Consider the following 57,671-nt stretch of genomic DNA (forward strand, 5'->3'; position numbering starts at 1 on the left):
CATCCGCTGGTCGCTGGACGATCTGGATGAGGTCATCGATCAGTGGCTGGCGGCGTTTGTGGAGCAGGGCTTGTTGCGATTCGAGAACGGCGTCTACCTGCGCCCGGCGCCAAGCTCGCGGGCTTTTGTGCTGCTGACGGTGCTGTCGCGGGCGATTGCCCAGACCCTGCAGCGTTTCTACATGGCGATCTCGCTGCTGCTCAACAGCGGTCAGCACACGCTCACTGCCGAGGGGCTTGAGGAGTTATGCACGACGATGGCCCAGCGGTTGTCGATCCTGCACGGCCTGAACGCGCCGGAATTCTTCGACAAAAGTCTGTTCCGTCATTTCATCCAGACGCTGCTGGATCAGGGCGTCTTGCGCACCGACGCCGCCGACAAACTGAGCTATCACGATATGTTGGGGGATCTGGCGGAAGGCGCAGCCAAACGCGTACTGCCAGCGGAAATCAGGCTGTCGATCCGCCAGGTGGCGCTGCACCGCAGTGATGAAGTCGTCGGGGCCGCGCCGATCGCCTGAGCGACGACGCACGCCCTACCTAACGTTTCACATGACAAGGACATTCACATGAAACACATCCTGCTCACCCTCATGACCACCGTGCTCGCCGCGTGCGCCCATGGGCCGGACAACCTGCCGGGCTCGGTGGATGGCGAGGTGTTTTACCTGCAGCGCATGGCGCTTCCGCCTACCGCTTCGCTAAAGGTTACGCTGCAGGACGTGACGCTGGCCGACGCGCCCGCGCAGATCCTCGCCAGCCAGAACGGTCCGATCAAAGGCCAGGTGCCGCTGCCGTTTCACCTGACCTACGATCAGAAGCAGGTCCAGGCGGGACACACCTACTCGGTCAGCGCGCGCATCGAGGTGGACGGCAAGCTGCTGATGATCAGCACCGAGCGCTACACGGTAGACCTGACGCTGGACGAAAAACCGCCCGTCAAAATTCGTTTGAGCCCGGCCCGTTGATCGGGCATGGATCACAGACCGCTGAAAAGGACATTACCCATGTTGCGTCGCTCTCTTTCGTTCACTGGCGTGTGCGCCGGCCTGCTGTTGTCGGCCAGTGCCTTCGCGCTGTCGCTCAATGATCTGTCGCAATCGGACGCCACCGGCGGGCTTAAGGATGCCCTGACCCAAAGCGCGCAGGTCGCCGTCAAGCAACTGGGCGTGCCGGGCGGGTTCAGCAACAACAAGGACGTGCGCATCGAGCTGCCCGGCAACCTGGGCAAGGTCGCCAAGAAGATGAAGCAGTTCGGTATGGGCGCGCAGGTCGATCAGCTGGAAAACAGCATGAATCAGGCGGCAGAAGCAGCGATGCCCCAGGCGCAGACGTTGCTGGTCGACGCCGTGAAAAAGATGAGCGTCTCAGATGCCAAGGCCATCCTCGGCGGCGGCAAGGACTCGGCCACCCAGTACCTGAGCACCTCCAGCCGCGAACAGATCCGCGCCAAATTCCTGCCCATCATCAAACAGGCCACTGACAAAGTCGGCCTGGCGCAGAAATACAACGCCTTCGCCGGACAGGCCGCGACCCTGGGCGTGCTGGACGCGAAGAGCTCGAACATCGAAGGCTACGTCACCGAGAAGGCGTTGAACGGCCTGTTCGAAATGATCGCCAAACAGGAAGAAACCATCCGCGCCAACCCGGCAGCGGCGGCGACCGGCCTGGCGAAGAAGGTGTTCGGCGCGTTGTGAGACGCGCCGTGGCGGGTTAAGCGATCAAACCTCGACCCGCTCATCCTTTTTCACCCTGAACCACGCCGCATACAGTGCGGGCAGAAACAGCAGGGTGAGTGCGGTGGCGACGATCAGGCCACCCATGATGGCGACGGCCATGGGCCCGAAAAACACGCTGCGTGACAGCGGAATCATCGCCAGCACTGCCGCCAGCGCGGTGAGCACGATGGGCCGGAAGCGCCGCACCGTCGCTTCGATGATCGCCTGCCAGCGGTCCAGACCCGCCGCGATGTCCTGCTCGATCTGGTCGACCAGAATCACCGAGTTACGCATGATCATCCCCGACAGCGCGATGGTGCCCAGCATCGCCACAAAGCCGAACGGCTGGTTGAACAGCAGCAGAAACAGCGTTACCCCAATCAGCCCCAGGGGCGCGGTCAGAAACACCATGAACGTGCGGGAGAAACTGCGCAGCTGAATCATCAGCAAGGTCAGTACCACCACGATGAACAGCGGCACACCGGCGTTCACCGAGTTCTGCCCGCGGGCCGAATCTTCCACCGTGCCGCCCACCTCCAGCAGGTAACCGTCGGGCAACTCGGCGCGCACGTCTTCCAGCGTCGGCAGAATCTGTTTGACCAGCGTTGCCGGTTGCTCCTTGCCGTAGATGTCAGCGCGCACCGTCACGTTCGGCAACCGGTTGCGGTGCCAGATGATGCCCTCCTCAAAACCGTACTCCAGCGTCGCCACTTGGGAAAGCGCGACACTGCTGCCGTTGCTGGTCGGCACCGACAGGCTGGCGAGGCTGCCCAGTTCATGGCGCTCCTGCTCCGTGCCGCGCAGCAGGATTTCGATCAGCTCGTCGTCCTCGCGGTACTGGCTCACGCTCGACCCGGTCAACTGGCTTTGCAGGAAACGCGACAGGTCGGCAGTGGTTACGCCCAGCGCCCTGGCCCGATCCTGATCGACATTCAGGTAGACGACCTTGCTCGGCTCCTCCCAGTCCAAATGCACATTGACCACATGGGGGTTTTCCCGGACCTTCGCCGCCACCTTGCGGGCCAGCGCGCGCACCTCGTCGATGTGCTCGCCCGTGACGCGAAACTGCACCGGATAGCCCACGGGCGGGCCGTTTTCGAGGCGGGTGACGCGGGGCCGCAGCATCGGGAATTGCTCATCCAGCGTCTGGATCAACCAGGTGCGCAGCGCCTCGCGGTCTTCGATGGTTTTCGCCAGCACGACGAACTGGGCAAAACTGGCCGCGGGCAATTGCTGATCCAGAGGCAGGTAAAACCGCGGAGAACCGGTGCCGACATAGGCCACGTAATTGTCGACGCCGGCGTGGTCCTTGATCATCGCTTCCAGCCGCTTGACCTGCTCGGCGGTGCTGGTCAGCGAGGCGCCTTCAGCAAGCTTCAAGTCGACCATCAACTCCAGCCGGCCCGACGCCGGGAAAAATTGCTGGGGCACGAAGCGGAACATGAAAATCGACAGGGCAAACAGCGCAATGGTCAGCACGATGACCGTTTTGCGGCGGCGCACACACCAGCCCACCAGCCCGCGAACACGTCGATAAAAAGGCGTGCCGTAAGGATCCGGCGCGTGGGCACCGGCGCCATGTTTGGCTGCATGGATTTTCGCCAGGTCCGGCAACAGCCGCGCGCCCAGATACGGCACGAACACCACAGCAGCAATCCACGAGGCGATCAGCGCAATGGTCACCACCTGAAAGATCGAGCGAGTGTACTCGCCGGTGCTCGACTGCGCGGTGGCGATGGGCAGGAAACCTGCTGCGGTGATCAGCGTGCCGGTAAGCATCGGGAACGCGGTGCTGGTCCAGGCGAAGCTGGCGGCCTTCAGCCGGTCGTAACCCTGCTCCATTTTGATCGCCATCATTTCCACGGCGATGATTGCGTCGTCCACCAACAAGCCCAACGCCAGCACCAATGCGCCGAGGGATATCTTGTGCAAGCCGATGCCAAGGTAATACATGCAGGCGAATGTCATCGCCAGCACCAGCGGAATCGCCAGTGCTACCACCATCCCGGTGCGCACGCCGAGAGAGAAAAAGCTCACCAGCAGCACAATGCCCAAGGCCTCGGCGAGCACCTGAACGAACTCGCCAACGCTGGTCTTCACCGCCGCTGGCTGGTCCGAGACTTTGCGCAGCTGCATGCCGGCAGGAAGGTTGTTCTGTAAGCGCGCGAACTCCGTCTCCAGCGCACGGCCGAGCACCAGAATGTCGCCGCCGTCTTTCATGGCGACGGCGAGCCCGATGGCGTCCTGACCCATGAAACGCATTTGCGGCGCGGGCGGATCGTTGAAGCCACGGCGCACATCGGCCAGATCACTGATGCGGAACGTGCGATCACCCACGCGAATCGGGAAGCTGCGGATCTCGTCGACGGTTTGAAAACGCCCGGTCACGCGCAGCTGAACGCGCTCGCTGGGTGTCTCGAAAAAGCTCGCCGCCACCACCGCGTTCTGCGCTTCCAGCGCTTGCTGAACCGACTGCATTGGCAGGCCGAGGGTCGCGAGTTTGACGTTGGAGAGTTCGATCCAGATTTTTTCGTCCTGCAGACCGAGCAACTCGACCTTGCCGACGTCCTTGACCCGCTGCAGCTGGATCTGGATGCGGTCGGCGTAATCCTTGAGCACCGCGTAGTCGAACCCCTCCCCCGTCAGCGCATAGATATTGCCGAACGTGGTGCCGAATTCATCGTTGAAGAACGGGCCCTGCACGCCGGCCGGAAGGGTCTGACGGATGTCGCTGATCTTCTTGCGGATCTGATACCAGAGTTCCGGCAGCCGCGCGGAAACCAATGAGTCTCGGGCGACAAACGTGACCTGAGATTCACCGGGCCGCGAGAACGAGACAATGCGCTCATAGTCACCGGTTTCCATCAGCTTCTTCTCGATGCGGTCGGTGACTTGTCGCGCCACTTCTTCGGCACTCGCGCCCGGCCATAGCGTACGAATGACCATGGCTTTGAAGGTGAAGGGCGGGTCCTCACTCTGGCCCAGTTTGGTGTAGGACAGCGCACCGACTGCGGCCAGCAGGATCATGAGATACAGGATCATCTGCCGATTACGCAGGGCCCATTCGGAAAGATTGAAACGCATGCCGCTACTCCTTCGCCGCCAGCTTCACCGCTCGATTACTGCGGTCGACCGGGCGCACCTGCTCGCCCTCGTGGAGCACGTGCACACCCGCCGCGACGACCCAGTCGCTGGCCTGCAAGCCGCTGAGCACCGGCACGGTTTCCTGGCCGTAGGCGCCGACCTGCACCGGCGTGCGTTTCAGGGTGGCATCGCTTTGCAGACGCCAGACGTAGGTCACGCCGTTTTCGGCGGTCAGCGCGGAAAGCGGCACGGACAACGGAACAGCGTGTTCGGACTGAATGTAAACCCGAGCGCTCTGGCCCAGCTCGGCCGGGACCTTCCCGCTGGCGAAAGCGATGCGCGCGGCGAAGGTGCGCGAACGTGGATCGGCAGCGGGCGAGAGCTCACGGATACGGCCCGGAAAACGCTGCTCGCGCTGGGTCCAGAGTTCGACGGAAACCGGATCACCGATCTTGAAGCGGCCGTAATTCTGCTCCGGAAGGCTGATCGACACTTCGCGCTCGCCGTCAGCGGCCAGAGTAAAGACGGTCTGCCCGGCCGCCACCACCTGACCGACTTCCACCAATCGTCTGGCGATGACACCGTTTTGCGACGCACGAAGCACGGCGTAGCCGGTCTGATTGTCGGCAACGGTCAATTCAGCCTTGAGCTGTCTAAGACGGGCGTCTGCGGCGCGGTAGGTGTTTTCGGCATTGTCGTAAAGCGACTTGCTGACCATCTGCCGGTCCATCAGGGTTTTGTAGCGGTCGCGCTCGGAGCGGACTGTCTGCAGGTTGGCGTCGGCAGCGGCAACCTGAGCGCGGGTGGCGTCCTGCTGCAAGCGCACGTCCTGGGCATCGAGCTCGGCCAGCGGCTCATTGACGGTGACCCGCTCGCCTTCTTCGACCAGACGCTTGCTGACCTTGCCGGGAATGCGGAAAGCAAGTTCCGGCTCGAAGCGGGCGCGGACCTCTCCCGGATAGCTGTCCATGGACTGGGCCGACGGCAGCGGTTGCACCACCATGGCGGGCCGCACTGCGGCGGTCACCGGTGCCTCCTTGCCGCAACCGGAAAGTGCCACGATGAGACTGACCGGCAGGGCAAGAAGCAGGGCATCGCGGAGCATGATGAGGCACCTTGGCAAGAGAGCTTTGAATAATTGTACCGGCGAGTATATTTAAAATTACCGAACTGAACAGTCCACTAATCAAACGAAGACGCCTGACAACGCCATGACTGACTCGACCTCCTCCACCGGACCCGGCCGCCCCAAGGATCTGGCCAAGCGCCAGGCCATTCTCGAAGCCGCCAAAAACCTGTTCGTCCGCAATGGTTACGCCAACACCAGCATGGATGCCGTTGCGGCTGAAGGCGGGGTTTCCAAGCTCACGGTGTACAGCCACTTCACCGACAAGGAGACATTGTTTTCCTGCGCGGTGGTTGCGCGCTGTGAGGAGCAGGTGCCGGGGTTATTCGTGGATGTGCCGATGGGTGAGCCCGTCGAGAAAGTATTGCTGGGTATTGCCAGAGGATTCCAGACGCTGATCAACAGCCCTGAGTCCATCGATTTACATCGCCTGATGATCACCCTGGGAACCCAAGGGTCTTCATTGTCTCAAGTGTTTTTCGAAGCGGGACCGCAGCGCATCCTGCATGAGATGGAGCGGTTTCTGACCAGACTGAACGGCACGAACGGTCTGCGCTTCGAATCGCCTGCTGGCGCAGCGGGGCACTTTTTGTGTTTGATCAAAGGGGTGTGCAATTTCAGGCTACTGATCGGCACCGGCGAACGGCCGGATGAGCAGGCCGCCGAGCACCATGTGCGGGAAGTGGTGGCGTTGTTTCTGAAGGCGTATAGGGTTTAGGGGCATAACTACGATAGTGCGCACGCGGGCCTCTTCCCGGCTGAAGCCGGTCCCACTAATCGACCGCGTACTCAGAGTGGGACCGGCTTTAGCCGGGAATGCGAAGTGGAAGACACCACAGAATTTGACTACCAGCTTGTCAGCGAGGCTCGTGCATCGGGCAGCCGTTGTGGCTGGCGCGGAAGCCTGAAGACAGCTCATAGGACGGTTTGCGCACGCGCATGACGCCGCCGAGTGGTCGGTGTTCGACCACGCCATGCCAGGGGCTGAAGGCCATGCCGTCGTCGATTTCCTGCTGGCGTTCTTCCGACCAGCTGTCCTGGAGCGGCACTTCAATACGGGCAACGGTCACGAACGGGCTCAGTTCCTCAGACCATTCCACCGAAGCATCTTCAATCGGCATTTTTTCAAGGTCGGTCGCCAACTGGATGCGCACCTCCCACACCCCTCCCTTGCTCGCGAAGTGACTGCGTACCGCTTCCCGCAAACCGTCGGGATGATCATTCAGGTCCACTTTCTGGTCGGTCAACGCGGTGAGCTCGGGAGAAACAGGCACCACGCTCAGCTTGGCGTAATAGCGGCCGTAGAGAAGCGGCACCACAGTGTTGTAGGTTTCACCCAGCAAATGAGTCATCGGATGCCCGCCCAGTGATTTGAGCGTGCCACTCTCCCCGCCCATCGCTTCGACCGTCGACTCCAGGCCACGAAACAACGCCGACAGCGCTTTCTTCATGTTGGGCACTTTGTCGGTGGTCTTGGCGAGCAGCTTGAGAGTCTTGAGAAAATCCTTCGGAGTAGCAGCCGTGAACGCCCTGGCGTTCTGCATCACGAAATCCTGGGTGACCTGCCCTTCACTCCCCGGCAAACGTGCGCCCTGCACACCGACCAGCTTGATAGCCAGCCCACGAGGCGTCGACACCTTATCGTCGAGCAGGTCACCCGGATTGGTGGAAAAGCGCATCTTCAAATCCAGGGTGCCGGGATGCGCGAAAACACCCTGAGCCAACTCAGCGGGCAGGCCGTCCAGAATATGAATCTGCCCGTGCAGCAAGCCATGCGCCTTGGCATGCACGCTGCGTATAGCATGGCCGCCATCCTTGTAGGTGGTTTCCAGAATACTGTGCATCGCCTCGGCGAGTTCTTTGCTCGTCTGAGCCTCGTCATCGGGTATCTGCTCGAACTGCGGCTCGAACGCCAAAGGCGTTACGGACAAACGGGAAGTGCTCATCGGTGATCTCCGGCTACTGCTCTGGTCAGGGCGTATCGCCGATGTGCGCACACCTGAAACGGTGGCTTGTCAGGCATCGGCACAGCAGAGGACTGCGCCCGGGATTGCCGGGTTCAGCTTTACCGGACGAGTGTCACGGACCCGCGCTTTTCAACGCCTTTTTCGGGTAAATGTCATAGCGGCTGGATTTGCCGTCCAGCGCGTAGGAAGGCTTGGGCCCTTCGATGCTTGGCGCCTTGCGCGGGCGTTTGACCACGACGCGGTGGGTCGCCAGCGCCAGCGCGGCTTCCAGTAACGCCGGGGCGTCCATGTCGTCGCCGACCAGTGGCCGGAACAGGCGCATTTCCTTCTTCACCAACGCGGTTTTTTCCCGGTGGGGAAACATCGGATCGAGGTAGATAACCTGGGGCGGCTCGCCTTCCCACTGGCGAATGAGCTCAATGGAATTGCCGGTCAACAAGCGCATCTGCGCGATGATCCCGCCGACGTCCAGATCCCTCGCCCCGCGCGCGAGGCCGTCTTCAAGCAGCGCGGCGATGATCGGCTGCCGCTCGATCAGGCTCACTTCGCAACCCAGACTCGCCAGCACAAACGCATCCTTGCCCAGCCCCGCCGTGGCATCCAGCACCCGAGGCCGCACGCCCGGCTGAATGCCTACGGCCTTGGCGATCATCTGCCCGCTGCCGCCACCAAACAGACGCCGATGGGCCGCCTTGCCTTCGATGAAATCCACTCGGACCGGGCCCGGCGCGTCGTCACCCAGTTGCTGCAATTGCAGGCCGTCTTCGGCCACTTGCAGGGCGAAATCCGCGTCGGCGTCGGCCAGCGGCAAACCCAGTCGCTGCGCCCATTGCGCTGCGGTGTCCTGCCCGTCGGGGGTCAGGCTGTCGACCCGAATGCGGCTGCCCGCGTGCTGCTCAGTCATTGTCTCTACGCACTCAAATATTCTTAATGATTGGCAACGGCTGCCGATAACAAAAGTATCCGGCATTTTGCCAGACCCACGGGCTGTACTGAGCGCTTATGTCAGACATTCAGCAAACCTCCTCGATAGGCTATTTGACGTACGCAGGCGACTACAGCGTACGCAATACCCAAACCCTGAGCGGCGTCACGCAGCTCTGGCAGGACGCGTTTGCCCGTGCGATGGCTCAACAGGTCGATGACAACGCAGGCGAAACCCCGGAATGCAGCGCCGTTGCCGCGACGGACAACCAGACCGGCGAGCCGATTGCCGGTGCTACCGCGCTGGACAAGATCGTCGAGCAACGTGAATGCCCAGTTCAGGACAAGGAAATCGCGCCGCCGGAGCCGCTGTTCCTGCCGATCGCCGAGTTCGAATGGGACCTGGCCGACAAGCCCGCCAAGCCGTTCACCGCGTTGGAAATGATCGAGCAGCAGCGCAACCTCGAATTCGACGACAACTGGGTTCGCCCGACCGTGCTCAACCCGTACGATGACAGCGTTGAACCCGGCCCGGGCCCCCAGCCTCGCCCACTGTTCCTGCCGATTGCCGAGTTCGAATGGAACCTGGCCGACAAGCCTGCGACGCCTTTCAGCGCTGAAGAAATGACCGAGCAGCAGCGTCATCTGGCCTTCGATAACGGCTGGGCGCGGCCGATTGTGCTGCAGAACCTTCGTCTCGCGGCCTGACGCCAGGTTTAACCCAACCGAACCGCGCAACCTCGCTCGCTGCCTTTAGCGACACACCCGCCAGCGTCCCATGTCCAGATGAAAGTGGTTTCGGTGCGCGGCGTTGTAGTCCGGGCTTAGCACCGTATTGAAATGCTGGCAGGCGCCATCCCGCACCAACCGCAGAAAACGTCCGTCGTCGCCGTCGTCTTTCCAGTCCTTGAGCACCGAAATTTTGCGCCCGTCTGCCAGGCGAAATCCGGCGATGTCCAGCGCGTTGGCGGTGGCGTGCTGGCTCAGACGGCCTTCACTGCGGTTGTAGATGTTGCGGCAGGCAAAGCTGCCGAGGTGATCGACCCGCGCGACCTTTTGCCCGAATACGGCCTGCGCCGCTGGCTGCAGTTGATGAATATCGAACAGCGCATACGCCACCGCCAGGCGACAACTGGAGAGAAAACTGCTGCTCAGCGCGACGTCGCCGCCCTGGATCCGCAAGGTGTTGGTAAGCGGGCATTTGGCGTCGGCGGCACTGTCGGCCTGGTGCGTGTAACGCAGGGTCGAGGTGTGCAGCGCGGCCTCGCACAACGCCGGATCCTCCTGCAATCGCCAGAGCTTGAACGGCGTAATGAGATTGGGCTCGTCCTGCACATTCAGCGGCGCCCACGGGTTCCAGCGGTCAGCGACAGGCAACCAGCCACGCCAGATCGATACCGCGACCGCCGCGCCGATCAAAATCAGTAGAAGAAAGAGGGTCGAGCCGCGCATGCAGGAAGGTTCTCGTCTGACGGAGGGATGAGTCCACCCTATCTCGACCTCAGAGCAGCCCGAGTTGCTCCACTTGCCGACCGCGATCCAGTTGCGGCAGATCGGGCAGGCCCGGCAACAGGGTCATCAACTGATGGTGAAAACGACGGGCCAGTTGGGGCGAGGCGATGTTGTCAGGGGTGTGCAGGAACACCGAGGGCGTACGCCCCTCCTCGATCCAGCCAGCCACCTTTTCCGCCCATTGCACGATGAAGCCTTCGTTGATCGCCTCATCCGGCCCGCCAATGAAGCGCACTTGGGGAAAGGACGTCAGCGCCGCCGGCCGCGGCGGCACTTTGGGCTTCTTCGATTGCGCATGAAGCACGGCAGGCTCACTGGAAACGCAACTGAACAGCGGCCGGGAATCCAGACAGATGCGCTCGACGCCGCGGTCGAGCAACAGGCGGTTGAGCTGGCGCTCGTCTTCGCCCTTGGTGAAAAACGCCATGTTGCGCACTTCCACCGCCAGCGGCCGGCCTTCCAGCGCATCAATGAACGCGCCCAGCTCATTGAGCCGATAGGGGCCGAAACTGGCCGACAGCTGCAGCCACAGCGGTTGAAGCCTAGACCCTAGCGGCGCAAGCAGCTGAAGGAAATCCTCTACCGCGCCCAGATGCTCGCGCAGGTCGCCGGCATGGCTGATGTCACGGGGGATTTTTGCCGAGAAGCGGAAGTGCTCGGGCAAGGCGGCCGCCCAACGCTGGACGATCTCAGGCTTGGGACGCGCGTAGAACGTGGTGTTGCCTTCGACGGCATTGAAGACCTGCGCGTACAACCCAAGCAAATCCAGATCTGGGGCGTCCGGCGGGTACAGGGACTCACGCCAGGCTCTTTCGCTCCAGGACGGGCAACCGATGTAGTAAGGCGGGTGGGCGAGGTTCAAACGTGGAGGTCGAGCCCGGAGACTTCGAGGTCCCATTCGACGAAGGTCGAGGTCATCAAGTAGCTGCTCAACGCATGGGCGACGCGCGTGCTCATGGCACGGGGGAAGATAATGTCTTGCTGACGCGCGGGCACATTGGCCGTGGTCCCGGTCTGGCGACGGGCCACTTGCGGATTCACCTCGATCTCATCGTTCACTTCCTCGAACGAGCCTTCCAGCGCCGCAGAATCCTTGCGTGGCTTGCGCTTGATCGGGTAGGTACGTGGTGAGGGACCGGTGATTCGCATCATGCTTACTCGGCGTCTAATGGTGGCAATTTAATCTCACAGTAAGCCCTTAAGCAAACATGCGAACGATAACTAGACCACACTTATTGCGAATTGTTTAAATCAGCCGGAATTTTCTGCGGATTTATCGCCGAACGGTCATCAACGGTGTGACCTGGTTCGCAGATCCGGCGTACAGCCCTGCATTTAGGGGCCCGGTGGATGCCGGCAATCGGTGGGAGACGGCTTGGTGGCGAACGCAATTCACCCCGTTACTGCAGTGGCAGTAAATGGCCCAGGTTCGCCAGCAAACCGGCGCCTACAGATTGATGATCGTGCGTGTACCTGATGTCACGCTCAGCGCGCCTTGGGCGTGGCGACTTTATCGCGCAGGTAAACCGGTTGGGCGTTGTCGGCGACGATGGCTTCGCCACGGTGCCAGGCGAACGTACCGAGGGTCAGCAAGTCCTGCGCGTGGGGCAACAGTGTGGCGTCCCGGGCACTGACAACGGCGGCAATACGCTCGGCATAACCCCAGCCGGTGCCTGCACCGAACCAGTCGCCCGTTGCAGCGCCTGGCAAAGCGGCCAGTTCCGGCGCCATGACCGCCTCTTCACCCGCCAGTTTCATCTCTCCCGCCACTTCGTGGTAGCAACCCCAATAGACTTCGTCCATCCGCGCGTCGATGGCGGCCGCGACCTGAGTGGCGCCCTGCTCGCGAAAGGCTCGTTGCGCGAGGGCCGCGAGGTTTGAGACCGGCAATACCGGCCGATCCAGACCAAAGGCCAGGCCCTGTACCACACCGATGGCGATGCGCACGCCGGTGAACGCGCCCGGGCCACGGCCGAAGGCAATGGCGTCCAGCGCCGACAAACCGATGCCCGCCTCGGCCAGCAAGTCCTTGATCATCGGCAGGAGTTTTTGCGCGTGCAGGCGCGGGATCACCTCGTAGTGAGTCAGTACTTTGCCGTCATGCAGCAAAGCGACTGAACAGGCTTCAGTGGCGGTGTCCAGGGCCAGCAAGGTGGTCATCGGGGTTTCCATCGTTGTGCGAAAAAAGTGCCGCATTATAAACAACAACGACCCGCAAGCGGGCCGTTGTTCGATGCCTAGAGACGCGAATCAGCTCAGGGCTTCAAGCACCTTGGCGGTGATCTGCTCGACCGTGCCCACGCCTTCGATGTGACTGCACTTCGGCGTGCCGTCCTGCGCTTGCAGTTTGGTGTAGAAATCCACCAGCGGCTTGGTCTGTGAATGGTAGACCGACAGGCGATGGCGAACGGTGGCTTCAACGTCGTCCTTCCGCTGAACCAGTGGCTCGCCGGTAACGTCGTCCACACCGTCAACCTTCGGCGGGTTGTACAACGTGTGGTAAACGCGACCGGAGCCTTCGTGAACGCGGCGACCGGAGATGCGCTTGACGATCTCTTCGTCGTCGACCTTGATCTCGATGACGTGGTCGATGGCCAGACCGGCTTTCTTCAGGGCTTCAGCCTGAGGAATGGTGCGAGGAAAGCCGTCGAACAGGCAACCGCCAGCGCAATCCGGCTCGGACAGGCGATCCTTGATCAGGCCGATGATCAGGTCATCGGAGACCAGGCCGCCGCTGTCCATGACGCTTTTGGCTTGCAGGCCCAGTTCAGTACCGGCCTTGACCGCAGCGCGCAGCATGTCGCCGGTGGAAATCTGCGGAATGTTGAATTTCTCAGTGATGAACTTTGCCTGAGTACCTTTGCCGGCCCCGGGAGCTCCCAGCAGAATCACGCGCATTGTTGTGCTCCTCAAATTTTTATAGAGATATCGTCGGATTCGCCTAAATGGGGCCAATCGCAAAATTTTACTGACCCAACGGCCAAAGGCTGATCAAGATACACAGCCGATTCATGCCGCACAAGACGCCGAAAGTCGCAGTAACCCGCGAAAAACCAGTAGCTTGGCATCGATCGGCGCAAGGGTGGGACGACGTGCAACTCGGTAAGGCTGCACTGCTCGCAACGCGTCCGGCGCGCCCGAATCAACACCCTCGTCCTGATTCGGTCGCGCGCGCTGCCCCGTCAGCCGGTGTTGCGTAATCCGGCGGCAATGCCTGCGACAGACACCAGCAGCGCCTGCACCAGCGGACTGTCCAGACTCGCTTCCTGCTGACGGGAGCGTGCCAGCAACTCCGCCTGCAATAAATGAAGCGGGTCGAGGTAGGTGTTGCGCAGACTGATGAACTTCAGCGTTTCAGGGCTGTGGGCCAACAGCCGAGACTGACCCGTGAGGCCAAGAACCACGTCACACGCCTGCGACAATAGGCCGCGCAAATGCGTCCCCAAATGCAGCAGTTTCGGCTCCACCAGACGTTCGTCGTAGAGCTGGGCGATATCGCTGTCGGCCTTGGCCAGCACCATTTCCAGCATGTCGATGCGGGTGCGGAAGAACGGCCATTGTTCACGCATCTCGGCGAGCAGATCGCCCTGACCGCGCTCCAGCGCCTTGCTCAACGCGTTTTCCCAGCCCAGCCAGGCGGGCAGCATGAGGCGCGTCTGGGTCCAGGCGAAAATCCACGGAATCGCGCGCAGGCTTTCCACCCCGCCCTCGCGGCGCTTGGCCGGACGGCTGCCCAATGGCAAGCGTCCCAGTTCCTGTTCCGGCGTGGCCTGGCGGAAGTATTCGACGAACTCCGGGTCTTCCCGCACCACGGCACGGTAGGCCTTCACGCCATCTGCCGCCAGTTCGTCCATCACTTGGCGCCAGGCCGGTTGCGGCATCGGCGGCGGTTGCAGCGTGGCCTCCAGGACCGCGGCCAGATAGAGGTTGAGGTTCTGCTCGGCGATGTCCGGCAGGCCGAACTTGAAGCGGATCATCTCGCCCTGTTCGGTGGTGCGGAAACGCCCCGCCACCGAGCCGGGCGGCTGCGACAGAATCGCTGCGTGGGCAGGGCCGCCGCCTCGACCGACCGTACCGCCGCGACCGTGGAACAGTAGCAGCTCAACCTCTTGCGCGCGGCAGATCTCAACCAGTTTTTCCTGCGCCCGGTACTGCGCCCAGGCCGCGGCGGTGGTGCCGGCGTCCTTGGCCGAATCCGAGTAACCGATCATGACCTCCTGCGGACCTTCCAGGCTTCGGCGGTAGGCCGGAATGCTCAACAGCTGCTCAATCACCGGGCCGGCGTTGTCCAGGTCGGCGAGTGTTTCGAACAGCGGCACGACGCGCATGGCGCGCTGCAGCCCGGCTTCCTTCAATAACAGTTGAACGGTGAGCACATCGGAGGCCGCGCCGGCCATGGAAATAACATACGACCCCAGCGACGCCGCCGGCGCAGCCGCTACTTCACGGCAGGTCGCCAACACTTCGGCGGTGTCCGCTTCAGGGCTGAAATGTGCGGGCAGCAGCGGGCGCTTGTTGTCCAGTTCTCGCAGCAGGAAGTCGATGCGGGTCGGCTCATCCCACGCGTCATAGCGGCCGAGCCCGAGGTATTCGGTGATCTCGCTCATGGCCGAGCTGTGCCGCGTGGAATCCTGGCGCACGTCGAGCTTCACCAGGAACAGGCCGAAGGTCACCGCGCGGCGCAAACAGTCGAGCAGCGGGCCATCAGCGATCACCCCCATGCCGCATTCATGCAGTGAGTCGAAACACAGTTGCAGCGGCTCGAGCAGCTCGCGGTTGTCGTGCAAGACGTCTTCCGGTGCGACCTGGGTGACACTCAATGAGGCGTGGGCCCAGTTGCGCGTGGCCCGAAGCCGCTCGCGCAGCTGTTTCAGAACACTGCGGTAAGGTTCGGCGCTGTCGCCCGCCGCTTCCATCAGCGCAGGGCTGGCTTGCTGCATCGACAACTCGGCGGCCAGCTGATCGACGTCGCGCAGGTACAAATCGGCGGCCATCCAGCGCGCCAGTAGCAATACTTCACGGGTGACAGCGGCGGTCACATTGGGGTTACCGTCGCGGTCACCACCCATCCAGGAAGCGAAGCGGATCGGCGCCGATTCCAACGGCAAGTGCAGGCCAGTCGCGGCGTGCAGCGCCTGATCGGCCTTGCGCAGGTAGTTGGGAATCGCTTGCCACAGGGAATTCTCAATGACCGCAAACCCCCACTTCGCCTCGTCGACAGGTGTAGGGCGAACGCGGCGGATTTCTTCGGTGTGCCACGCCTCCGCAATGAGTCGCTGCAAGCGCTCGGTGATCTGCTCACGCTCGTGGCGATTCAAATCGCGATGATCAAGGGCGGCCAGTTGCGCAGCGATGGCATCGTACTTCTGAATCAGCGTGCGTCGCGCGACTTCGGTGGGGTGCGCGGTGAGCACCAGCTCGATTTCCAGCGTGGTCAATTGCCGCGCCAGCGCCTCTGGCGTCTGCCCGGCCTGCTTCAGGCGTTCCAGCAGCTCAGGCAGCACGCGGGATTCAAACGGCTGCGGCTTGCTGTCATCGCGACGATGAATCAGCTGATATTGCTCGGCGATGTTCGCCAGATTGAGGAATTGGTTAAACGCACGCGCAACCGGCAGCAACTCATCTTCGCCCAGGCCCTCAAGACTGGAGCTAAGCTGCTCAGTCCCTTGAGTCGACGCGTGCCGGTCTGCCTTCGCGCTTTTACGGATGCGCTCGATCTTCTCGAGGAAATCAGCACCGTGCTGATCACGAATGGTGTTGCCCAACAGCTCACCGAGCAGGTGAACGTCCTCGCGCAATCGTGCATCGATATCAGCCATCCAGCCCTCTCCTTCAGCGTTATTGTTTTACCGGCGAGTCCTTGCAGGGGTCCATTCGCTGCTGCCGAACGGAACGCCCTGCGGGGTTTCGTTTCTATTGGTGTGTATAGAGCGACAAATTGATGTCCCTACGCAACCCTCGACGCACTTAACACCGCCGGGGAAGCCCGTCTCAGTCACGCCTGGCTGTGGCTCGGGCCCACGTCCAACGCCCGCCGTGCTGCGGGCAATGATGAGGTATTCATGAAGATCCGAGAGCTCGCCGAACAGTGGGAACAGAACGCCAAGGGCCGTCTGACCGAGACCGCCTACGCCATTCATTTGGATGTTGAGGCTGCCGCGCGGCTGGCGGCGATCGCCGAGATGTACCCCAAGCGTACGCCCGAGGAGTTGCTCGGCGAGTTGATCGGCGCTGCGCTGGAGGAACTGGAGGCGAGCTTCCCATACGTGCGCGGCCAGCATGTCGTTGCCACCGATGAGGAAGGCAACCCGCTTTACGAAGACGTCGGACCCACGCCTCGGTTCCTCGAACTGTCTCGGCGCCACCTCCAGGAAATCTCCGATAGGGAAGGCTCTTGAGGGCTGCATCTGCGACGTCGGTTTCTGACACGGCAAATCCGCTACGAGCGGCATCGGGCCAGTAATGTCAGGAGCAAAACGACGTCATTTTTTGAGCGTCAATTTTACAACACGTAACAAAAGCTGACCGGAAGTTTAAAAAAATGTCTGAACTATTCAAAAAAGCAGCGGTCCGACCAGTTAGCCATTGCAGTAAAGCCGTCAGATGACAGCGGAAGTGACGCAACACCATCCATCCGCGTGGGCTTCTGCTGAAATGGAACAACCAGTTTTCAGGAGTAAAGAAATGGAGTTGACCACCATGAACACCAGCACTGCCAAACCAACGTTCAATCGCCTGCGCGGGCTGAAGATGGCTGCACTGGCACTGGGCACCAGCGTTCTTCTGGCTGGTTGCGCAGGTAATCCTCCAAGCGAGCAGTACGCCGTGACCCAATCGGCCGTCAATGCCGCTGTCACCGCCGGCGCTACCGAATACGCCGCTGTTGAAATGAAGTCCGCCCAGGACAAGTTCAAGCAAGCCGAACTGGCGATGCAGGAAAAGAAATACGACGAAGCTCGTAAATACGCCGAACAGGCCGAGTGGGATGCACGTGTAGCCGAGCGTAAGGCTCAAGCCGCCAAGGCACAGAAAGCAGTGCAGGACGCTCGTCAAGGCGTCAATGAGTTGCGTGAAGAAGGCATGCGTCAGGTTCAGCCTGTCACTCAGTAACGCTTCGCAATTCAAGCATTGGCCATTGAGTTAAAGGACGAAAATATTATGCGTAAACAAGTACTTATCCCTGCCCTGCTGGCTTTGAGCGTTGGTCTGGCGGCATGCTCGTCGCAACCGAACGTGAACCTGGAACAAGCCCGCACCAACTACTCCGCGCTGCAAAGCAATCCGAAATCCACCGAACTGGCTGCGCTGGAGACCAAAGACGCCAGCGAGTGGCTGGACAAGGCTGACGCTGCGTACCGCAACAATGATGATCAGAAGAAGGTCGATCAGCTGGCGTATCTGACCAACCAGCGCGTTGAGCTGGCCAAGCAGACCATCAACCTGAAGACCGCTGAGAACGATCTGAAAGGCGCTGCGGCCCAGCGTGCCCAGGCGCGTCTGGATGCTCGCGATGCACAGATCAAGGCACTGCAGAACAGCCTGAACGCCAAGCAGACCGAACGCGGTACGCTGGTGACTTTTGGCGATGTACTGTTTGACCTGAACAAGGCTGAGCTCAAGTCGTCCGGCTTGGTCAACGTCAACAAGCTGGCCCAGTTCCTTCAGGAAAACCCTGATCGCAAGGTCATCGTCGAAGGCTACACCGACAGCACCGGTTCCGCTGCTTACAACGACTCGCTGTCCGAGCGCCGCGCCAACTCCGTGCGCATGGCGCTGATCAAGATGGGCGTAGGCCCGGAGCGTATCGTTGCTCAGGGTTACGGCAAGGAATACCCGGTCGCTGACAACGCCAGCGCCTCGGGCCGTGCCATGAACCGTCGTGTGGAAGTCACCATCTCCAACGACAACCAGCCAGTAGCACCGCGCTCTTCCATGAAGTAATGCGGCTGTAGCGGCACATAAAGAGCCCCGCCTGTTGAGAGACAGGCGGGGCTTTTTGTGGCGTTTTCAGACTGCGGGTACTCCAAAATGACGAGCCCTGCGGGAGCGAGCTTGCTCGCGAATAAGCCTGGTCAGGCGCTGAAGAGGCACGCGTATGTGCCAGCCTCTTCGTGAGCAAGCTCACTCCCACAAATTCTGATCGCGCAGACTGTCACTCATGCTGCTCCGCTCACGGTTGAGACGACGACGGCCCCGTCTTGCCGGTTTGAGGATCAGGATAATTCGGAATTTCCCTAACCTGCGCAACCCGTTGAAGTGCTGCGGATCATCCAGGTAGCGAACCATCACCTCGCGCCAGGTGGGGTCGCCGAACGTCTGCACGTGCGGCCCGCGGGTCAGTTGCAGCACGCGCGGCGGCGGTGCGGCCTGATACAGGCTGATGCCGTTGTGCATCGGCACTTGCGTGTCGTCCAGGCTCTGGAACAGCAGCATGGGCGTGCCCTTGAGCTGGGGCATGCCGTTGATGGCGCTGTCGCCGTCAGGAATCACCCATGACAGCGGCCTCTTGAAAGCCCAGGTCAGCCACGAGGTGCCGAGGGTATACCGCGCGACCTCGCGATAGCTCGCCGGCACGCCATCGAGCACCAGCGCCTTGACCCGGGCGCGTTGCTGCGGATGCTCCGACAGGTAGTGCACGGCCAGCGCACCACCGATGCTTTGGCCGAGTACCACCAGTGGTTTGCCCTGTACCTCGGGCGCAGCGTTCAGCCAGTCGAACGCCGCGTCGATGTCCTGATAAATGGCCGGCAGACTTGGCTCGCCTTCGGACCGGCCATAGCCGCGATAGTCCACCAGCAGCACTTGATAACCCTGCTCCGGCAACCACCAGCTGCCCGCCAGATGCCAGGCCATGTTGCCGCCGTTGCCATGCAGGTGCAGCACCGTGCCCTTCACCGGTACGCCAGGCTTGACCGGCAGAAACCACGCATTCAGGCGGGTGCCATCGGCGGCTGTGAGGGTGACATCGCGCCAGGCCAGGTGCGCTTTATCCGGCGTCAATGGCAGACCGCGTTCCGGATAGAACAGCAATCCGCTGCAGCCGCTGAGGGAGATGACCACAAGCAAGGCAAGAAGACGCTTCAAGCGATGTCCTTTAATTTAGGATAGGGGTCACAGAATATTGGAGTAATCCGCTTCGATCCGGTCCAGGCTCAGGTGGTTGAGGAAGTTGGAGAAGCACATCCATGCCGACAGCGCGTTCATGTCGCGGAACTGGTCGGGCAGGTACTTGGGCGGTACAACCAGACCTTCGTCCACCAACTGGCGCAACGTGCGCATGTCCTCCAGCGTGGTCTTGCCGCAGAACAGCAGCGGCACCTGCTCCAGCTTGCCCTTTCTCACGGCCAACTGGATGTAGTTGTAGACCATGATGAAGCCCTTGAGGTAGGAGAGATCCTTGGTGAATGGCAGCCCATTCGGCACAGAGCCGCGGAATACCCGACTGGCGTTGCCGTAGCTTTCCGACATGCCAAAGCCCTGCTCACGATAGAACTCGAACACCTGCAAAAAGTCGGCGCCCTCCTCGGCCATATGGATGGCGCGCGTACGATTGGTCAGCTTGCGCAGGCGGCTCGGGTAGGACGCAAAACCGATGATCTCCATCAGAATCGCCAGGCCTTCCTGGGTCACCGTCGACGAGGGCGGGCCTTTGGACAAGAAGGTGCAGATCGGCTGATTCTGCCCATTGAGCGTAGTGCCGACGTGGACCAGGCCCTCGTGGACTTCGAGCGCCCGCACGTCGCGCTCGTTGAACATGGCGTCGCTGCGAATCTTGATGTAATCGGCGCCAGCCGCAGCGTCGGCCACGATGCCGTCGGATTCGAACACCCGAATCGTCTCTTCGGCTTCACCGAACGTGCGATTGAGCCGAGTCTGCAGCATGGCAACGGCGTCTTTGGCCGTCAGGATTTTCGGCTCGTCCTTGAGGTCACCGCGACCGGCGATGTTGTTCAGGTAATCGGAGAGCATCATGCCGAGGTCGGACAACGTCGGGTCGCCGGCATGGAACGCATCGGACGCCGCGCCGTACAGCTCCTGGGAGATCAGGCCGAAGTCCGGGGTGCCGCGCGCTTCGAGCATGCGGATGACCATCCGGTACTCCTTGCACATGCGGCGCATGATCTGCCCGACCGGGTTGAACTGGCCCAGTTGTCGGGTGATGTCCCGCTCGATGTTCTGGAACTCCAGCTTGACCGCGCCAGAATCAAATCCCAGTGGGCGATTCTCGTAGTACGCGCGATCCACTTCCGGCAGGTGCTTGCCCTTGCCGTCGAGGAAAGTCTTGCGGATGTTGTCATCCCATTTCACGGCATCGAGGACGCGGATCGGCGTCTGCGCCACCACGATACGATCGGACAACGTGCGAATAGTCTGTTGGTATTCGTCCACCCGGTACCCCTTATTGAAACGTTGCGCTATTTGGTCATGCGCTGATATTGAGCTGCTTTGAGAAAGACATCGGAATAGGCCGGATCGTCGAGGTAGGCAAACACCCTGTCCATGGGGCTTGAAATCAGCATGCCGTCGCCCTTCACCGTATCGACCCGCTCGCCGTCGAGCACCTTCTGCTCGACCAACTGCTGAAACCGCTCCAGGTCGAGGTCATAGACCACCAATTCGTCGGCGCCGTTCTCGTTATCCATCAGGTCAAACCCGGCGATGACGTAATTGCCGCCGTATTTGTCAGGCAGCGCAGCGGACACGTACCAGCGGCTGCCGTGGCGCGACACGGTGAAGGCGTACTCGTCACGGTTCTTGCGATCGCCTTTGCGGTAGCTCACTGCTTTGTAGCGGTCGGGGCCGGCGCGGCTGATTTCCAGTTCGAGCGGCTCGCCCCAGGCATTTTTGCTGCTCCAGGTACCGAGCAATTTGGGCGGGGCGGTATTACTGGCCGGAATCGGGTCTTTGAACGTCACCAGGCATCCGCTCAACAGCGCGAACGACAGGGCGAGCAAAACGCTCCAGACTCTCATCGGGTTCTCCTTGAGGTATCAGCCAGCCATCGGCTTGGCGGTGCCCAGTACCAGATGCATCTGGCGAGTAAGAATAGCGAGCATTTCTTCGTCTGCGCCGGGCTGAGGCCCGTTGAGCAGCCCCTGATATTCCATCCGGCAGATGAGCCCCGTCAACACTTGGGCGTCCAGTTGCGGCTGAACCGAGCCCATGACTTCGAGAAACTGGGCGCTGCCCTGCAACAAAATCTGCTGATGGGCGCTCACCAAGGGAGCCAGACGCGGGTTGATCAGCGCTTCGAGCTGGAACGCGTGCTCGGCAATGAGCTGGTCGCGACGGGTCAGCAGTTGATGGCGCACGTACTCCATGGTCATCCGCGCGATCTCATCCGCCAGCCGGGCACGGGCCTCGACGCTGCCGTCATTGCGCGCGACCATCTCGCGCAGCAGCGCTTCGGTATTGGTCCACAGCTTGGCCATGTAGGCCGCACTGCGTTCAACATACTGCGCAAAGGCATCGGTGAGCAGGTCATCGATGTCTTTGAAGTAGTAGGTGGTGGCGGAGAGCGGTACTTGCGCTTCGGCTGCCACCGCGCGATGACGCACAGCCCGGACGCCGTCACGAATGAGGATGCGCATGGCCGCATCAAGAATCTGTTGCCGACGCTGTTCACTTCCCTGTCGACTCGCCTTGCGGCCCTGGTACTGAACACTCTGTGCGACTGCCGTGGCCAGGCCAGCGGCTCCCTTTTGAGCGATCGTGCGGTTCACAACGGGGTTTCCTTTTTCGAGTCATTCACATCACAGCAACGTCAGCTTGCGGCGGTATCTGCGCCGACGTCATCGCGAGCAAGCTCACTCCTACAACCGGCGGCGTGCCCCTGCAGGAGTGAGCTTGCTCTCGATAGCATCTCCAAATGCAGCCGCTCACTCAACGAACAGCCAAAAAAAGCCGCCCTGCTCAGGCGGCTATTTTTTACATCACTTACGCCTGAGGCCGCATGTGCGGGAACAGGATGACGTCACGTATGGACGGCGAATTGGTCAACAGCATGACCAGACGGTCGATGCCGATGCCCTCGCCCGCTGTAGGCGGCATCCCGTATTCCAGCGCCCTGACGAAGTCTGCGTCGTAGTGCATGGCTTCATCGTCGCCGGCGTCCTTGTCCGCGACCTGAGCCATGAAGCGCTCGGCCTGGTCTTCCGCGTCGTTCAACTCGGAATAGGCGTTGGCGATTTCGCGGCCGCCGATGAACAGCTCGAAGCGGTCGGTGACGTTCGGGTTGTCATCGTTGCGACGGGCCAGCGGCGACACTTCGAACGGGTACTGGGTGATGAAGTGCGGCTGCTCCAGCTTGTGCTCGACCAGCTCTTCGAAAATCATCACTTGCAGCTTGCCCAGACCTTCGAAGCCCAGCACCTTGGCGCCGGCTTTCTTGGCGATGGCGCGGGCCTTGTCGATGTCGTTCAGGTCATCGGCGGTCAGCTCGGGGTTGTACTTGAGGATCGAGTCGAACACCGACAGACGCGCAAACGGCTCGCCAAAGTGGAACACCTTGTCGCCGTACGGCACGTCGGTGCTGCCAAGAACCAGCTGGGCCAGTTCGCGGAACAGTTCCTCGGTCAGGTCCATGTTGTCTTCGTAATCAGCGTAGGCCTGGTAGAACTCGAGCATGGTGAACTCGGGGTTGTGCCGGGTCGAAACGCCTTCGTTACGGAAATTGCGGTTGATCTCGAACACTTTCTCGAACCCACCGACAACCAGACGCTTGAGGTAAAGCTCCGGCGCGATGCGCAGGAACATTTCCAGGTCCAGCGCGTTGTGGTGAGTCTCGAACGGCTTGGCCGCAGCACCGCCCGGGATGGTCTGCAGCATCGGCGTTTCGACTTCAAGGAAGTCGCGTTGCATCAGGAAGCTGCGGATGTGGGCGATGACTTTCGAGCGAACGCGGAAGGTTTCGCGCACGTCTTCGTTGACGATCAGGTCGACGTAACGCTGGCGATAACGCTGCTCGGTATCCACCAGACCATGGTGCTTGTCGGGCAGCGGACGCAGGGACTTGGTCAGCAGGCGCACGTTGGTCATTTCGACGTACAGATCGCCCTTGCCGGAACGCGCCAGGGTACCTTCGGCCGCAATGATGTCACCCATGTCCCAGGTTTTCACCGAGGCCAGGGTTTCTTCGGGCAGCGTCTTGCGGTTGACGTAGACCTGGATGCGACCGGTCATGTCCTGAATCACCATGAACGAGCCACGGTTAAGCATGATGCGCCCGGCGACCTTGACCGGAATCGCCGCCTCAGCCAGCTCTTCCTTGGTCTTGTCCGCGTATTGTTTCTGCAGGTCGTTGCAGTAGTTTTCGCGACGGAAGTCGTTCGGGAAGGCATTGCCCTTGGCGCGCTCGGCCGCAAGTTTTTCCTTGCGCAGGGCGATCAGGCTGTTTTCTTCCTGTTGCTGGGCTTGCGGGTCGAGTTGTTGGTCGCTCATGTCTTGATTATCCATCACAGGTTCGTGGCCCTTCGTCTGGCCGGGAAGCGCGACAAAGGATCGCGGGCGGCGACGTCATGATGACGCGCCCGACCCGCAACAGTGGTGTGGCGATTACAGGCCCTGTTTGAGGCTCGCGATCAGGTACTCGTCGATGTCGCCATCGAGCACCTTGTCGCAATCGCTGCGTTCGACACTGGTGCGCAGGTCCTTGATGCGCGAGGCATCAAGCACGTACGAGCGGATCTGGTGACCCCAGCCGATGTCCGACTTGGTGTCTTCCAGCGCTTGCGAGGCCGCGTTGCGTTTCTGCACTTCCTGCTCGTACAAGCGCGCCCGCAGCATCTTCATCGCGGTGTCTTTGTTGGCGTGCTGGGAGCGTTCGTTCTGGCAGCTGACCACGGTGTTGGTCGGAACGTGGGTAATCCGGACCGCCGAGTCAGTGGTGTTAACGTGCTGACCACCGGCGCCCGAGGAGCGGTAAGTGTCGATGCGCAGGTCCGACGGGTTGATGTCGATTTCGATGTTGTCATCGATTTCTGGCGACACGAACACGGCCGAGAACGAGGTGTGACGGCGGTTGCCGGAGTCGAACGGGCTCTTGCGGACCAGACGATGGACACCGATTTCGGTGCGCAACCAGCCAAATGCGTACTCGCCCTTGATGTGCACCGTGGCGCCCTTAATACCGGCGACTTCACCGGCCGACAGTTCCATGATGGTCGCGTCGAAGCCGCGCTTGTCGGCCCAGCGCAGGTACATACGCAGAAGGATGTTCGCCCAGTCCTGGGCTTCGGTGCCGCCGGAACCGGCCTGGATGTCCAGGTAGGCGTTGTTCTGGTCCATCTCGCCGCTGAACATGCGACGGAATTCCAGTTTTTCCAGGGCTTCGCGCAGGCGCTCGACTTCAGCGGCAACGTCGTCGACGGCGGCCTGGTCTTCTTCTTCGGCGGACATCAGCAACAGGTCCTTGGCGTCCACCAGGCCGGTGCTCATCTCGTCGAGGGTGTCGACGATCTGCGCCAGCAGCGAACGCTCGCGGCCCAGTTCCTGGGCGTAAGACGGGTTGTTCCAGACGTTTGGATCTTCGAGCTCGCGGTTAACTTCGGTCAGACGATCATGTTTGTGATCGTAGTCAAAGATACCCCCGAATGGTTTCGGAGCGCTCGGACAGGTCCTTGATGCTGTTTAGGATCGGGTTGATTTCCATGGTAGGCAGCACTCGCAGGCGATTTTCACAAAGCCGGCGAGTATAGCGCAGCCAATCCAGCGATGGCAGTCCGTTGGGCGGGGGTGAGCCGTGTTCATTGTCCTTGACGAGTCACCAATCCGGTGACGGCCAGGGAGCGCGGGAGTGTGGATTCCCCGCCCTACCCCACCGCCACCTGATTGCGGCCATTGTGTTTGGCCGCATACAACCCCTGATCCGCACTCTGGATCAGCTGGCGACTGTGACTGCCCACTTGCGGCACCATAGTGGCCAGGCCAATGCTGACGGTCAGGCTCGAGCCTTGGCTCGGGGCGACGTGGGGGATGTTCATGCCGGCGATGGTCTGGCGCAGCTTTTCCGCCAGCAGGCGTGCGCCACCCGGTGATGTGCTGGGCAGTACCAGCGCAAATTCTTCGCCGCCATACCGCGCAGGCAGGTCGGAGGGACGGCTGGAGTTGGCGCGGATCGCTTTGGCGACCTGACGCAACGCCTCGTCACCTTCGAGATGGCCGAAGGCGTCGTTGTAGGCCTTGAAGTAATCCACGTCGATCATCAGCAGCGAGATCTGCGTCTGCTCACGGGTGGAACGGCGCCATTCCAGTTCCAGGTATTCGTCAAAGTGTCGGCGATTGGACAGGCCGGTCAAGCCGTCTGAGTTCATCAGGCGTTGCAGCACCAGATTGGTGTCGAGCAGCTGTTGCTGGCTGACGCGCAACGCACGATAGGCTTCGTCGCGTTGCAGCAGCGTCATGTACGAGCGCGAGTGGTAGCGAATTCGCGCGACCAGTTCGATGTTGTCCGGCAATTTGACCAGGTAATCGTTGGCGCCGGCGGCAAAGGCGGCGCTCTTGATCAGCGGGTCTTCCTTGGTCGAGAGCACGATGATCGGGATGTCACGGGTCTTCGGGTTGTTGCGGTATTCACGCACCAGCGTCAGGCCGTCCAGGCCGGGCATCACCAGGTCCTGAAGAATCACGGTAGGTTTGATGAGAATGGCTTGCGCGATCGCTTGATGTGGGTCCGCGCAGAAGTGAAAGTCGATATTGTCTTCGTGAGCCAGCCCGCGTCGGACGGCCTCGCCGATCATGGCCTGATCGTCGACGAGCAACACCATGGCAGCGTTTTCATCCGTGGCGTTCAGATCGTCCAGTTGCAAATCATGCATGCGGGGTCTCCTGGTCACAGGCGGGCTGTGAGATCACCTGGAAATTCATTGGGTGAATACCTCCTTCAAGCGAGGTGCGATCGAGTCCAGTGAGCGAATTTCCATGGCGGCGTCGATCGCCGCAGCCGCTTTGGGCATGCCGTATACCGCGCAGCTCGCCTGATCCTGAGCGATGGTGAGGAAGCCCCGCTGACGCATCAGTTTGAGCCCCTGCGCACCATCACGGCCCATGCCGGTCAACAAAACACCCACTGCATCACCATTCCAATAGCTGGCCACACTTTCGAAAAACACGTCGATGGACGGCCTGTAAATTTCGTTAACCGGCTCTGCGGTATACGCCAGTGTGCCGTTCCTGAGCAGACGAATATGATGGTTGGTGCCTGCGAGCAGCACCGTGCCCACTTGCGGCGGCTCGCCATCGCGCGCCAGCCTGACTTCCAGCCCCGAAGCGCTGCTCAGCCATTGCGCCATCCCCTCGGCAAACACCTGATCCACGTGCTGCACCAGCACGATCGCTGCCGGGAAATCCGCAGGCAGCGCTTTAAGCAGTATTTCCAGCGCGGCGGGCCCGCCGGCCGATGAGCCGATCGCGATCAACCGCTGACGCTGTGCCGACTCGCGCACCGGTGGCGGCGCGGGGCGGACCCGCGTGTCCCGCTCGCCAATGAGCCAGCCTATATTAAGGATCTTGCGCAACAAAGGCGCGGCTGCATCCTTGGGATTGCCAGCCCCCAGCGCGGGCGTGTCGACCACGTCCAGCGCGCCATGCCCCATGGCTTCGAACACCCGATGCACATTCTGCTCGCGGTCCACGGTGACAATGACGATGGCGCACGGCGTCGCCGCCATGATACGTCGAGTCGCCTCCACACCGTCCATCACCGGCATGATCAGGTCCATCAATATCAGGTCAGGCGTCAGCTGGGCGCAACGCTCCACCGCCTCGGCGCCGTTGCTGGCCACCCAGACGATCTGGTGCGCCGGCTCGAAGGCCAGCGCGCGGCGCAACGCCTCCACCGCCATGGCCATGTCGTTGACGATGGCAATCTTCATCCCTGCGCATCTCCTATCAACTCAACGACTGCATCGAGCAGCGCATCGTCATGGAAACTGGCCTTGGCCAGATAATAATCGGCACCGGCGTCCAGGCCGCGACGGCGGTCTTCTTCACGGTCCTTGTACGACACCACCATCACCGGCAGCGATTGCAGGCGGCTGTCGCGACGCACCAGCGTCACCAGCTCGATACCGTCCATGCGCGGCATGTCGATGTCGGTGATGAGCAAGTCGAAATCCTCACCGCGCAGGGCGTTCCAGCCGTCCATGCCATCCACGGCCACCGCCACTTCATAGCCACGACTGAGCAACAATTTGCGCTCCAGTTCGCGCACCGTCAGCGAGTCGTCGACCACCAGCACGCGCTTGCGCACCCGGGTGTCGGCCTGACGACTGCGCCGATCAATGCGTTCCAGGCGCCCGGTGTTGAGGAGTTTCTCCACCGATCGCAGCATGTCTTCGACGTCGATGATCAACACCGCCGAGCCGTCGTCAAGCAAAGCGCCGGCGGAGATGTCCTGAACCTTGCCCAGGCGCGGATCCAGCGGCAGAACCACCAGCGTGCGTTCGCCGATGAAGCGTTCCACAGCGACGCCATACACGGCATCGCGCTCGCGAATCACCACCACTTTGAGCACGTCTTCACTGTGCTGGCTGGCAGGACGGTTAAGCAACTGAGTGGCCGCAACCAGCCCGACATGCCGCTCCTCGTGCCAAAAATGCTGACGGCCTTCCAGTTGCACGATTTCGTCGGCACGCACGTCCCGCATGCGCTCGATGTGCGCCAGCGGAAAGGCATACGCTTCGCCGCCGACGTCCACCACCAGGCTGCGCACCACCGACAAGGTCAGCGGCACTTCCAGATGGAAACGGCTGCCCTGCCCGGCGCGCTGATCCATTTCAACGCCGCCACGCAGTTGCCGAATCATGTGCTGAACCGCGTCCAGGCCAACCCCTCGTCCGGACACTTCGGTGACTTTGTCGCGCATGCTGAAACCGGGCAGGAACAGGAAGCTCAGCAATTCTTCTTCGCTCAACTGCGCGGCGGTTTCGGCGGGCGAAAGTTTGCGCTCGATGATGCTCAGGCGCAGGCGTTCGAGGTCTACTCCGGCGCCGTCATCAATCAGCTCGACCACCAGCAGCCCGGCCTGGTGCGAGGCCTTCAGTTGAATCAGCCCCTCGGCCGGCTTGCCGCAGGCCAGACGCTGTGCCGGCAGTTCGATGCCGTGGTCGACGGCGTTGCGCAGCAGATGGGTCAAGGGCGCTTCAAGTTTTTCCAGCACGTCGCGGTCGACCTGGGTTTTCTCGCCGTCGATTTCCAGGCGCACCTGCTTGCCCAGCGAACGGCCCAGATCACGGACCATGCGCGCCTGCCCCGCCAGCACATCGGCAAACGGGCGCATGCGGCAGGCCAGCGCGGTGTCATAGAGCAGTTGCGCGCGTTGCGACGCCTGCCAGCCGAACTCGTCGAGGTCAGCCGTCTGTTGAATCAGCAAATGCTGCGCTTCGCCGAGCAGACGCCGCGCTTCGTCCAGCGCCTTCTGCGCGTCGGGATCGGTGTTGGCGCCGAGCAAGGCTTCAAGACTGTCCAGCGCCCTTGTTGCGCCGGTCTGGGTGCGTTTGACCCGCTGCATTGCGGCCAGATACGGCTTCAGGCGCTGGGTCTCGACCAGCGACTTGCTCGACAGGTCCAGCAGGTTGTTCAAACGTTCGGCAGTGACGCGCAGGACCCGCTCGCCGGTTTCGGCAACGCGTCGCTCGCCGGGGCCATCCGCTTTGAGCGCCGGGTCCGGCGCGGGTTCGACAACGGAGGCTGCCAGCTCTTCGGCCGCCGAATCCTGCGCAGATTGAAGCGAGGTGACCAGCGACTGCGCGTTGGCGAGCAGGATGTCCTCAAGCGAAGGCAGCGCGGCGGGCACCAGCATGGCTTTCATGGCCGGATCGTCGCTGACCATGTTGTTCATCAGCGCCACGTAACCGTCCACATCCGCCTGGGGCACGCTGGCGCCGGGCGTGGCGATGCGCATCAGCAAATCGGTGCCCATCAGCAAGGCGTCGATGTGCTCGGGCAGCAGGTGCAATCGCCCTTCCTGAGCGCTGACCAGGCAATCTTCCATGACGTGGGAGACGCTGACACCGGCGTTGACCCCGACAATCCGCGCCGCGCCTTTCAGCGAATGGGCCGCGCGCATGCACGCCTCCAGGTGATCGGCCTGGGTCGGGTTGCGCTCAAGGGCCAACAGGCCGGCGCTCAACACCTGGGTCTGAGCTTCAGCCTCCAGGGTGAAGAGTTCGAACAGCGACGCGTCGCGCATTTGATCGGGCGTCATGTCAGGCTCCGGTTCACGGCCGACAACAGCTGGTCTTCATCGAGCAGGCGCAAGCTGCGGTTTTTCCATTGCACGACGCCTCGGGTAAAGCGCGCGTTGCTGTTCTGCGCCGACGCCGAGGCCGTATCCAGCAGGCGCGCTTCGATGGCATGAATGCCGTCGACCTCATCCACTGGCACCACCACCGGGCCGCCGTCTGCCGAAACGATCAGCATGCGCGGCAATGTTCGGGCATCACCCACCGGCGCAACCGACGGGTCCAGCCCGAGCAACTCGACGAATGACAGACAGGCCACCAGCGCGCCGCGCACATTGGCAACGCCCAGCAGGGCACGGGATCGCTGGTGCGGAAGGGAATGAATGGCTTGCACCGGCGATACTTCCACCAGACACCGCGTCGGCAGACCGAGCCACTCTTCGCCGAGACGGAACACCACCGTCGAGCGGGTCTGGACGTCAGCGGCAAGCGCATCGCTGTGCACAGACACACGCTGCTCCTGGGCCAGGGAGTAACGGTCGAGCAAGCGCGTTGCCGCGGCTGAATACACCGAGCAGTTGCGGCAATGAATGTGATCGGCAAGCAGCGGGCAGGACCGGTCGCCATGGATGCCGATGCGATTCCAGCAGTCGTCGATCGCCGCGGCGTCGTCGCTGACCAGCTCTGTGTGTACGCGACTCATCCGCTGCGTCCTTCTTTAGTGACACCCCTTGCCGCGCGCTCCTGCAGCCGCCGGGCCCCTGCGCTGTCGCCTTGGGCGGCGAGCAGCGCGGCCAGTTGCGCCAGGGTTTCCGGATGCTGTGGTTGCAGATACAACGCCTTGCGATAAAACCCTTGTGCCGCGCTCGTCTCCCCCGCCACTTCGCTGAGCAGACCCAGCCAGTAGAACACCGGCGCAACGGGTTCGAAGCGCTTGAGGTACTGCTCACCAGCAGCCTTTGCCTCCGTCGTGCGGCCTTCATTGGCGAGGGCTGCGATGCTGCGCAATAACTCGGCAGCTTCGCCGTTGCCAGAACCCGTCGCCGCCACCGCTTTGATGTCGGGTCTGAGCGCAGCCCTGCGTTCTTCGGTCAGCGCAGGATCACTCACTAACCTTCGCGCAAAGGGCTGAGGTTTATGGGCGCCGCGCGACAGGGCCGATGTTGGGTGAGCAGCAGAGGAATCGCTTCGCGACGGCTGCATGGCTGGGGCAGTCACGACACTGTGGGGTTCGGCAATGGCCTCGTCACGCCGACGAAAGGCGAAGGACTGCGCGATGCCAATCGACACCATGCCCATGCGCCCGAGCAGGCTGCCCTCGGCAGGGCCGATAAACAACACGCCGTCTTCGCGGGTCATGCGTTTCAGCGCCTCGAAGCCCTGACGCTGGGTGTCGACGTCGAAGTAAATCAGCAGATTGCGGCAGAACACAAAGTCGTACGCCGATTGCGCCACCGCCATCGCAGGGTCGAGCAGGTTGCCTGATTGAAAGCGGACCTGATCCCGCACCCGCTCCTCCAGGCGATAGCCCTCCTCGACCGCGCTGAAAAAACGTTCCCGAAAACCCAGTTGATCGCCGCGGAAGGAGTTCTTGCCATACACGCCCTGGCGCGCGCGCTGGATCGAAAGCGGGCTGATGTCCACTGCCTCGACGCTGAACTGCGGCCCTCGAAGACCGGCGTCGAACAACGCCATGGCGATGGAATAAGGTTCCTCGCCGGTGGAGCACGGCAAGCTGAGAATGCGCAGCGGGCGTACGCCATTGAGCTGCGCCAGTCGGGCATTGGCCAGCTTGCCGAGGGTGACGAACGATTCCGGATAACGGAAAAACCACGTTTCGGGGACGATCACCGCTTCGATCAGCGCCTGTTGTTCGTCCGCCGAACCCAGCAGCATGTGCCAGTAGTCGTCGTGGTCACGCGCCTTGGACAGCGTGCAGCGCTGACGCACGGCGCGCTCGATGATCGCCTCGCCCACCGACGCGACGTCGAGCCCGATGCGGTCTTTGAGAAAGGCGAAGAAACGCGCGTCGCTGCTCATGGCGCGGCCTCGAAGGCATCGAGACTCATGGGCTGCTCGGGAAACAACAGCTCGCGCACGGCGTCGCTGAGTAAGTCCTCAACGCGTATCCATTGCAGCAGGCCTTGTTCGTCTTCGCGCACCGGGCCCAGATACGGCGCTTGTGAGTTGTCCAGGCCGTAGGCCTTGAATTCATGGGGCGAGCAGCGCAGCGTGTCGGTCGCCTGTTCGAGGATCAAACCCAGTTCCCGCGCCGGACGATCACCGCCAAGGCGGTAATGCACCAGCACCAGCCGCGTGCTGGTGCGCAGTTGCGCGGGATGGCCGAAGGTCAGCGCGCTGAGGTCGATGACCGGGACGATGGCGCCACGGTGGGCAAAGACACCGGCGACCCAGTGCGGCGCCTGTGCGATGGGCTTGAGCACCAGCCGCGGCAGCACTTCGGCGACTTCCGTCGCTTGCAGCGCGTAGCGTTCCGCACCGATGCGAAATAGCAGAAACAGCTTGTTCTTCGGCAACACCGCAGCGTTGCGCCTGGCTGAATGCTCGATCATGGCCTGGCTCAGACCTTGAAACGCGAAACGCCGCTACGCAGCCCCACCGCCACCTGACTCAGTTCATCAATGGCGAAGCTGGCCTGACGCAGGGATTCCACAGTCTGACTGCTGGCATCGCCCAGCTGCACCAGCGCCTGATTGATCTGTTCGGCGCCGGTGGCCTGGGCCTGCATGCCTTCGTTGACCATCAAAACACGCGGCGCCAGGGCCTGCACTTGATGGATGATCTGCGAAAGCTGCTCGCCGACCTGGGTCACTTCGTACATGCCGCGACGCACTTCTTCGGAAAACTTGTCCATGCCCATGACGCCCGCCGACACCGCCGACTGGATCTCGCGAACCATTTGCTCGATATCGTAAGTGGCAACGGCGGTCTGGTCGGCCAGGCGGCGGACTTCGGTGGCGACCACGGCGAAACCACGGCCGTATTCACCGGCTTTTTCCGCTTCGATCGCGGCGTTGAGCGACAGCAGGTTGGTCTGGTCGGCGACTTTGACGATGGTCACCACAACCTGATTGATGTTGCCGGCCTTCTCATTGAGGATCGCCAGCTTGGAGTTGACCAGATCGGCCGCGCCCATGACCGAGTGCATGGTTTCTTCCATGCGCGCCAGGCCTTGCTGACCGGAGCCCGCCAGGACCGAAGCCTGATCCGCCGCCGACGTTACTTCGGTCATGGTGCGCACCAGATCCCGGGACGTCGCGGCAATTTCCCGCGATGTGGCGCCGATCTCCGTGGTGGTCGCGGCGGTCTCGGTGGCGGTTGCCTGTTGCTGCTTGGAGGTGGCGGCGATCTCGGTCACCGAGGTGGTCACCTGAATCGACGAGCGCTGGGCCTGGGACACTAACGCGGCCAGTTCGGCGACCATGTCGTTAAAACCGGTCTGCACCGATCCGAACTCATCGTTGCGGTCCAGAGCCAGTCGTGTGCTCAGGTCGCCAGTGCGCATGGTGTCGAGGATCTGCACGATGCGATTCATCGGCGCCAGAATCGCGCGCATCAGCAACAGACCGCACGCGGCGGCCGCCAGCAAGGCGATGATCAGCGAGATACCGAGCGTGATCTTGGCGCTGGAAACAGCGGCCTGGATGGCGTCGGATGCCTTGTCGGCGACCACCTTGTTCTTGGCGCCGAGTGCGTTGAGCTGTTTGCGACCCTCAAACCACGCGGGCGTAAGTTGCTCGGTGAACATCCGTTGGGCCAGCGCGTAGTTATCGCCCTGGTAAGCCGCTAGCACCCCGTTGAGCACCAGCTGGTAGCGTTCGCGCAATTGCAGAAACTGGGCGAAGTCGTTGCGATCCGATTCGTCGAAGATGCTTTTCTGGTAATTGACGATCTGCGCCTGCAGGCGATCTTCGAATTCTTTGTACTGGTCTTCTTCAGCGCTGGTGAGGTCGCGACCCGCGCCTTCAACCAGCAGATGCTGGGTGGCTACGTAGCTTTCAACCCAGGCGCCGCGCACGGTACTGCTGTAAAAAACGCCGGGGAGCGCGTCCAGCCTCACCGCGTCGCCGCTGTTTTCGATGACCAACAGGCGATTGAACGCCGCAACCACCATCAACAGCATGATGGCGATGATGACAGCGAAGCTCGCCAAAATCCGTTGACGCAACGTCCAGTTCTTCACAGTCAGCCCTCAGGGGTTCAACGCCGGCATGACCGGGTTCAAGAAGCGGACCGACGAACGGTCCAAAACGAGCGGGAGTATAGCTTAGTGACTTCCCAATAAACGGGCCGTTTCCGACAAGAAAAACGCCATATCGCACAGCCAGATCGGAAGTGTCTTACACGCTATCGGCTTGATGCGGCGTTGCTTGATGGTACGAATGCGTTGAAGGCGGATGAATGAGTGGGGACTTTTGGAGCGCGGGAGAAGAATGCGGGTCAGTCTCCAATGATTATTGGGGCTGACCCGGGGACTTGCAGGTACTCGGTTTCTTGTAACCGATGCGGCAAAGACTGACCGCTTACGGCTGCGCCTGACGAACCTGATGCTCAAGCTCGGTTTTGAGCGCCGGATCGAGCTTCAGCTGCTTGGCGAGTTCGTCCAGGTAAGCACGCTCCATGAAGTGCTCTTCGTCGACCATCATCACACTGGCCAGGTACATCTCGGCGGCGATTTCCGGGGTTCGCGCTGCGCGGGCCACGTCGGCAGGGTCCAGCGGTTTGTTGAGTTCAGCGTGCAGCCATTGCTGCAGTTCATTGTCGCCGGTGATGCGGGTGAATTCGCCTTCGATGAGCTCGCGCTCACGCTCGTCGACATGCCCGTCCGACTTGGCCGCTGCCACCAGCGCCCGCAAGATGGCCTCGCTGTGCTGTTCGACCTGGGCCGGGGGCACGCGGTCCACGGTTTGCGGCTCAGCCGGTTGCGCCACACCCTGACTCGCCTGCCAGTTGCCGTAGGCCTTGTAGGCCAGCACGCCCAGGGCCGCGAGCCCGCCGTAGGTCAGCGCTTTGCCACCCATCTTGCGTGCGCCTTTGTTGCCCATCAGCAAGCCCATCGCGCCTGCCGCCAATGCACCGCCACCGGCACCGGAGAGCAGCCCGCCCAGCCCACCGCCCGAATTCCCGCCCATGCCACTGCCCAACTTGCCGCCGCTGACTTTTCCAAGCAGATCACCTAGACCGCCCTGCCCGTTGTTGCCGCTCTTGTCGTGAGCGCCGGCCTTGTTTTGCAGCAGGTCCTGGCCGGATTTCAAGAGTTGATCGAGTAAACCGCGAGTGTTCATGACTTCACCTTTAAAGGAGGGACAGACGATTCGACCCGCAGGTTAAGACGAAGGCACCTGCGCCCGTTGGGCCGGTTTGCTTCTGAATGTTGCGGCGGCCGGGTGTCCTGCGTCGGGGTGACGAAGGGTTTTCACTGAAGCGCCTCAGCCTGCTGGAATGGGCTCGGTATTTGCTGCATCAAAGTTTGTCGAGGATCGAACTGGGCACTACGCTCTGCACCACCGATCTCTGCCCAAACAACCACCAAGAGGCAACCCCACCATGTCCGTGCACAAGACCGCGATTCTGAGCGCCGTGATCAGCGCCCTATTCACCAATGGCGCGGTGCAGGCCGCTGAAGCACTCACGGCGGTGGGCGATGGCGAGGGACAACTGGATATCGTGGCGTGGCCGGGGTATATCGAGCGTGGCGAAAGCGACAAGGCCTACGACTGGGTGACCGGCTTCGAACAGGAGACTGGCTGCAAGGTCAACGTCAAGACCGCCGCGACCTCCGACGAGATGGTCAGCCTGATGACCAAGGGCGGCTATGACCTGGTTACCGCCTCGGGCGACGCGTCCTTGCGCCTGATCGCCGGCAAGCGGGTGCAGCCCATCGACCCCACACTGATCCCGAACTGGAAAACCCTCGACCCGCGCCTGAAAGACGGGCCGTGGTACACAGTCGAGAACAAAACGTACGGCACGCCCTACCAGTGGGGCCCGAACGTGCTGATGTACAACACCAACGTATTCAAGACGCCGCCGGTGAGCTGGAGCGTGGTGTTCGAGCCACAGGATTTGCCCGACGGCAAACCGAACAAGGGTCGGGTCCAGGCCTACGACGGGCCGATCTACATCGCCGACGCGGCGCTGTATCTGAAGACCGCCAAGCCGGAGCTGAACATTGTCGACCCTTACCAGCTCACCGAGACCCAGTACAAAGCCGTGCTCGACCTGCTTCGCGCCCAGCAGCCGCTGGTTCATCGCTACTGGCACGACGCGACGGTGCAGATGAGCGACGTGAAAAACGAAGGCGTGGCGGCGTCCAGTTCGTGGGGTTACATGGTCAACGGGCTGGTCGCCGACAAGCAGCCCGTCGCCTCGACCATCCCCCAGGAAGGCGCCACCGGCTGGGCCGACACGACGATGTTGCACGCCGAGGCCAAACACCCCAACTGCGCCTACAAATGGATGAACTGGTCGCTGCAACCGAAAGTTCAGGGCGACGTGGCGGCCTGGTTCGGCTCCCTGCCAGTGGTGCCTGAAGCGTGCAAGGGCAACGAACTGCTGGGCGCCGAGGGCTGCGAAACCAACGGGTTTGACCTGTTCGAAAAAATCGCCTTCTGGAAAACACCCCAGGCCGAGGGCGGCAAATACGTGCCGTACAGCCGCTGGACTCAGGATTACATTGCGATCATGGGTGGACGTTAAGCCATGACCCACGCTGTCCAGTTCACCCAGGTCTCGCGGTTGTTCGGCGAGGTGAAAGCCGTGGACCGGGTGTCCATCGATATCGAGGACGGCGAGTTCTTTTCCATGCTCGGCCCCTCGGGCTCCGGCAAGACCACATGCCTGCGCCTGATCGCCGGCTTCGAGCAACCCAGCGCCGGCTCGATCCGCATTCATGGCCAGGAAGCGGCCGGCTTGCCGCCCTATCAGCGTGACGTCAACACCGTGTTTCAGGACTACGCCTTGTTCCCGCACATGAACGTACGGGACAACGTCGCCTACGGCCTGAAAGTCAAAGGCGTCGGCAAGGCCGAACGAATCAAGCGGGCCGACGAGGCCCTGAACATGGTCGCGCTCGATGGCTATGGTGCGCGCAAACCGGTGCAACTGTCCGGCGGACAGCGCCAGCGTGTGGCCCTGGCGCGCGCGCTGGTCAATCGCCCGCGGGTGCTGCTGCTCGACGAACCCCTCGGTGCCCTCGACCTGAAGCTGCGCGAACAGATGCAGAGTGAGCTGAAGAAACTGCAGCGCCAGTTGGGCATCACCTTCATCTTCGTCACCCACGACCAGACCGAAGCGCTGTCGATGTCGGACCGGGTCGCGGTGTTCAACAAGGGCCGCATCGAACAAGTCGATACGCCGCGCAATCTGTACATGAAACCAGCGACGACCTTTGTGGCGGAATTCGTGGGCACCTCCAACGTTGTGCGCGGCGAACTGGCCCAGGCGTTGAGCGGCAGCCCGGGCGCGTTTTCCATTCGGCCGGAGCATATTCGGTTCGCCGAGGGCGTTGGGGCGAGCCACGAGGTTCAGGTCAGCGGCGTGCTGCACGACGTTCAATATCAGGGCAGTGCCACCCGCTATGAGGTCAAACTGGACAACGGCCAGACGCTCACAGTCAGCCAGGCCAATGATCAGTGGCTGGACACGGGCGCGCGCTACCCGTCGGGGCAACGCGTTACCGTTCGCTGGGCGCGGGAAGCGATGATTGCGCTGCATGACGCGCCGGACGAGGCGCATTGAGATGGGTCAGACGTTCACTGGCTCCGCGCCGACGCAACAGCAATCGCCACTCCGGCGTTTTTCCGGCCTGCTGTATCGACGCCCGAATCTGTACCTGTCGCTGCTGCTGATCCCGCCGCTGCTCTGGTTTGGCGCGATTTACCTCGGCTCGCTGCTGGGCCTGTTGTGGCAAGGCCTCTACACCTTCGACGACTTCAGCATGACCGTGACGCCCGACTTGACCCTGGCGAACGTCGCCGCGTTGTTCAACCCGGCCAACTTCGACGTCATCCGGCGCACCCTGACCATGGCGGTCGCGGTGTCCATCGCCAGCGCGGTCGTCGCCTTCCCCATCGCGTACTACATGGCGCGCTACACCACCGGCAAAACCAAGGCGTTTTTCTACATCGCGGTGATGATGCCGATGTGGGCCAGTTACATCGTCAAGGCCTACGCGTGGACGCTGCTGCTGGCCAAGGGCGGCGTCGCGCAATGGTTCGTTCAGCATCTGGGATTGGCGCCGGTGTTGCAGTGGCTGTTGAGCGTTCCCGGCATTGGCGGCAGTACGTTGTCGACCTCGCACCTTGGGCGCTTCCTGGTGTTCGTCTACATCTGGCTGCCGTTCATGATTCTGCCGATTCAGGCATCCCTCGAACGCTTGCCGCCGTCACTGCTGCACGCCTCCGCCGACCTCGGCGCCACGCCCCGGCAGACGTTCACGCGCGTGATTCTGCCGTTGTCGGTGCCGGGCATTGCGGCGGGCTCGATCTTCACGTTTTCGCTGACGCTGGGGGATTTCATCGTGCCGCAACTGATCGGCCCGCCGGGCTACTTCATTGGCAGCATGGTGTACGCCCAGCAAGGCGCCATCGGCAACATGCCCATGGCGGCGGCGTTCACGCTGGTGCCCATTGTGCTGATCGCGGTCTATCTCGCTATCGTCAAACGACTGGGGGCTTTCGATGCACTCTGAAAAAGCGTCGTGGGGCCTGAAAATCGCCGCCTGGGGCGGACTGGTGTTTCTGCACTTTCCGATCCTGATCATCTTCCTCTACGCCTTCAACACCGAAGACGCCGCCTTCAGCTTCCCGCCGAAAGGCTTCACCCTGAAGTGGATCAGCGTGGCCTTCGCGCGGCCGGACGTGCTGGAGTCGATCAAGTTGTCGCTGCAAATCGCCTGTGGCGCCACGCTGATCGCACTGGTGCTCGGCACGCTGGCGTCCGCGGCGTTGTACAGGCGGGACTTCTTCGGCAAGGACGGCATTTCGCTGATGCTGATTCTGCCCATCGCCCTGCCCGGCATCATCACCGGGCTGGCCTTGTTGTCGGCATTCAAGACCCTGGGGATCGAGCCGGGGATGTTCACCATCATTGTCGGCCACGCGACCTTCTGTGTGGTGATCGTCTACAACAACGTCATCGCCCGCCTGCGCCGCACGTCCCACAGCCTGATCGAAGCGTCGATGGATCTCGGCGCCGACGGCTGGCAGACCTTCCGCTACATCATCATGCCCAACCTGGGCTCGGCGCTGCTGGCCGGCGGCATGCTGGCGTTCGCCCTGTCGTTCGACGAGATCATCGTCACCACCTTCACCGCCGGGCATGAGCGCACCCTGCCCCTCTGGCTGCTCAACCAACTCAGCCGCCCACGGGACGTGCCGGTGACCAATATGGTGGCGATGCTCGTGATGATGGTGACCATGCTGCCCATCCTCGGCGCGTACTACCTGACTCGGGGCGGGGAAAGCGTGGCGGGCAGCGGGGGCAAGTGAAGGGCTATCTTCATTCCGAAGGCCGACGCAGAACAAATGTGGGAGTGACCGGGGTGGCGCTCCACCCCGGTCACTCCCACATGGATCTTCTCCAATAGAACCAGCATCACAGAGCCAGAGATGCTGGAGCAGTCCAGATCAGCTATTCAGCGGTGTGATCAATCCCGCAAATCCGACTCATGAATCGGCTGGTCGCGGTGGGTTGCACGCTGGTATTGCGCAGGCCATGTGGCCTGGCGTCCACCGAGGGCTTCGTCGGCCTGCAGCGGCCAGTAGGGATCGCGCAGCAGCTCACGTGCGAGGAAAATCAGGTCAGCCTGACCCGTCCGCAGAATGGTGTCGGCCTGGGTGGGTTCGGTGATCATGCCCACGGTGCCGGTGGCAATGCCGGATTCACTGCGCACGCGAGCGGCGAACTCGGTTTGATAACCCGGGCCCACCGGAATCTCGGCTTTGGCTGCAGTACCGCCGGAAGACACGTCAACCAGATCGACGTCCAACGCTTTCAGGCGCTTGGCCAGTTCGACAGTTTCATCTGCGTTCCAACCCCCTCCACCCAATCGGTGGCCGAGACACGCACGAACACCGGCAGCTCCGCGGGCCAGACTTCACGCACGGCTTTGGTGATTTCAAGGGTCAGACGAATGCGATTTTCGAACGAGCCACCGTATTGATCCTGACGCTGGTTGCTCAGCGGCGACAGGAATTGATGCAGCAGATAACCGTGGGCAGCGTGGATTTCGACCACTTTGAAACCTGCGGTCAAGGCACGTTTGGCACCGTCAGCAAAGGCTTTGATGACCTCCTGAATCTGGGCTTCATCCAGCGCAGTGGGCGTGGTGTAACTCGGATCGAAAGCGATGTCCGACGGACCCCAGGTCGCCCAGCCGCCCTGATCGGCAGGGATGGCGCCGCTCTGGCTCACCCACGGACGCCATGTGCTGGCCTTGCGTCCGGCATGGGACAGCTGAATGCCGGCCACCGCGCCTTGCGCCTCGATGAAGCGAGTAATGCGTTGCAGCGGTGCGATCTGCTCGTCGTTCCAGATGCCGAGGTCTTCCGGGGTGATACGACCGTCCTGTGTAACTGCCGCCGCTTCGGTAAAGATCAGCCCGGCGCCGCCTACCGCACGGCTGCCCAGATGGACCAGATGCCAGTCATTGGCCAGGCCGTCAGCGCAGGAGTACTGACACATCGGCGAAACCACAATGCGATTGCGCAGCGTCAGTTGGCGAAGGGTATAGGGTTCAAGCAGCAGGCTCATAGGGACCTCTCAGATCGTGTGGCAGGTTCCATAGGTTGCGAACCTTGAGCCTAGTCGACAACCCGAGAGAAGTGAGGGTTCAGTCGTTTACCGGCTGAAGCCGGTCCTGCTGACACACCGCGTGCACCTGTAGGACTGGCTTTGGCCGGAAAAGGCGTCGGGGGTCGCACTGCGAAATTGAGGGTGCTCAAACAGGCCTCTTCCCGGCTAAAGCCGGTCCCACTGAAACAACACGTACACCCGTAGGACCGGCTTTAGCCGGGAAAGCGTCAGTAGGCACACCGCACGTTGATCGGGGCTCAGCGTGGCGAGAGGTGAACCACCATCAGTTGCACGGTTTCGTTGCCACGGAATTCGTTCAGGTCCAGCTTGTACGCCAGCTCGACCCAGCGCACCGTCGGGTTGGGCCATACCTCGCGATCGATGCTGAAGGCAATGCCTTCAAGCTTCACGCTGCCGCACTCGGTCTTGAGTACCATCTTCAGATGGCGCTCGCCGACCACTCGCTGCTCAACCAACTGGAACACGCCATGGAACAACGGCTCGGGAAAGTGCTGCCCCCACGGGCCGGCGTTGCGCAGGGCACGGGCCAGTTCCAGATGGAATTCTTCCACCGCCAGGGTGCCGTCGGACAACAGCCGGCCGGTCAGGTCCTCTTCCTTGAGCTGGCGGCGAACCTCGGTGTCGAAGGCCTCGGCAAATGCCGGGAAGTTGCCCTCCGGCAGCGACAGCCCGGCCGCCATCGCGTGGCCGCCGAACTTGCTGATCAGCTCGGGATGCCTCGCCGCCACGGCATCGAGTGCGTCGCGGATGTGAAAGCCCGGTACCGAACGCGCCGAGCCTTTCAGCACCCCTCGCCGGCGCTGGCGAATGCAATGGTCGGGCGGTGATAACGCTCTTTCATGCGCGAGGCCAGAATGCCGATCACGCCCTGGTGCCACTCGGGTTCGAACAAACATAGCCCGAACGGCATCGACTCCAGCGGCAGGTCCTTGAGCTGGGCCAGCGCTTCTCGCTGCATGCCCTGCTCGATGGATTTACGGTCCTGGTTGAGTTCGTCCAGACGCACGGCCATTTCCCGCGCCTCGGTCTCGTCATCACACAGCAGGCATTCGATGCCCAGGCTCATGTCATCCAGACGCCCGGCGGCGTTCAGGCGCGGGCCGATGATGAAGCCCAGGTCGGTGGAAGTGATCCGCGAGGCCTCGCGACGGGCCACTTCGAGAATGGCGCGCAACCCCGGACGCGCACGCCCGGCGCGGATGCGCATCAATCCCTGGTGCACCAGAATCCGATTGTTGGCATCCAGCGGCACCACGTCAGCGACGCTACCCAGCGCCACCAGATCCAGCAACTCGCCCAGATTGGGTTGAGCACGGCCCTCGAACCAGCCGATGTCCCGCAGTCGCGCGCGCAAGGCCATCAACACATAAAAGATCACGCCGACGCCGGCCAGCGACTTGCTCGGGAACGTGCAGCCGGGCTGGTTCGGGTTGACGATGGCGTCGGCCGCCGGCAATTCGTGACCAGGCAAATGATGGTCGGTGACCAATACCTGCAAGCCTGCTGCTTTCGCTGCCGCCACACCTTCGACGCTGGAAATGCCGTTGTCCACGGTCATCAACAGCTCGGGCTGGCGCTCAAGCGCGACCTGAACGATTTCCGGTGTCAGGCCGTAACCGAATTCGAAACGGTTCGGCACCAGGTAGTCCACATGCGCCGCACCCAGCAGGCGCAGGCCCAACACGCCGACCGTGCTGGCCGTCGCGCCGTCGGCATCGAAGTCTCCGACGATGAGGATGCGCTGACGCTGCTGAAAGGCCGTCACCAGCAGATCGACGGCGGCGTCGATGCCTTTGAGCTGTTGATACGGAATCAACCGGGCCAGGCCCTTGTCGAGCTCTGCCTCCGAGGCCACACCGCGTGCTGCGTACAACCGGGTGAGCAAGGGCGGCAGATCGCCAAGAAAAGGCAGGTTGTCAGGTAACTCGCGTGGTTCGATGCGCATTCAGGTTCCGCTGGGATTCTCGTTGGGACTGTCAGGAGGTAGCGATGCCGTCGCGATGCCTTGGCAACAGCATTGCGAGGCCGTCGCGGTGCAGGCGTGAATCAGCCCCGCTCGCCTGCCAGCCACTGCAATTGCACTTCGTGCTGGCCGCGATCATCGGTGACGAAGATGGTGCCTTCGCTGATCATCACGTCCCACTTGATCACCCGAGGCATGTCTTTGGACAGGACTTCGAGCGCTTCCTGGGGTACCGACGCGATGTTGACGTTCTTCAATGTCTTGATCGCCGGTATGACCTTGCCTTCCCACACCCGCAGACTGCCGTAGGCCAGCAGGCTGGTGCGTTCGGTGCGGCGCGAGCACCAGGTCAGGCGGTCGGCATCAGGCTGGCCCACTTCGATCCAGTGCAGAACGCGATCGTCCAGACTCTTTTCCCACAAGGCAGGTTCGTCGACGTCGGACAGACCCCGGCCGAACGACAGGTGCTCGTTGTACCAGAAGGCGTAGGCCAGCAGGCGCACGGTCATGCGCTCTTCGGTTTCCGAAGGATGACGGGCGATGGTCTGCTTGACGGTTTCATAGACACCGCGATCAAGGTCGGTGAGATTGAGTTCGAACTTGTAGGTCGTGGACGGCTGGGCCATGAACGGGCTTCTAGAGAGACGGGAAAGGCGGCAAGTCTACCCGATGCAGCCCCGTTGAACGACCGAACTCGATGAGCGATGCGGGTCGCCCTTCGAATGGGGGATGGGGCACAGCATTCGCGAGGGGTTACTCAAGCCCGTACGACATGTGTTAAATAAATGAAGCACATCACCGATTCCTTGCTGCGAGACGCTGTCGATGAGGGTCAACGCTTCCATGCATGACACCGGTTCCCGAATGCGCGCCTTGCTGGTCGTTGCGCTGTTCGCCTGCCTGCCCGCTACCGCGTCGGCGCGTGAAACGCTGATCTGGCTGCTCCGCGATTTCCCGCCTCTCACCATATTTTCCGGGCCACTGGCGGGCCAGGGGGCCATCGACAAGCTGATGCCCGAGCTGACGGCACGGATGCCGGAATACGATCATCAGATCATGCACGTCAACCGCGCGCGCGGAACGCAGATGCTCAATGACCCCGATGTGTTCGCCTGCGACCCCACCCTGCTATGGACGCCGGAGCGAGATAAAACCATTCTGTTTTCCATCCCTGCCTACGCCACGCCCAGTAATGGCGTGACCATCGAGCGGCGGCGTCACGCATTCTTCGCGGCGTTCATGGATGCCGACGGGCGTCTGGACCTTGGCGCCTTGCTGGCCAGCGACAGCGTCGATGTCGGCATCGTCGGTGGACGCAGTTACGGCCCGGTCATCGACAAAGTGCTGCGCGAGACCACTCACCCCAATCGACTGATCCTGCACTACGGCAACGCGGCGGTCGGCAGCATGCTGGAGATGGAACGACTGGATCGCTTTCAGGCGATCATCAGTTACTGGCCGGAGGCGCGCTTTCACGCCCAGCAACAAGGCATCCCCCTGGACGACCTGGAGTTTCTGCCGGTCAAGGGCGTGCCCAAATACCAGTTCGCTCACATTGCCTGTTCAAAAACAGACAAGGGACGCGCGGCGATGGACATCATCAACCGGGAAATGCGCGTGCTGCGAGTGACGCGACTGATCGGGTTTTATGCGGAGTGGATGGTCAAGAAGGAGGAGTATCTTCGCGACGCCCAGACGTTTTTCGAGGAGCCGCCGAATTGACGTGGGGTAAACCGCTGTCTGGCGCGAAAAGCCGGATTTCAGACAAAAGAAACCCCGAGCAGCGGGGAGACTGCTCGGGGTCAACCGCGGTCCCTCTTGGACCCGCACGGCAGGCAGCATGAACACCGGAGCACAATGCCTGCGCCTACCGTAACTGATAGGAGCCTACTGAATTGAGAAGGTTCCCCGCAGCTCAGACAAAAGGTCGAGCTGCAGCATAAGCGGCGGACTGCGAAACATTGCGCAAGGCGGCGATAACGCAAGGCTCGATGCGCCCTTCTGCCACCATCAAGTCACGGTGAAGACCATCTACCACGTCCGTCAGCTGACGCTTGTCGCCCAATTGCGATGCAGAGAAAACACGTTCGATTACCATCGCACCCGCTGGATTTTTCAGCGTCACCAGGCGCTCGCCCAGGATACCGGCAGGGCCAATATTCACCTGATAGGGGGACAGCGCTTCGCTCAGTAGCAAGCTGATATTTTCCATCCGGATCACCACTCAACAGTTTGAATGCAAAGGTGCTAACCAATGACCATTGGCAGCAGCGAAAAGTTCGAGAGCCGGAATGCGCGAACTCAAGCGCACCTGATTGCGGCAGTCTGATCCCCGAGCATGCCTGCCGATTGTGACAGGCAGAATTCACTCCTCCGGAGCCTTTGCCTGCCCTATGCCGTCGAGCAGCGCGCGCAACTGCCCTGCCGCTTCCTCCGCCGCCGTGCGCGCGTCGCGCAACTCAGACTCAAGGCGCTTGCGCTCGCTGATGTCAATCCAGCCGCCGAGCAAGCCATGCAACTGACCGTCGCCACGGTGGTAGGGCACCGCCCATTGCCAGGCATGGATCTGTCGCCCGGCAAGCGTAAGGGTGCGCTCGGTAAATGCGGGCTGCTGCGTGTCCAGCAGCTTCATGTAATCAGCGTGCATTTGCTCGGCCAGGTCGCCAGGAACGAGATCGACGTCGATCAGGCGCCGTCCCTGCAGTTGCTCGTAACCGATGCCGAAGCTTTCCTCATAACTGCGATTGCAGGCAATCAGCCGCCCCTGAAGATCACGTACGTAAATCGGGTTCGGGATGCCGTTGAGCAGCGTGCGTTTGAAGGCCAACTGATCACCCAGCTGTTCTTCCGCGCGCTGACGTTGGTGAATCTGAAACTTCAAACGGCTGCTCCAGGCCAGGGACACAATGCCCAGCAGCAGCGAAACGCTCATGACCCAGTAAATCCACGCCGGTATACGATTCCAGACCGAGGGTGGAACGGCGCCCGCGCTAAGCCATTTGAGGCGGATCGCACGCATTTCAGCCACAGGAAATTCTTCCAGCGCCTTGTTCAGAATGCTGAGCAATTCGGGATGGGTCTTGACCACGGAAAATCTGTCCGGCGACCACAGGCCTTCGACGCTGCGCCCCACTTTCAGTTCGCCAGGAGAGATCCATGCACCCGCCTCGTTCTGGAGCGTTGCGTCCGCCTCGCCCTCCTCGACCAACTGTCGCGCCTCAGCATAAGTGGGCACAAGCCGCAAGCGGATGTCGGGATAGCGCTTCTGGATGAACTCCAGCAACGCATGCCGCGCAGGAAGTGCCAGCACCTTGCCGGCCATGTCCGACAATTGCAGGGACGCGTCGCTGTCGGCGCGCAACAGAAATACCCAGCTGTTGCCGCCGAAGGCATAGGTGAAATCCAGCAGTTTCTTGCGCGCCGGGTTTTCGGCCAGCGTGGTGTTCATGTGTGCACCGCCGTCTGCCAATGTCTCCAGTAGCGCATGGGTGGAAGCCGCGTCCTCGTACACGAACTGCAATCCGGTCAGACGCGAAATGCGCGACAGCAGATCGACGTTCAACCCCACCCATCGCCCTCGAGCGTCTTTGTAGACGTACGGAGGGTGCTGGGTTGACGCCACGATGACCCGCGGATGCTTGCGAATCCATAGCTGTTCGCCGGCGCTGAAACTGACTTGCCGATGACCCGGATCTGCGCCGAGGCCAACGGTCCATCGTCCGTGGATTTCACGGCTCAATGAGTCATTTATGTTCGCCAAGGCACGGCCAAAAAGCTGCAGCAGCTTTGACTCCTGTTCACGAAATGCGAAGGAAAATCCCACGGGCGGCAACAGACTGTCGAACTTGATCTGTAACCCAAGGTAGGGCCGCAACACGCTGTAGGACTGGACCATCAGCTCGTTCGCGATCAGTGCGTCGGCATCCTCGTGCGCCAGTGCCTCCATGGCGCTGTAGAGCGTGGGGGCAAGCACGATCTCGCTTTTGGGGTAGGTTCGCTGCACCACTGCAGCATCGGCATAGCCATCCAGCAATAGCACGCGCTTGTTCTCGAGCGAAGGCTTGAGGCCAATGTCGTTGCCGCGGCCGACCACCACCGCACGGTCCGGCACGTATTCAGGCGTGAACGCCAGCCCGGCTGTGTTTCGCTCGAACCCGCTGGCGCTGGTCAGCACGTCGATTTCTCCGGCCAGCAACGCGTCCACCGCGTGTGCACGCTTGGCAAACCCTTGCACATGGGTCGGAATCCCCAACCGGGCAGTGACCACGCTGAGGTAATCCGCACTGATGCCCTGATACCGATTACGATCCGCGGTGATGTCGACGGGCTCGTGATCGGCGACGGAAATACCGACCCGCAGCACTTTTCGTGCGTCCAGCCATTGGCGGTCCGCGTCATCAAGCGCCAGGGGCTGTTGCGCAAGGAATGGCGCGCCCAACGTGAAAGGCAGGTTTTCAGAAGTATGGCCGACGCGGCTGTAGAGACACACAAGCAGGAGCACCGCCCACAGCGCCGGTCCGAAATCAAGGTGACGGCCGTTGAATACCGTTGAGTAAAAATGTTTAACAACCACAGGCTTATCCGAGAATTAAAATTCTTCGGAAGTGTGGCACGCAGAAAAAACAAGGCCCGCTGCGAGGCGGGCCTTAGTTGTTACACGACGATACCGTCAGAGAGGTTTGCCACGATTACCGTGCTGGCTGACAAAGGCCTGTACGGCCTTGAGGTCATTTGGCAGGACAGTGCAGCGCTCGTCTCGCTCAAACAAATCAGACAAATGTGCAGGCAGCTCGAGTGCTTTTCCTACACCGGCTTTCAGCACGGCGTCCGGAAACTTGACCGGATGCGCTGTGCCCAGAATCACCATCGGCGTGTCCAGGCTGCGGCGGCAGTCCCGCGCGGCCTTTACGCCGATCGCGGTGTGCGGATCCAGCAACTCGCCAGTGCTGGCGAACACTTCAGCGATGGTTTTGCAGGTGTCTTCGTCACTGACCGCCAGGGAATCAAACAGCTTGCGGGTTTCGGTCCAGCGTTCCTCTTCAACGCTGAAACCGCCGCCCTGCCTGAAGTTGGCCATGAGCTCGGCAATCGCGCCGCCGTTGCGACCGTGCATGTCGAACAGCAGACGCTCGAAGTTGGACGACACCATGATGTCCATCGACGGCGACAGCGTGGCGTGCAGGGTTTCCTTGACGTACTGATTGCCGCTCATAAAGCGGTGCAGGATGTCGTTGCGGTTAGTGGCAACCACTAGTTGGCTGATCGGCAAGCCCATGTTGCGGGCCAGGTAACCGGCGAAAATGTCGCCGAAGTTGCCGGTCGGCACGGAGAACGCCACCGAACGCGCCGGACCACCCAGCTGCAAGGCCGCGTGGAAGTAGTAGACGATCTGGGCCATGATCCGCGCCCAGTTGATCGAGTTCACCGCCACCAGACGCGTGCCTTTCAGAAAGCTCTGGTCAGCGAAGCTGTTCTTGACCATTTCCTGGCAGTCGTCGAAGTTGCCTTCGATCGCGATGTTATGGATGTTCTCACCGAAGATAGTGGTCATCTGGCGGCGCTGCACATCGGACACGCGATTGTTCGGGTGCAGGATGAAGATGTCGACGTTATCGCAACGACGGCAGCCTTCGATGGCGGCCGAGCCAGTGTCACCCGAGGTGGCGCCGATGATGACCACGCGCTCGCCACGCTTCTCCAGCACGTAATCCAGCAGACGACCCAGCAGTTGCAGGGCGAAATCCTTGAACGCCAGGGTCGGGCCGTGAAACAGCTCCAATACCCACTCGTTGCCGTTCAGCTGGCGCAGCGGCGCCACCGCAGCGTGGGAGAAAACGCAGTAGGTTTCTTCGAGAATTTTTTGAAATCCGCGTCGGGGATGCTGCCCGTCACGAACGGACGCATCACGCGAAAAGCCAGCTCGTGATAAGGCAGCCCGGCCCAGGACGCGATCTCTTCCTGAGTAAAGCGCGGCAGGTTTTCCGGCACATACAGACCGCCATCGCTTGCCAGACCGGTCAGCAGCACGTCTTCGAAATTCAGGGCCGGTGCCTGGCCGCGGGTACTGATATAGCGCATTTTTCAAACCTTCGGTTTGGGCGGCAAGCTTCAAGTGGCGGGCTGCAGGTCAAGACGATTTGCCTTCCCCTGCCGCCCGGAGCACGAAGCTCACCGCGATATGATTTTGCTCTCACTTGCAGCTTGCCGCTTTGGACTTATCGCTGCTTTCAGTTCAGATGCTCGACGCGGATGCGCACAACCGGGCCGGCAACGTCTTCGAGCGCTTCCAGCGCTTCGATCGCATCGTTCATGCGTTTCTCGACCACGCGGTGGGTCAGCAGAATCATCGGCACCAGGCCGTCATGTTCTTCGACTTCTTTCTGCATGATCGATTCGATGTTGATGCCGCGCTCGGACAGGATACTCGCCACCTGCGCCAGCACGCCGGGATGATCCTTGGCCTGAATGCGCAGGTAGTAGGCGCTTTCGCACGCGTCGATCGGCAGGATCGGGTGGGCCGACAGCGAATCGGGCTGAAAGGCCAGATGCGGGACGCGATTTTCAGGGTCGGTGGTCAGGGCACGGACCACGTCGACCAGATCGGCCACGACTGACGAAGCGGTGGGCTCCATGCCGGCACCTGCGCCGTAGAACAATGTCGAGCCGGCCGCGTCGCCGTTGACCATCACGGCGTTCATCACACCGTTGACGTTGGCGATCAGGCGATCCGCCGGGATCAGGGTCGGGTGCACCCGCAGCTCGATACCGGTCGGCGTGCTGCGGGCGACGCCCAGGTGTTTGATCCGGTAGCCCAGCGCTTCGGCGTAATTGACGTCGGCGGTGGTCAGCTTGGTGATGCCTTCGGTGTAAGCCTTGTCGAACTGCAGCGGGATGCCAAAGGCGATGGACGCCAGAATCGTCAGCTTATGCGCCGCGTCGATGCCTTCGACGTCGAAGGTCGGATCGGCTTCTGCATAGCCCAGCGCCTGCGCTTCAGCGAGGACGTCCGGGAAGGTGCGGCCTTTTTCGCGCATCTCGGTGAGGATGAAGTTGCCGGTGCCGTTGATGATGCCGGCGACCCAGTTGATGCGGTTGGCAGACAGGCCTTCACGAATGGCCTTGATCACCGGAATACCGCCTGCCACCGCCGCTTCGAAAGCCACGATGACGCCCTTCTCCCGGGCCTTGGCGAAAATCTCGTTGCCGTGCACGGCGATCAGCGCCTTGTTGGCGGTGACCACGTGCTTGCCGTTTTCGATGGCCTTGAGCACCAGCTCGCGGGCGATGGTATAGCCACCGATCAGCTCGATGACGATGTCGATTTCAGGGTTGCTCGCCACGTCGAATACGTCGGTCGTGGTCGGGGTACCGGTAATCTGGCAATTGGGGTTTGGTGTACGCATGGCAATTTGCGCCACTTCGATTCCACGCCCGGCACGGCGGGCAATTTCCTCGGCGTTACGCTTTAGCACATTGAAGGTACCGCCACCGACAGTACCCAGCCCACAGATGCCTACTTTGACCGGTTTCACTATGAACTCCCCATAAAACGGCCGACGCAAGGCCGGCCGTGGAATCAGCCGCATTCAGCACGGCTCGCTATTGATGAAGCGCTGCTGACAGGCCGCTTCAGTGTTGACCGCAGGAGGCTGCGATAAACGAGATTACTTGGCACTCAGCGCCAGTTTGGCCACTTGCGGCGCTGGCTGATAGCCCGGAATCAGCTGACCGTCGGCCAACACAATGGCCGGTGTGCCGTTCACGCCGATGGACTGGCCGATTTCAAATTGCTTTGTGACCGGGTTGTCGCACTTGGGCGCTTGAATATTCTTGCCGTCGACCATGCGGTCCATAGCACCGCGGCGGTCCTTGGAGCACCAGACTGCCTGGAGTTGCTCGTCGCCCGGCGAACCCAGGCCCTGACGCGGGAACGCCACATAACGCACTTCAATGCCGCGCTTGTTCAGCTCCGGCACTTCGGCGTGGAGTTTGTGGCAGTACGGGCAGGTGGTGTCGGTGAACACCGTGATATGGGATTTGGTCTCGCCCACGGCGGGGTAGACGACCATTTCAGCGGCAGGAATGCCATTGATGGTCTTGGAAATCGCCTGACGCTCAACCTTCTCGGTCAGGTTGACCGGCTTGCCGGCCTGCATCTGGTACAGGTTGCCCTGCATGACGAACTGCCCGTCGGCACTGGCGTAGAGCACGCGACCGCCTTTGAGATTGACTTCGTAGAGGCCGTTCAACGGACTGCTGGAAATGCTCTCGACGGGAATTTCCAGATTGAGCGATTCCAGGGTCTTGCGAATGGCTTTGTCAGACGCCTCGTCGGCGTGGGCAAAAAGGCTGAAAGAGCTGGCCAGCGCTACAACGGCAGCACCGAGAAAACGAGTGACGCGCATGAAAACTCCTCGAGCGGTGAGCAGACGGGCCGGGCTGAAAACGGGTGGCAAAAAAGCACCGGGATGTTTTCAGGGCCCTGATCTGCGAAACCGGCAAAGCCTATCACATAAGGCTCGCGAGGCCGACGCTCGCTGATGTAAGACAGGTCGTAAATTCATGAAGTCCGCTACCCCTCGGGTGGTGCTTCGCATGCATGTCCTGCAACCGCGCGCGGGCGACGTGGGTGTAGATTTGCGTCGTCGACAGGTCGCTGTGGCCGAGGAGCATCTGCACGACGCGCAGGTCGGCGCCGTGGTTAAGCAGGTGGGTGGCGAAGGCGTGACGCAGGGTGTGAGGGGAAAGGGATTTGCCGATGCCGGCGACTTTGGCCTGATGCTTGATGCGGTGCCAGAAGGTCTGGCGCGTCATCTGCTCACCGCGCTGGCTGGGAAACAGCACATCGCTGGGCCGACCATTGAGCAACTCATGGCGAGCGTCGCGCATGTAGCGCTCAACCCAGACGATCGATTCCTCCCCCATCGGCACCAGACGCTCCTTGCTGCCCTTGCCCATGATGCGCAACACGCCCTGGCGCAAATTGACCTGCTCCAGCGTCAGGCTGATCAGTTCGGTTACCCGCAGTCCGCAGGCATAGAGCACTTCCAGCATCGCCCGGTCGCGCTGACCGATGGCGTCGCTCAGGTCAGGGGCGGCCAGCAACGCTTCGACGTCAGCTTCAGACAAGGATTTGGGAAGTGGCTTACCCAGCTGCGGCATGTCGACCTGCAACGTCGGGTCGACCGCAATCAGCTTTTCCCTAAGGAGGTAGCGATAGAAGCCGCGCACGCCGGAAAGCAGCCGTGCCGTCGAGCGAGGTTTGTAGCCGTTGTCGACCCGCCACCCCAAGTGGTCGAGAATCGCTTCCCGACTGACACTCATCAGGTCCACGCCCTTTTCCTGCAACCAGCCGTTGAACAGCGCGAGGTCGCTGCGGTAGGCATCGCGGGTGTTGTCCGACAGCCCTTTCTCCAGCCAGAGGGCGTCGAGGAAGCGGTCGATCATGGGATGGTCAATGGCAGGCATGGGTTCTGACTTGAGTGGTGAAATGCAGCGGGCAGTTTTTCACACCTGCGACGACGGCACAAAAACCAAAGGCCAGAAAGCAAAAAAGCAGCCCGTAGGCTGCTTTTTCATTCGCATGGGAAGACTGGGATTAAACCAGTTTTTCCTTGATGCGAGCTGCTTTACCGGACAGGTCACGCAGGTAGTACAGCTTGGCCTTGCGAACGTCGCCGCGACGTTTCACAGCCATGCTGTCGATTTGCGGGCTATAGGTCTGGAAAGTACGTTCAACGCCGACACCGTTGGAGATTTTACGAACAGTGAAAGCACTGTTCACACCACGGTTACGCTTGGCGATAACAACGCCTTCGAACGCCTGCAGACGAGCGCGGTCGCCTTCCTTCACTTTCACCTGAACGACAATGGTGTCGCCCGGGGCAAAGGGAGGGATCTCTTTGGTCATCTGCTCTGCTTCGAGTGCAAGGATGATTTTGTTAGTCATGCTGTGCTCCTAAGGTAAACCGGTTGGATTTACCATCGATACGTTAACTATCGTCCCGCTCGCGGAGGTATTCCGCCAGCAGCTTCTTCTCTTCTCCAGAAAGCGAGCGGCTTTCCAGAAGATCGGCGCGTCGTTCATAGGTCCGCCCAAGGGACTGCTGTAAACGCCAACGCCGGATGTGTGCGTGATTGCCACTAAGCAATACGTCGGGAACACGCTGATCCGCATACACCTCCGGTCGGGTGTAATGCGGGCAATCCAGCAGACCATCCGTGAAGGAATCTTCCTCCGCGGAATCTACATGCCCTAAAGCTCCAGGCAGCAGTCGCGTAACCGCATCTATCAGGACCATGGCCGGCAGCTCACCGCCAGATAACACATAGTCGCCAATCGACCACTCTTCATCGACATGAGCTTCAATGAAACGCTCGTCGACGCCTTCATAACGACCGGCAATCAGGATAAGTGCTTCTTCCTGCGCCAATTCGCGTACCGCAGACTGATCCAGCTTGCGGCCTTGTGGCGACAGGTAAATCACCTTCGCCGCATCCCCGCCGCCTGCCTGGCCTGAGCCAGAGCATCTTCGAGGGGCTTGATCTTCATCACCATGCCAGGGCCACCGCCAAACGGGCGATCGTCCACAGTGTGATGTCGATCAGTGGTGTAGTCCCGCGGATTCCAACAGGTGAGCTGCAACAGCTCCTGTTTCACTGCACGGCTGGTAATGCCGTATTCGCTGATGGCGGAAAACATCTCGGGAAACAGCGTGATGACGTCTATGCGCAGGCTGGCCATTGCTTAGAAATCCGCGTCCCATTCCACCTTCATCTCGCCTGCAACCAGATCAACTGCCAACACGCATTGCTCCGTATAGGGCAAAAGGCGTTCGCGATCGTCCAGACTGCCTGCGCAGGGTTTGACCACCATTACATCGTTTGCGCCGGTTTCCAGAAGATGATCGACCTTCCCGAGCAATTGCCCAAGACCGTCAATGACCTTCAGACCTTCAAGCTGGTACCAGTAGTACTCGCCGTCGGTCAATTCAGGGAACAGGTTGCGTGGCACGCAGATCTCATAACCGGCCAGAAGACGAGCTTCTTCACGATCATCAAGACCCTTGAGCTTGGCGACCAGGAACTTGTCGTTCCCGCGTCCACTGACCAGCTCGACCTGTTTCACATTGCCTTCGCGCTTGAGCGTCCAGGTTTTGTACTGCAACAGGTTTTCGGTTGGATCAGTAAAGGAATACACCTTCACTTCGCCGCGAACGCCGTGTACCGAGTAAATCTTGCCGATGACGATCAGATCGTCGGCGGAAGCTGGCGTCGCGTTCATATTGCTCAGGCCGCAGCCTTGGCAGATTCCTTCAACAGCGAAGCAACACGCTCAGAAGGTTGTGCACCAACGCTCAGCCAGTAGGCCAGACGCTCTTGGTTCACGGACAGACGGATTTCCTGACCACGGGCAACCGGGTTGAAGAAACCGATTTGTTCCTTGTGGGAACCGTCACGTGGGTTGCGGCTGTCGGTGACAGTCAGGTGGTAGAACGGGCGCTTTTTAGAGCCGCCAAGGGCAAGACGGATTGTTAGCATTGAACAATTTTCCTGTAGTCGGTGCTGCAAATCTAAGATGCACAGCGGGCATGGGTGCCCGAAAGGCCGCATATTCTAAGGAATATCCGGATTTTTGCAAATGACTTTTTCCGGCGTACGCCGTCGGGCCACCTAGATCTGCCATGGAGCCGTCAGCGATGACGGCGTTGAGTGCCTGCCTGAGCAGGCCACCGGGACGGTTGCCCCAATGAAGAACGCGCGGGAATAGCGCCCGCGCGTTGCGATTTACATTTTGGGCATACCGCCGCCGGGCAACATTCCGCCCATGCCGCGCATCATTTTGGCCATGCCGCCCTTGGTCGAAAACTTCTTCATCATCTTCTGCATCTGTTTGTGTTGCTTGATCAGACGACCGATGTCCTGCACCTGGGTGCCGGAACCCATGGCGATGCGGCGCTTGCGTGAACCGCTGATCAGCTCAGGGTCGCGACGCTCGGCCGGGGTCATCGAATTGATGATGGCTTCCATCTGCTTGAACTGCTTTTCAGCGGCGCTTTGCGCGTTGCCCATCTGCGACAGGTTAACGCCGCCGATGCTTGGCAGTTTGTCCATGAGCCCGCCCAGGCCGCCCATGTTCTTCATTTGCTGCAGCTGATCCCGGAAGTCTTCGAGGTCGAAGCCTTTGCCCTTCTTCAGCTTCTTGGCCAGTTTGTCGGCCTTGTCCTTGTCGAGGGTCTGTTCAGCCTGCTCGATCAGGCTGAGCACGTCGCCCATGCCAAGAATGCGCGATGCGATACGGTCCGGATGGAACGGCTCCAGCGCCTCGCTCTTCTCGCCCATACCGATGAACTTGATCGGCTTGCCAGTGATGGCGCGCACCGACAGCGCAGCACCGCCACGGGCGTCGCCGTCAACCTTGGTCAGGATCACGCCGGTCAGCGGCAGTGCATCACCGAACGCCTTGGCCGTGTTGGCGGCATCCTGGCCGGTCATGGCGTCGACGACGAAAAGCGTCTCGGCCGGCTTGACCGCCGCATGCAGCGCCTGGATCTCGCCCATCATCTCGGCATCGATGTGCAGACGACCAGCGGTGTCGAGGATCACGACATCAATGAACTTGAGCTTGGCTTCTTTAATAGCCGCTTCGGCAATGTCGACCGGCTTCTGGCTGATGTCGGACGGGAAGAACGTCACGCCGATGTCGTTGGCCAGGGTTTCCAGCTGCTTGATCGCGGCGGGACGGTAAACGTCCGCCGACACCAGCATCACGGTTTTCTTTTTGCGTTCTTTCAGGAAGCGGGCGAGCTTGCCGGCAGTGGTGGTCTTGCCCGCACCTTGCAGACCGGCCATCAGGATGACCGCCGGCGGCGTGACGTTGAGGGTCAGCTCTTCGTTGGCCGCCCCCATCATCTCTTCCAGCTCGGCCTGGACGATCTTCACGAACGCCTGGCCCGGCGTCAGGCTGCGCGACACCTCCGTGCCGACGGCGCGCTCCTTGATGCGATTGACGAAGTCTTTGACAACCGGCAAGGCGACGTCGGCTTCAAGCAGCGCCATACGCACTTCACGCAGTGTGTCCTTGATGTTGTCCTCGGTCAGCTTGGCCTTGCCAGTGACCTGGCGCAGCGTCTGCGAGAGACGATCTGTCAGATTTTCAAACATGCGTGATCCTTTGGGTTCGTGCTGAACGCCGATTGATGCGGCCCGGCCCGTAGCGGCCGTTCAGTCGGCTGCCGAAATCGCGACGCCTGCTCTTTACAGCATCGCTATTGATAATAGTGACGCTATAAAAGTGGCTGAAACAGCGATCGGCAAGCCTGTGGCTTGAGCAGGTCGCGGATTATAGCGAAGACTCCGGCGCACGGACACCACGGCGTCTGCTTCTGTAGTCTTTCGTGAAATGCGCGTTTTATGCCAAACTCACCGGCTTTCGGGCATGCCCAACAGGATCTATGTTCCCTTTGTCACCGAGTTTGCTCTTCAGCCTCGCCGCCGCCGTCTTCTACGCCGCTGCGACCGTCTACCAGGGTATGCGCCTGCGCCAGGGCCAGAAGGCCGACAAATGGCTGCTGTGCCTGATCGGCACCCTTGCCGTCGCCTGCCAGGCCAGTGCGCTTTTTGGCCAACTGGTGCGCCCTATCGGCCTGGGTCTGGACTTTTTCAGTGCCGCCAGCCTGATCGCTGTTTCAGTCATCATCGTGACCATGCTCGCGTGCATTCGCCTGCCGGTGGAAATCCTCCTGATTCTCCTCTTCCCACTGGGCCTGCTCACGACCCTGATGGCGCAGTTCGCGCCCTCCGGCACGCTGCAGCCGATCATTGAAGAACACGGCATTATCAGCCACATCCTGCTGTCGATTCTCGCCTACGGGATGTTCACCATCGCGGTCTTCCAGTCTTTGCTCCTGTTGCTGCAGGATCATCAACTGAAAAACAAGCATCCCCTTGGCCTGATCAAAAGCTTCCCGCCGCTGCAAACCATGGAAAGCCTGCTCTTCGGTTTTCTCTGGGCCGGCTGGGTGTTGCTGTCGATGTCGCTGATTTCCGGCTGGTTGTTCGTCGAAAACCTCTTTGCCCAGCATTTGGTGCATAAAACCTTGCTGTCGATTCTCGCGTGGATCGTCTTCAGTGTGCTGCTCTGGGGCCGCCATCATCTGGGCTGGCGGGGTCACAAAGCGATTCGCTGGACACTGGGCGGATTTCTGCTGTTGATGCTGGCCTACTTCGGCAGCAAGCTCGTTCGTGAATACATCCTGCATATCTGACGAGCGCTGATCATGGACAACCTGCCGGTCGGCACAATGCTTACGCTCCTGGCCCTGCTGACGCTCTGGTCCGGGCTGTTCAGCGCGGTCGAGGCTGCGCACCACAATCTTCGGGCGATGCCGGTCAATCCCCGCTCCAACGAGCCACCGAAGCCGGTGCTCGCGTTCAACCTCAACAGCCTTATCCTCGGCAATACGCTGCTCAAGACGCTGATTACCGTCCTCGCCACCCTTCTTGCCGTCGGGCACTGGTATTTTCAAGGGCCGCTGATTGCCTGGCTGGGTGTTGCCAGCGTGCTGGTCGTGATAACCGAGTTCATCCCGCGAAAGCTGGCGGCGCGTCGCCCCGAATCCATTCTGCTGCTGGGCAACAACGTGCTGCGTATCCCGGTTCGGCTGTTGCAGCCGCTGACCTGGATCTACAAGAACATCGCCAAAACGCTGTTGCGCCCTTTTCTGTCGACGCGTCGGCCAGACACCCACGATGACGAAGACGACACGCACCCGACGGTCTATCAGGACAACGAAAGCCAGTATGGCCGCGCCCATGTGATCTCCGGGATTTACGCGCTGGACCGCATGACCGTGAACGACATCCTGGTACCACGCAGCGAAGTCGACGGCATTAACCTCGACGACACCATTGAGGAGATCGTCGACAAGCTGATCATTTCCCGCCACACCCGTCTGCCCGTTTACCACAACGACATCAATCAGGTAGAAGGCGTGCTCAACACGCGGATGATCAGCCACCTGCTCCCGCGCAACGAGCTGACCAAAGAAGCCCTGCAAGCCGCCTGTTACGAACCGTACTTCGTACCAGAGAGCACGCCGCTGCAGATGCAGCTGCTCAACTTCCACAAGCAGCAGCGGCGCATGGGCGTGGTGGTCGATGAATACGGCGAGGTGCTGGGCATCGTCAGCCTCGAGGACATTCTTGAAGAGATCGTGGGCGAGTTCGAAAGCGAGCAAGCCCTCGATAACCCGCACATCCACCCGCAGCCTGACGGGCGGCTGGTGATCGATGGCGCGGCGTCGATTCGCGATCTGAATAAAAGCCTCGCCTGGCATCTGCCCTCCGATGGCCCTAA

Annotated in this window: 46 protein-coding genes and 7 pseudogenes (2 of these 53 running past the window's edge); 15 read left to right on the forward strand and 38 right to left on the reverse strand. The window is 61.2% G+C overall.

Translation table 11 applies throughout. From position 1 onward, the window contains the following. The 3 genes in view from plsB to JN403_RS24105 are tightly spaced (at most 48 nt apart) and all read left to right on the forward strand, a layout consistent with a single transcriptional unit that may run on beyond the window. Positions 1 to 520: the final stretch of a glycerol-3-phosphate 1-O-acyltransferase PlsB gene (plsB, locus tag JN403_RS24095; RefSeq protein ID WP_205484600.1), read on the forward strand. 1,973 nt of this gene lie to the left of the window's left edge; only the last 520 of its 2,493 coding nucleotides appear in the window; its start codon lies beyond the left edge, outside the window; its stop codon occupies positions 518 to 520. 48 nt (positions 521 to 568) lie between these two features. Further along, positions 569 to 967 carry a YbaY family lipoprotein gene (locus JN403_RS24100; RefSeq protein WP_205484601.1) on the forward strand — a complete coding sequence of 133 codons (399 nt, stop codon included), beginning with the start codon at positions 569 to 571 and terminating at the stop codon, positions 965 to 967. Between the two features lie 39 nt (positions 968 to 1,006). Beyond that, complete coding sequence (locus JN403_RS24105) at positions 1,007 to 1,696, forward strand: DUF4197 domain-containing protein (RefSeq protein WP_205484602.1); 690 nt, start codon at positions 1,007 to 1,009, stop codon at positions 1,694 to 1,696. A 24-nt stretch (positions 1,697 to 1,720) separates the two neighbouring features. Here JN403_RS24105 and JN403_RS24110 read toward each other — a convergent pair whose 3' ends face one another. Together JN403_RS24110 and JN403_RS24115 are read right to left on the reverse strand one after the other, a co-directional pair. Beyond that, positions 1,721 to 4,801, reverse strand: a complete 3,081-nt coding sequence (locus JN403_RS24110; RefSeq protein ID WP_205484603.1) for an efflux RND transporter permease subunit — start codon at positions 4,799 to 4,801, stop codon at positions 1,721 to 1,723. Positions 4,802 to 4,805: 4 nt separating this feature from the next. Continuing rightward, the gene (locus JN403_RS24115) at positions 4,806 to 5,906 is read right to left on the reverse strand and encodes an efflux RND transporter periplasmic adaptor subunit (RefSeq protein ID WP_205484604.1); all 1,101 of its coding nucleotides are present in this window, start codon (positions 5,904 to 5,906) and stop codon (positions 4,806 to 4,808) included. Between the two features lie 106 nt (positions 5,907 to 6,012). On the opposite strand from JN403_RS24115, the gene JN403_RS24120 reads away from it, so the two are divergent. Continuing rightward, a complete protein-coding gene (locus JN403_RS24120) occupies positions 6,013 to 6,645 on the forward strand; it encodes a TetR/AcrR family transcriptional regulator (protein ID WP_205484605.1) in 633 nt (210 codons plus the stop codon). Between the two features lie 139 nt (positions 6,646 to 6,784). Here the strand turns inward: JN403_RS24120 and JN403_RS24125 are convergent, their stop codons facing one another. Then, positions 6,785 to 7,873 carry a catalase family protein gene (locus JN403_RS24125; protein ID WP_205484607.1) on the reverse strand — a complete coding sequence of 363 codons (1,089 nt, stop codon included), beginning with the start codon at positions 7,871 to 7,873 and terminating at the stop codon, positions 6,785 to 6,787. 133 nt (positions 7,874 to 8,006) lie between these two features. Next, positions 8,007 to 8,798 carry a class I SAM-dependent methyltransferase gene (locus tag JN403_RS24130; protein ID WP_205484608.1) on the reverse strand — a complete coding sequence of 264 codons (792 nt, stop codon included), beginning with the start codon at positions 8,796 to 8,798 and terminating at the stop codon, positions 8,007 to 8,009. A gap of 98 nt (positions 8,799 to 8,896) precedes the next feature. Here JN403_RS24130 and JN403_RS24135 point away from each other — a divergent pair, with 98 nt between their 5' ends. Beyond that, positions 8,897 to 9,526 carry an energy transducer TonB gene (locus JN403_RS24135; RefSeq protein WP_205484610.1) on the forward strand — a complete coding sequence of 210 codons (630 nt, stop codon included), beginning with the start codon at positions 8,897 to 8,899 and terminating at the stop codon, positions 9,524 to 9,526. A gap of 45 nt (positions 9,527 to 9,571) precedes the next feature. Here JN403_RS24135 and JN403_RS24140 read toward each other — a convergent pair whose 3' ends face one another. From JN403_RS24140 to ppc, 6 genes are all read right to left on the reverse strand, one after another. After that, positions 9,572 to 10,270, reverse strand: a complete 699-nt coding sequence (locus JN403_RS24140; protein ID WP_205484612.1) for an extensin family protein — start codon at positions 10,268 to 10,270, stop codon at positions 9,572 to 9,574. A 49-nt stretch (positions 10,271 to 10,319) separates the two neighbouring features. Beyond that, positions 10,320 to 11,192, reverse strand: coding sequence for a DUF72 domain-containing protein (locus JN403_RS24145; RefSeq protein WP_240356755.1), 873 nt, complete (start codon positions 11,190 to 11,192; stop codon positions 10,320 to 10,322). Continuing rightward, entirely contained in the window at positions 11,189 to 11,479 is a 291-nt protein-coding gene (locus JN403_RS24150; RefSeq protein WP_122537800.1) for a hypothetical protein, read from the reverse strand. Before JN403_RS24150 ends, JN403_RS24145 begins: the two co-directional genes overlap by 4 nt. 336 nt (positions 11,480 to 11,815) lie before the next feature. After that, positions 11,816 to 12,490, reverse strand: a complete 675-nt coding sequence (gene tsaB / locus JN403_RS24155; protein ID WP_205484616.1) for a tRNA (adenosine(37)-N6)-threonylcarbamoyltransferase complex dimerization subunit type 1 TsaB — start codon at positions 12,488 to 12,490, stop codon at positions 11,816 to 11,818. A 90-nt stretch (positions 12,491 to 12,580) separates the two neighbouring features. After that, positions 12,581 to 13,228 carry an adenylate kinase gene (gene adk / locus JN403_RS24160; RefSeq protein WP_122537338.1) on the reverse strand — a complete coding sequence of 216 codons (648 nt, stop codon included), beginning with the start codon at positions 13,226 to 13,228 and terminating at the stop codon, positions 12,581 to 12,583. Positions 13,229 to 13,512: 284 nt separating this feature from the next. Then, positions 13,513 to 16,149: a phosphoenolpyruvate carboxylase gene (gene ppc / locus JN403_RS24165; RefSeq protein WP_205484618.1), complete on the reverse strand. Its 2,637-nt coding sequence runs from the start codon at positions 16,147 to 16,149 to the stop codon at positions 13,513 to 13,515. A 243-nt stretch (positions 16,150 to 16,392) separates the two neighbouring features. On the opposite strand from ppc, the gene JN403_RS24170 reads away from it, so the two are divergent. The 3 genes from JN403_RS24170 (at position 16,393) to JN403_RS24180 (ending at position 18,271) form a co-directional block, all read left to right on the forward strand. After that, positions 16,393 to 16,728, forward strand: coding sequence for a pilin assembly protein (locus JN403_RS24170; RefSeq protein ID WP_122537336.1), 336 nt, complete (start codon positions 16,393 to 16,395; stop codon positions 16,726 to 16,728). 286 nt (positions 16,729 to 17,014) lie between these two features. Continuing rightward, a complete protein-coding gene (locus tag JN403_RS24175; RefSeq protein WP_074893253.1) occupies positions 17,015 to 17,440 on the forward strand; it encodes a DUF4398 domain-containing protein in 426 nt (141 codons plus the stop codon). Between the two features lie 48 nt (positions 17,441 to 17,488). Continuing rightward, entirely contained in the window at positions 17,489 to 18,271 is a 783-nt protein-coding gene (locus JN403_RS24180; protein WP_172610922.1) for an OmpA family protein, read from the forward strand. A gap of 229 nt (positions 18,272 to 18,500) precedes the next feature. Here the strand turns inward: JN403_RS24180 and JN403_RS24185 are convergent. The 14 genes and pseudogenes from JN403_RS24185 to JN403_RS24250 all read right to left on the reverse strand — a co-directional run bounded on the left by JN403_RS24185 (position 18,501) and on the right by JN403_RS24250 (position 34,817). Then, positions 18,501 to 19,414: pseudogene (locus tag JN403_RS24185) on the reverse strand (alpha/beta hydrolase). 27 nt (positions 19,415 to 19,441) lie between these two features. Continuing rightward, on the reverse strand, positions 19,442 to 20,719 hold the full coding sequence (locus JN403_RS24190; protein WP_122535091.1) for a flavohemoglobin expression-modulating QEGLA motif protein: 1,278 nt from the start codon (positions 20,717 to 20,719) through the stop codon (positions 19,442 to 19,444). A gap of 26 nt (positions 20,720 to 20,745) precedes the next feature. After that, positions 20,746 to 21,303 carry a cache domain-containing protein gene (locus tag JN403_RS24195; RefSeq protein ID WP_122535090.1) on the reverse strand — a complete coding sequence of 186 codons (558 nt, stop codon included), beginning with the start codon at positions 21,301 to 21,303 and terminating at the stop codon, positions 20,746 to 20,748. Between the two features lie 18 nt (positions 21,304 to 21,321). After that, positions 21,322 to 22,053, reverse strand: a complete 732-nt coding sequence (locus JN403_RS24200) for a TetR family transcriptional regulator (protein ID WP_122623438.1) — start codon at positions 22,051 to 22,053, stop codon at positions 21,322 to 21,324. A 214-nt stretch (positions 22,054 to 22,267) separates the two neighbouring features. Continuing rightward, the gene (gene lysS, locus JN403_RS24205) at positions 22,268 to 23,770 is read right to left on the reverse strand and encodes a lysine--tRNA ligase (RefSeq protein ID WP_122535100.1); all 1,503 of its coding nucleotides are present in this window, start codon (positions 23,768 to 23,770) and stop codon (positions 22,268 to 22,270) included. Positions 23,771 to 23,884: 114 nt separating this feature from the next. Continuing rightward, a protein-coding gene (gene prfB / locus JN403_RS24210; protein WP_108120905.1) for a peptide chain release factor 2 occupies positions 23,885 to 24,980 on the reverse strand; the annotation gives its coding sequence in 2 pieces (ribosomal slippage) (positions 23,885 to 24,907 and positions 24,909 to 24,980; 1,095 coding nt in all). A 160-nt stretch (positions 24,981 to 25,140) separates the two neighbouring features. Beyond that, a complete protein-coding gene (locus JN403_RS24215; protein ID WP_122535088.1) occupies positions 25,141 to 26,145 on the reverse strand; it encodes a PleD family two-component system response regulator in 1,005 nt (334 codons plus the stop codon). A gap of 45 nt (positions 26,146 to 26,190) precedes the next feature. Continuing rightward, positions 26,191 to 27,201, reverse strand: a complete 1,011-nt coding sequence (locus JN403_RS24220; protein ID WP_205484620.1) for a chemotaxis response regulator protein-glutamate methylesterase — start codon at positions 27,199 to 27,201, stop codon at positions 26,191 to 26,193. Continuing rightward, on the reverse strand, positions 27,198 to 29,534 hold the full coding sequence (locus JN403_RS24225) for a hybrid sensor histidine kinase/response regulator (protein ID WP_205484622.1): 2,337 nt from the start codon (positions 29,532 to 29,534) through the stop codon (positions 27,198 to 27,200). The genes JN403_RS24220 and JN403_RS24225 overlap by 4 nt, the downstream gene beginning before the upstream one ends. Further along, the gene (locus JN403_RS24230) at positions 29,531 to 30,214 is read right to left on the reverse strand and encodes a chemotaxis protein CheW (RefSeq protein ID WP_122535085.1); all 684 of its coding nucleotides are present in this window, start codon (positions 30,212 to 30,214) and stop codon (positions 29,531 to 29,533) included. The genes JN403_RS24225 and JN403_RS24230 overlap by 4 nt, the downstream gene beginning before the upstream one ends. Next, positions 30,211 to 31,551, reverse strand: a complete 1,341-nt coding sequence (locus JN403_RS24235; protein WP_205484624.1) for a protein-glutamate O-methyltransferase CheR — start codon at positions 31,549 to 31,551, stop codon at positions 30,211 to 30,213. The genes JN403_RS24230 and JN403_RS24235 overlap by 4 nt, the downstream gene beginning before the upstream one ends. Continuing rightward, positions 31,548 to 32,084, reverse strand: coding sequence for a chemotaxis protein CheW (locus JN403_RS24240; RefSeq protein ID WP_122623435.1), 537 nt, complete (start codon positions 32,082 to 32,084; stop codon positions 31,548 to 31,550). The genes JN403_RS24235 and JN403_RS24240 overlap by 4 nt, the downstream gene beginning before the upstream one ends. An 8-nt stretch (positions 32,085 to 32,092) precedes the next feature. Next, positions 32,093 to 33,715, reverse strand: a complete 1,623-nt coding sequence (locus JN403_RS24245; protein ID WP_172610906.1) for a methyl-accepting chemotaxis protein — start codon at positions 33,713 to 33,715, stop codon at positions 32,093 to 32,095. A gap of 340 nt (positions 33,716 to 34,055) precedes the next feature. Continuing rightward, positions 34,056 to 34,817, reverse strand: coding sequence for a tellurite resistance TerB family protein (locus JN403_RS24250; protein ID WP_122535081.1), 762 nt, complete (start codon positions 34,815 to 34,817; stop codon positions 34,056 to 34,058). A 262-nt stretch (positions 34,818 to 35,079) separates the two neighbouring features. On the opposite strand from JN403_RS24250, the gene ydcS reads away from it, so the two are divergent. The 4 genes from ydcS to JN403_RS24270 are packed head-to-tail and all read left to right on the forward strand — an operon-like array spanning position 35,080 to position 39,023. Further along, entirely contained in the window at positions 35,080 to 36,231 is a 1,152-nt protein-coding gene (gene ydcS, locus JN403_RS24255; protein ID WP_205484626.1) for a putative ABC transporter substrate-binding protein YdcS, read from the forward strand. Positions 36,232 to 36,234: 3 nt separating this feature from the next. Then, positions 36,235 to 37,272: an ABC transporter ATP-binding protein gene (locus JN403_RS24260; protein WP_205484628.1), complete on the forward strand. Its 1,038-nt coding sequence runs from the start codon at positions 36,235 to 36,237 to the stop codon at positions 37,270 to 37,272. A 1-nt stretch (position 37,273) separates the two neighbouring features. Continuing rightward, on the forward strand, positions 37,274 to 38,224 hold the full coding sequence (locus tag JN403_RS24265) for an ABC transporter permease (RefSeq protein WP_205484630.1): 951 nt from the start codon (positions 37,274 to 37,276) through the stop codon (positions 38,222 to 38,224). Beyond that, the gene (locus tag JN403_RS24270; protein ID WP_205484631.1) at positions 38,214 to 39,023 is read left to right on the forward strand and encodes an ABC transporter permease; all 810 of its coding nucleotides are present in this window, start codon (positions 38,214 to 38,216) and stop codon (positions 39,021 to 39,023) included. Before JN403_RS24265 ends, JN403_RS24270 begins: the two co-directional genes overlap by 11 nt. 158 nt (positions 39,024 to 39,181) lie before the next feature. Here JN403_RS24270 and JN403_RS24275 read toward each other — a convergent pair. The 3 genes and pseudogenes from JN403_RS24275 to JN403_RS24285 form a co-directional block, all read right to left on the reverse strand. Then, positions 39,182 to 40,287: pseudogene (locus JN403_RS24275) on the reverse strand (NADH:flavin oxidoreductase/NADH oxidase). Positions 40,288 to 40,586: 299 nt separating this feature from the next. Further along, positions 40,587 to 42,295: pseudogene (recJ, locus tag JN403_RS24280) on the reverse strand (single-stranded-DNA-specific exonuclease RecJ). A gap of 101 nt (positions 42,296 to 42,396) precedes the next feature. Then, a complete protein-coding gene (locus JN403_RS24285) occupies positions 42,397 to 42,939 on the reverse strand; it encodes a YaeQ family protein (RefSeq protein ID WP_065989944.1) in 543 nt (180 codons plus the stop codon). A 238-nt stretch (positions 42,940 to 43,177) separates the two neighbouring features. Here JN403_RS24285 and JN403_RS24290 point away from each other — a divergent pair, with 238 nt between their 5' ends. After that, positions 43,178 to 44,035 carry a TIGR02285 family protein gene (locus tag JN403_RS24290; protein ID WP_205487665.1) on the forward strand — a complete coding sequence of 286 codons (858 nt, stop codon included), beginning with the start codon at positions 43,178 to 43,180 and terminating at the stop codon, positions 44,033 to 44,035. A 193-nt stretch (positions 44,036 to 44,228) separates the two neighbouring features. Here JN403_RS24290 and JN403_RS24295 read toward each other — a convergent pair whose 3' ends face one another. The 11 genes and pseudogenes from JN403_RS24295 to ffh form a co-directional block, all read right to left on the reverse strand. Then, a complete protein-coding gene (locus JN403_RS24295; RefSeq protein ID WP_122535073.1) occupies positions 44,229 to 44,525 on the reverse strand; it encodes a DUF3509 domain-containing protein in 297 nt (98 codons plus the stop codon). Between the two features lie 219 nt (positions 44,526 to 44,744). Then, positions 44,745 to 46,814: pseudogene (locus tag JN403_RS24300) on the reverse strand (transporter substrate-binding domain-containing protein); the annotation flags it as partial. Positions 46,815 to 46,982: 168 nt separating this feature from the next. After that, positions 46,983 to 48,391, reverse strand: a pseudogene (gene thrC, locus JN403_RS24305) (threonine synthase). A gap of 149 nt (positions 48,392 to 48,540) precedes the next feature. After that, a complete protein-coding gene (locus JN403_RS24310; RefSeq protein ID WP_205484633.1) occupies positions 48,541 to 49,845 on the reverse strand; it encodes a homoserine dehydrogenase in 1,305 nt (434 codons plus the stop codon). Between the two features lie 132 nt (positions 49,846 to 49,977). Continuing rightward, the gene (dsbC, locus tag JN403_RS24315; protein ID WP_192170775.1) at positions 49,978 to 50,718 is read right to left on the reverse strand and encodes a bifunctional protein-disulfide isomerase/oxidoreductase DsbC; all 741 of its coding nucleotides are present in this window, start codon (positions 50,716 to 50,718) and stop codon (positions 49,978 to 49,980) included. Positions 50,719 to 50,887: 169 nt separating this feature from the next. Then, positions 50,888 to 51,781, reverse strand: a pseudogene (xerD, locus tag JN403_RS24320) (site-specific tyrosine recombinase XerD); the annotation flags it as partial. A gap of 130 nt (positions 51,782 to 51,911) precedes the next feature. Then, a complete protein-coding gene (gene rplS / locus JN403_RS24325; RefSeq protein WP_037012438.1) occupies positions 51,912 to 52,262 on the reverse strand; it encodes a 50S ribosomal protein L19 in 351 nt (116 codons plus the stop codon). 43 nt (positions 52,263 to 52,305) lie between these two features. Then, positions 52,306 to 53,057, reverse strand: a pseudogene (trmD, locus tag JN403_RS24330) (tRNA (guanosine(37)-N1)-methyltransferase TrmD). 3 nt (positions 53,058 to 53,060) lie between these two features. After that, positions 53,061 to 53,597: a ribosome maturation factor RimM gene (gene rimM / locus JN403_RS24335; protein ID WP_037012440.1), complete on the reverse strand. Its 537-nt coding sequence runs from the start codon at positions 53,595 to 53,597 to the stop codon at positions 53,061 to 53,063. A 5-nt stretch (positions 53,598 to 53,602) separates the two neighbouring features. Next, positions 53,603 to 53,854 carry a 30S ribosomal protein S16 gene (rpsP, locus tag JN403_RS24340; RefSeq protein WP_037012442.1) on the reverse strand — a complete coding sequence of 84 codons (252 nt, stop codon included), beginning with the start codon at positions 53,852 to 53,854 and terminating at the stop codon, positions 53,603 to 53,605. A gap of 246 nt (positions 53,855 to 54,100) precedes the next feature. Next, positions 54,101 to 55,477 (reverse strand): signal recognition particle protein, encoded by a 1,377-nt coding sequence (gene ffh, locus JN403_RS24345; protein WP_192170769.1) that lies wholly within the window; start codon positions 55,475 to 55,477, stop codon positions 54,101 to 54,103. 290 nt (positions 55,478 to 55,767) lie between these two features. Between ffh and ccsA the strand changes: the two genes are divergently transcribed. After that, positions 55,768 to 56,580 (forward strand): cytochrome c biogenesis protein CcsA, encoded by an 813-nt coding sequence (gene ccsA / locus JN403_RS24350; RefSeq protein ID WP_122623423.1) that lies wholly within the window; start codon positions 55,768 to 55,770, stop codon positions 56,578 to 56,580. Between the two features lie 12 nt (positions 56,581 to 56,592). Further along, a protein-coding gene (locus JN403_RS24355; protein WP_205484635.1) for a CNNM domain-containing protein crosses the window boundary here: on the forward strand, positions 56,593 to 57,671 show its 5' portion. 160 nt of this gene lie beyond the right edge of the window; the window shows 1,079 of its 1,239 coding nt (coding positions 1-1,079); the start codon lies at positions 56,593 to 56,595; its stop codon lies off the right edge, out of view.

This window comes from Pseudomonas sp. 15A4, assembly GCF_016925575.1.
Classification (GTDB): domain Bacteria; phylum Pseudomonadota; class Gammaproteobacteria; order Pseudomonadales; family Pseudomonadaceae; genus Aquipseudomonas.

Coding starts and splice junctions, on each gene's coding strand:
- rplS (WP_037012438.1), bottom strand. CDS start 52,262: ATGACTAACAAAATCATCCTTGCACTCGAAGCAGAGCAGATGACCAAA.
- JN403_RS24240 (WP_122623435.1), bottom strand. CDS start 32,084: ATGATCGAGCATTCAGCCAGGCGCAACGCTGCGGTGTTGCCGAAGAAC.
- JN403_RS24290 (WP_205487665.1), top strand. CDS start 43,178: ATGCGCGCCTTGCTGGTCGTTGCGCTGTTCGCCTGCCTGCCCGCTACC.
- ppc (WP_205484618.1), bottom strand. CDS start 16,149: ATGGCTGATATCGATGCACGATTGCGCGAGGACGTTCACCTGCTCGGT.
- JN403_RS24125 (WP_205484607.1), bottom strand. CDS start 7,873: ATGAGCACTTCCCGTTTGTCCGTAACGCCTTTGGCGTTCGAGCCGCAG.
- ffh (WP_192170769.1), bottom strand. CDS start 55,477: ATGTTTGAAAATCTGACAGATCGTCTCTCGCAGACGCTGCGCCAGGTC.
- JN403_RS24135 (WP_205484610.1), top strand. CDS start 8,897: ATGTCAGACATTCAGCAAACCTCCTCGATAGGCTATTTGACGTACGCA.
- JN403_RS24295 (WP_122535073.1), bottom strand. CDS start 44,525: ATGGAAAATATCAGCTTGCTACTGAGCGAAGCGCTGTCCCCCTATCAG.
- JN403_RS24270 (WP_205484631.1), top strand. CDS start 38,214: ATGCACTCTGAAAAAGCGTCGTGGGGCCTGAAAATCGCCGCCTGGGGC.
- JN403_RS24120 (WP_205484605.1), top strand. CDS start 6,013: ATGACTGACTCGACCTCCTCCACCGGACCCGGCCGCCCCAAGGATCTG.
- JN403_RS24110 (WP_205484603.1), bottom strand. CDS start 4,801: ATGCGTTTCAATCTTTCCGAATGGGCCCTGCGTAATCGGCAGATGATC.
- JN403_RS24225 (WP_205484622.1), bottom strand. CDS start 29,534: ATGACGCCCGATCAAATGCGCGACGCGTCGCTGTTCGAACTCTTCACC.
- rpsP (WP_037012442.1), bottom strand. CDS start 53,854: ATGCTAACAATCCGTCTTGCCCTTGGCGGCTCTAAAAAGCGCCCGTTC.
- JN403_RS24115 (WP_205484604.1), bottom strand. CDS start 5,906: ATGCTCCGCGATGCCCTGCTTCTTGCCCTGCCGGTCAGTCTCATCGTG.
- JN403_RS24105 (WP_205484602.1), top strand. CDS start 1,007: ATGTTGCGTCGCTCTCTTTCGTTCACTGGCGTGTGCGCCGGCCTGCTG.
- ccsA (WP_122623423.1), top strand. CDS start 55,768: ATGTTCCCTTTGTCACCGAGTTTGCTCTTCAGCCTCGCCGCCGCCGTC.
- JN403_RS24150 (WP_122537800.1), bottom strand. CDS start 11,479: ATGCGAATCACCGGTCCCTCACCACGTACCTACCCGATCAAGCGCAAG.
- JN403_RS24175 (WP_074893253.1), top strand. CDS start 17,015: ATGGAGTTGACCACCATGAACACCAGCACTGCCAAACCAACGTTCAAT.
- JN403_RS24170 (WP_122537336.1), top strand. CDS start 16,393: ATGAAGATCCGAGAGCTCGCCGAACAGTGGGAACAGAACGCCAAGGGC.
- tsaB (WP_205484616.1), bottom strand. CDS start 12,490: ATGACCACCTTGCTGGCCCTGGACACCGCCACTGAAGCCTGTTCAGTC.
- JN403_RS24235 (WP_205484624.1), bottom strand. CDS start 31,551: ATGAGCAGCGACGCGCGTTTCTTCGCCTTTCTCAAAGACCGCATCGGG.
- JN403_RS24215 (WP_122535088.1), bottom strand. CDS start 26,145: ATGCATGATTTGCAACTGGACGATCTGAACGCCACGGATGAAAACGCT.
- JN403_RS24100 (WP_205484601.1), top strand. CDS start 569: ATGAAACACATCCTGCTCACCCTCATGACCACCGTGCTCGCCGCGTGC.
- JN403_RS24140 (WP_205484612.1), bottom strand. CDS start 10,270: ATGCGCGGCTCGACCCTCTTTCTTCTACTGATTTTGATCGGCGCGGCG.
- JN403_RS24180 (WP_172610922.1), top strand. CDS start 17,489: ATGCGTAAACAAGTACTTATCCCTGCCCTGCTGGCTTTGAGCGTTGGT.
- adk (WP_122537338.1), bottom strand. CDS start 13,228: ATGCGCGTGATTCTGCTGGGAGCTCCCGGGGCCGGCAAAGGTACTCAG.
- lysS (WP_122535100.1), bottom strand. CDS start 23,770: ATGAGCGACCAACAACTCGACCCGCAAGCCCAGCAACAGGAAGAAAAC.
- JN403_RS24130 (WP_205484608.1), bottom strand. CDS start 8,798: ATGACTGAGCAGCACGCGGGCAGCCGCATTCGGGTCGACAGCCTGACC.
- JN403_RS24195 (WP_122535090.1), bottom strand. CDS start 21,303: ATGAGAGTCTGGAGCGTTTTGCTCGCCCTGTCGTTCGCGCTGTTGAGC.
- JN403_RS24230 (WP_122535085.1), bottom strand. CDS start 30,214: ATGAGTCGCGTACACACAGAGCTGGTCAGCGACGACGCCGCGGCGATC.
- JN403_RS24220 (WP_205484620.1), bottom strand. CDS start 27,201: ATGAAGATTGCCATCGTCAACGACATGGCCATGGCGGTGGAGGCGTTG.
- dsbC (WP_192170775.1), bottom strand. CDS start 50,718: ATGCGCGTCACTCGTTTTCTCGGTGCTGCCGTTGTAGCGCTGGCCAGC.
- JN403_RS24285 (WP_065989944.1), bottom strand. CDS start 42,939: ATGGCCCAGCCGTCCACGACCTACAAGTTCGAACTCAATCTCACCGAC.
- ydcS (WP_205484626.1), top strand. CDS start 35,080: ATGTCCGTGCACAAGACCGCGATTCTGAGCGCCGTGATCAGCGCCCTA.
- rimM (WP_037012440.1), bottom strand. CDS start 53,597: ATGAACGCGACGCCAGCTTCCGCCGACGATCTGATCGTCATCGGCAAG.
- JN403_RS24260 (WP_205484628.1), top strand. CDS start 36,235: ATGACCCACGCTGTCCAGTTCACCCAGGTCTCGCGGTTGTTCGGCGAG.
- JN403_RS24250 (WP_122535081.1), bottom strand. CDS start 34,817: ATGAACACTCGCGGTTTACTCGATCAACTCTTGAAATCCGGCCAGGAC.
- JN403_RS24265 (WP_205484630.1), top strand. CDS start 37,274: ATGGGTCAGACGTTCACTGGCTCCGCGCCGACGCAACAGCAATCGCCA.